The organism is Acinetobacter sp. YH12218, from assembly GCF_013417925.1.
Classification (GTDB): domain Bacteria; phylum Pseudomonadota; class Gammaproteobacteria; order Pseudomonadales; family Moraxellaceae; genus Acinetobacter; species Acinetobacter amyesii.
The window spans coordinates 57,297-102,149 of record NZ_VPDB01000005.1 but is presented as its reverse complement, the minus strand read 5'-3'; the positions used below and the strand labels follow the sequence as shown (position 1 = coordinate 102,149).

Here is a 44,853-nt window from a genome sequence, read left to right as displayed (position 1 = left end):
TAGGTTTGTTGACTGTGGCTTTCTGTGTTGCTGCATCAGTTTTATCTGCATTTAGCCGCTCCAGTTCCAGATCGACTGCTGCGATATCTTCTTCGACCGCCTCATCCCACAGATGGATTTGTTTTGCGGTGAGATGTTCGTTTTTACTACCGAATTTGTGCTGTTTAAACAGCGCCAGTTCATGCTCGTATTTTTGATTGAGAATAGAAAGATGCTGAACTTTAGAATCTAATTGCTGATTGGTGACTTCAAGATGTTGAACTTTGGCATCTAATTGTTGATTTGATACTTCCAGATGTTGAACTTGAGCATCTAATTGTTGTTTACCTTCTGCGAGTTGTTGATGCTGCATCGCCAACTGCCGGGTGAATTCCAGCAGTTGTTCATGGGTCAGTTGGCTTAAATCTGGCAGCGTATTCATGACCGCAGTATGCCTGAGGTCATGAGAAGAATGAAATAGAACGTTTGGAGGATGGCAGAATAGCCGAGCTTGGTTTAGAGCATCGTGACCACCTGCTGTCGTCCAATGCGCTGCCAAGGCAAACCCTGGATTAATGCCTGTAACTGTTCCGGGTTGAGAGCTACGCTTTCACCCTGGTGAACTTTAGCCCAGTGGAATTTTCCCTGTTCCAGCCGCCGGGCACACAGCCAGATGCCCAGTCCATCATGTACCAGCACTTTCATGCGATGGCCACGTTTATTACAGAACAGGTAAGCACAATGCGGTTTAATGTAGCCAAAGGCTCTCACCACCTGAGCCATGACAGTATCCATCCCTGCTCGCATATCCAGAGGTTGGGTAGAAAGCCAGATTTCATCGATACGGATCATGTTGCCAGCACCTTGAGTAATTCTGCCAAGGCAGGTATTTCTGATACTTGCCATTTCAAGCCAATTTCTGCTTTTGAGTGGGGTAAAGTAATTTGAACTTTTAACATGTCAGTAGGAGTAGGATCTAATGGTGCAGAGCAAGATAAGGCAATAAATGCAGGTTTATTCGGTAGTGGTGAGCGATCACTCCCTGGCTTAGCATCAATTAAGCGAATCCATTTGGATACAAGATTTGTATTCAATCCATGTTGCAAAGCGACTGAAGCAATTGAAACGTCCGGTGCTTTACAAGCCTGAACGATCTGCTGTTTAAATTCAGCACTGTATGTTCTTCGTTTTTTCGCAAGAGATGCGATGGATGTCTGATGATTTGTAGTCATAAATTTAAGTCCCCACTTGTTTCTAAGTGGGGACTAAATTAAGGCTTATAGGATGAATTCAGAAGGTGTGTTCAGCGGACGCTTACTGATCAAAAATAATTGACATACAATTTACTAAAAAACCAAAGCTTAGGCTTTGGTTTTTTTTGAAAAAATAATGATCAATATCTAAAATTTTAATAAGTAATTAACTACACTAATCATAGTTTTTCACAAATTCTAAAACGTAGATCGCATTCAACTTTTAAAGTCCCTTTTTATGCTTAATTCGTCACCTTAATTATAGGGAGTAAGAGAGTCATGTAATTTATTTGATACACGGTGTTTCATCACATATTATCAAATCAAGGGATGTTATTTTGTCTCGTATATTTAAAGAATAATCCTAATTTTCGAGTAGCTAGTAGTAGGAGGTTTTCAAAAAATGAATAAAATTAGTCATAAAAAAAGCCCCCATATTTCGATGAGGGCTTTTTGAATTTGGAGCGGGAAAGGAGACTCGAACTCCCGACCCCAACCTTGGCAAGAGTCACCGACATAAAATACACTAAATAACATAATTGGTATGTTAATAAAATCTATATATAACAGTTATATAGAGTTTTTATTTTGTGTGGTGTAATTTAAGGTAGGGTGGGGTACTTTGATTTTTGGTCACTAATTTATTGTGATAATCAACAATAATAACCAACATTAATATGCTTAATCTAAGAGTGTTTTACTGACTGGTATAATTTTATGATGAGAGGGGTGTTGCCTGAGGCTACGGTTTCTGTTTGGCCTTTTGGCGTAAGACGTATAAATATAGCCTTTCTACTTTCTTATCTAAAAATTCATCTTTGTTGTACTTTGATTGATAATCTAAGCCGCTAAACTTTTATTCATCATCTTCCGCAAACATTGTTTCAATTTCATCCCACTGCGGAAATTTATACTTCTTTTTATCCACTTCAAATTGCAGGCCTACTGCATTAAGTACACATTCAAATGTGCTAAATGAGCCTGTAAAGTGGCCATTTTCTATTTCTGAAATCGTTGTTTTATTGATGTTCGTTTTTTCTGAAAGATTTTTCTGTGTATAGCCCAGAGCTTTTCTTGCCAAACGTATTTCTTTACCTATTTCTTCTCTTGTAGCCATATCAATTTTAACCTTAGAAATTTATTTGCTATATAGCGAACTTTTTATAAATTATGGCAAATATTCGCTATATAGCAAACTTTTTATAGTGATTTTTGAATATTATTGAATTAATAAGGTTCGATTTTGCCTTAAATTATTTGAATGGAGCTCATATGTGTATAGTATTTTCAATACTTTTTAGAATTAGGCTAACCTGTCTCTTGATGCAAAATCAATAATTACTTGGACATCTATTCTTGTTTTATCTGGACATTTTTTTCTGCTTTAGGGTTAAATGAAACTACACAAAGATGTGGAACTTTGATTAAAGAATAGGCGTGGAACGTGAAAAATCACAAAAAAGCCGTTCCAGTGCGCTGAACCCTGGAACGGCTTTGACTAAGATATTGATTCTTATAGGAAAATTTCAAGAATTTCGTATAACGTGTATTATGTTAATTTTAGGGAAATTAAAGAGTAGAAATGAACTTAAATCTAAATAATAAAAAATTTGTAAATGCTAAAAATACATCTAATGGAGAAGTATCTCACGAGACTATTTTTAATTATTACCAAGTAGGTGAGCGTATAGAAGCTACCTATTCTGGTGGCAGTATTACCAATGGACATTTACTAGGTTTCATGACTTCTGAAAAAACTTTCACGATGGCATACCACCACATCAATGAGATGAATGAATTACGTATAGGTGAATGTAATACTGAGATTGAGATCCAAGCCAATGGAAAAATTAAGTTAATTGAAAACTGGCAATGGCGTAATGGAGACTGTTCTACAGGCGAATCAATACTTGTTGAAATGTAAGGTAGAAATAAATAAAGCCCTGATCTTAGATCGGGGCTTCGTAATTAATTTTAGAGAAAGTTAAAAACATGAGAAAAGAGTTAAGAGAAATATTTATTCATGGATGTAATGAGAAAATTGAGAAGAAAGGAGATAGCGTAGGTTTATCTTTCTATGCCTTTTTCAAGAATAAAAATGATAATCCTGAGCTTTTAATGGAAGCAGCTAATTGGTGGATCATGCAACATAAATTAGATCATTTCGAAAAAGCTGTAAAAATTAAAGCTCTTGTTTTAAGTGAATCTTCGCTTAACTTAACATAATGGCTGTTATACGAAATAAAAAAACCTAGGCCAGTGCCTAGGTTTTAATTTTTGAAAAATACATAAAAATTAAGGATATAGTCTCAAACTTTCAACTTCGTATAATCCGTATTATGTTAATTATAGACTTTCTAAATAATTAAATTTGTAAGACTTAGAAAACGCATTCAATAGAGCTTGAATCGATCCGGTTGCAATATCAGTATCAATTGCAATTCCCCAAAATGTATTTCCTTTATAGTCTATACAACGAATATAACTAATAGACCGGCTACCACTATGCTTACCCAAAGTATGTTCTGAATATTCAGCGATAGTCATTTTAAAAGGCCATTTCATATTTAAAGCATTGACTGATGCAGATAACAACCCATTTCCACAGCCTACAAGATTGATAATCTCACCTTTTAACTCAATAGATATTTTAACTTCATAAACATCATCTTTTTTACTTGATTGATAATGTGCAAGTTTAAAATTACTTTCATTAGAGCTGATTCCATATTCTTTTCTAAATACTGTCCAAATTTCAGCATGAGATAACTCTTTTTTATTGTTATCTGTCACCTTTTGCACGATTTGGCTAAAATCTTTTTGTAAGTTTAGGGGTAAATCTATGCCATGATTTTGCTGCAATATCCAAGCGGCACCACTTTTACCAGATTGACTATTTACACGAATTACAGCCTCATAACTGCATCCTAAATCAGCTGGATCTATAGGCAGATATGGAACTTCCCAAAATGAATGATCTTGAGTATTTCTTGCTTTAAAACCTTTTTTAATTGCATCCTGATGACTACCTGAAAAAGCTGTAAATACTAATTCGCCTACATAAGGATGCCGTGGGTGAATCGGAAGTTCATTACATTCTTTCACGATCTCTGCCACTTTCTTGATGTCAGAAAAATCAAGTTCAGGATAAATGCCTTGTGTGTACATATTCAAAGCAATATTCACAAGATCAACGTTTCCTGTACGTTCACCATTACCAAATAGACAGCCCTCAACACGGTCTGCACCTGCAAGCAATGCTAATTCAGCAGTTGCAACGCCTGTCCCCCTATCATTATGGGGGTGCACACTGATACAAACCTGTTCTCGTTTAGTGAAATTTTTACAAAAATATTCAATCTGATCAGCAAAAATGTTTGGTGTACTTACTTCAACGGTAGTGGGCAAATTAATAATCATTGGATTATTAGGACTTGGAGCCCAAACTTCAGCTACGGCTTCACAAATTTCTAACGCAAACTCAATTTCGGTAAAGCAAAAAGTCTCCGGAGAATATTCATAAGTCCATTTGGTTTCTGGATATTGCTCACATAGAGATTTCACCTGTTTTGTTGAAGCAACAGCTAGTTCAATAACTTCCTGTTTAGACTTTTGAAAGACAATTCTGCGGAATACTTCTGCCGTGGCATTGTAAACATGAACAATCGCTTGCTTTGCTCCCATCAGGGACTCAAAGGTTCTTTCAATTAGGTCTGGTCGGGCTTGAGTCATAACCTGGATACAAACATCATTTGGAATCTGATCATGTTCGATTAGGTAACGAACAAAATTAAAATCAGTTTCCGATGCCGCAGGGAACGCAACCTCAATTTGTTTGAATCCACATTCAACAAGCATTTGGAAAAATTTAAGTTTCCTATCGTGATCCATAGGATTGGCCAATGCCTGATTACCGTCTCTTAAATCAGTAGAACACCAAACAGGAGGGTGAGTATTTTTTTTACCTGGCCATGTTCTATCAGTAAAATCAAAAAAATCGAATGGACGATATTTGTTTTGAGGATGAGTTAACATGATGTGCTCCTATGACTTTAATCACATCATCATGAATCATCATTTCTTGTCTTTCTTTCGATTCAAAGACAAATACTATTGAGAATAAGACATTATTTATATCGATTTTCTTTTTATATATTCAGTGGGTGTCATTCCCATTTGTCTTTTAAACATGTAGGAAAAAGCACTAGGACTTTCATATCCTAAATCTAAAGCAATATTTAATATCGGCTTTCTCATTTCCAAATCAGTTAAGGCTTGCAGTAATTTTGCTTGCTTCAGCCATACACTAAAATTCATATTGAGTTCTTTCTGGAAAAGCCTTGAAAGTGTTTTAGAGCTTAAAGCATGCTGTTCGGCAACCATCTCTAAGTAGTTGGTTGCGGAGAGATCTGCTTTGATGTTTTCACAAATTTCTTTGAGTATCTCTGACTTTGCTTCCGGCAACCGAAATGGAATTTCTTCTAAAAAGCGTAACTCATCTAATATGAGTTCCAGAAGCCGTTCGTTTCTAGTGTGAGGTAAAATTTCTTCTTTTATCTGTACAGCCTGATTAATAAGTTCTGACAGAAGTTTTGGAATAGCAACAACACTACATTGCGTATTGAAATCAGCACGGGCAAAGGGATCAACAAATATTCCTCGAGCCTCAACATTACCAAATATCTTGATTGAATGTCTTTTGTTTTCAGGTATCCAAATACCTTTAGATGGAGGGATGACCCATATTCCTTCTGATGTTCGAACATGAATGACTCCAGAAAGAGTATGTAGTAACTGGATTCTGTCATGTTGATGAGTGCCTTCTACATACCCATCACTATACGACTGTGCATAAGCATAAACGGGATAATTAAGCTGACCATGAGAATAATGCACTATGAGTATCTCTTAAGCTTGAAGAACTATTTTATATGATTGATAAAGAATAAATCATTAAAGATAATTCCCATTTAACATAATGGCGATTATACGAAGTACACTTGTATATTAATTGAAATATCAATCACTTAAAAATTTAGCTCTAGCCAAAAAATGCACAAAAAGCCGATTTTGAAACAAGTCGGTTTCTTTTTGAGCAATTTTGATAGTTTGAATAGCCACCAAAATTCTAGACACATATAACCATCTTTTGATGGGACTTTTCATAATCTAATGGAGAACGCTGACCATTGGAACCATGTCTGCGTTTTGAATTGTAGAACATCTCAATATATTCAAAGATATCCGATCTTGCTTCAGATCTTGATGCATATATTTTCTTCCTGATTCTCTCTCGCTTTAACAACTGAAAGAAACTCTCAGCAACAGCATTATCATGGCATGAGCAGTATACTGCGCAAGTCGTCGGCTCATACTGCTTTCAAGATTATGATGCTTGAGAAATGTCTGCCATTCATGACTGGTGTATTGACTGCCTTGGTCAGAATGGATCAGCACCTTGTTCCTTGGATTCCTTCGCCACAAGGCCATTAATAATGCATCTAAAACCAGATCTGTTGTGATTCGGGATTTCATCGACCAGCCAACAACAAGACGTGAAAACAAATCAATAACCACCGCAAGATATAACCATCCCTCATGAGTACGAATATAGGTGATGTCAGTCACCCACAACTGGTTGGGATGAGTCGGGTTAAACTGTCGGTCTAAAGTATTTGCGGCAACGACAGCTGGAGTGCCAGCGTGAGCTCTAGGTTTACGGTAGCCACGTTGCGATTTAAGACCATTCGCCTTCATGATTCGATGTACTCGATTGATCCCACAACTTTCGCCAACATCTTTCAAATCACAATGAATCTTGCGATAGCCGTAGACACCACCAGATTCCAACCAGAACTGTTTAATGAGACCTGAAAGCTGTTGCCGTTCCTTAGCCGTCTCACTGATGGGTTGCTTTAACCATGCGTAATAGCCGCTGTGATGAACATCTAAAGTTGAACACAAACGACGGACAGGCCATATATGCTGATTGTCCTGAATAAAGGCGTACCTCATTTGGACTGGCTTGCGAAGTACACCGCGGCCTTTTTTAATATGTCCCTTTCTTCAGTGACTCGTTGTAGTTCTTTTTTTAACTTTACCAATTCTGCAAGTGGGTCACCATATTCTGTGATTTTAGGTTCCTGTGGATCATAACGTTTAATCCATGCATAAAGACTATGTGTAGTTGTACCTAAACGTGAAGCCACTTCAGCCACACTATGACCTTTTTCAGTCACTTGCTTTACTGCTTCAATTTTGAATTCTTCAGGATATCGTTTGCTACTGCTCATAAACACCTCGTTAATTAGCCATTTTATCTAACTAAAGAGTGTCTACAAAATCGGTGGCTATTCAGTTCTTGCCAATAATTTTGACTAAAAATTACGCTTCTCAACTTGAGTGATACAATTTTGTGATACATTATTGTATATACAAATTTGAATGCTTTTTATGGAACAGTATTTCGAATGGGATGAGGCAAAGAATCGAAAGAATCAGAAAAAACACGATGTCTCTTTCGAAACGGCAAGCCTTGTTTTTGATGATCCATTAAGGATCTCAATCCAGGACAGACATACCGATGGTGAAGAACGTTGGCAAACCATTGGAAAAGTAAAAGGCGTACTAATGCTGTTAGTAGCTCACACCATCTTTGATGAAGATGACTGTGAAATCATACGAATCATTAGTGCAAGACAAGTCACTAAGGCGGAGCGAGATAGATATGAGCATGGTTAGATACTCACGCAAAGAACTGAATGAAAAATTCAGCGACAAGCAAGATGCTGAAATTCAACGCTTGCTTGCTAAGGGAACGGTTCCTGACGATCAGCTAGATCTCTCAGATATGCCTGAAATTACCGACTGGAGCAATGCTGTACGCCATAATCAATTCTATCGCCCAGTGAAGCAACAGACTTCCATTCGTTTAGATGCTGATGTACTTGCATGGTTTAAAGCTCAAGGCAAAGGCTATCAAACACGAATGAATGAAATTTTGCGGGATGCCATGCTAAAAGAATTAAAAAATCATCAGTAAAAATGGGAGCTTAAGCTCCCATTTTTAACCTTGTATAAAGTGTATCATGTTAGTTTCAAAAAACTTAATTATCCGTATCATCTACTTCATAAGAAAACTCTAATGGGCTTGCTGAGGTCCAACCAGTTCGTTCAGGCATTCCATGATAGTGTCGTTTTATACTCCCTTTAGTAGCTATAACTTTAAAACCTCTACGCATAAAAGCATTTACAACTCTATCTCTCGGATGTTTTTTAGAACCAGGAGAAGCTGAAACAAGGGCCGTTTTTTGAAAAATACTAGGTTCAGAACCTGAAGCACTACCAATTAAACGATCTAATGATTCTGTGGAAACATTTCGGCGGCTACCATGATGTGGAACTTGCACAAATTTAATGTATTCCTGAATTTGCAAGCCATGATTTTCAGCATATTCAGCAGCTTTAGTTAATGCCTTCACACCACTGTCACCAGTAAGTAGAATTCCTTTATTTAAGATATCCGCATATAAAATTACACTACTATCATTTTCTGCTGATGTTTCAACATTATTAGGTAAATTCTCTTCATTCCATGCTTCACGTAGTATGTTTTTAACGGTTTCAGCGAAGCTTTCCAGACTATCAACAAATTTCTCAATTACTAATTTTGCTTTAGTTGGCGTTTTTGAAAAGTCTGGTACTAATGTGTTTATGTACCATTCTTTATCAGGAGACAAAACCGTAAATGGTCCTATCTGAGCACCAGCATAAGGTTCATATATAGGAATAGATTTTTCTTCAGCCAGTTCATATACGCAATGAGCCATTCTTAGTTTCTCTTTCATACGTTCACTAAGACTATTCGCTGTCATACGTCCATCATGGAATAGATCTAAAATCTCATCACTATATTTCCAAGGCTGATGAATCCAAACTTCCCCAACGTCCATATTTTCTAAGACATAAATTAACCCAGAAACATGGTCACCATCAGGATGTGAATTGATTAAATAATCAATTTTATGTGTCCCATAATATTTTTTAATATGTGCAACCATAGCTTCACCAGATTTTCTGGTTCCACCATCATAAGCAATAATTTTTTCTATTCCGTCTTCAAAATAATGGAAGAGAATACAATCACCACTCTTTTCACCATTCCCAACAGGTAAAAATTCTATCTCATAACTTGTAATCATTATTAAGTACTCAAATCATTCTGTTAGAATAGATGAGGATACTTTTTTGAATTTCAATTAAAAATGAAAGACTTATTTGGCTATTTTGATGAATACACATTAAAAGCACGATTCTTGCCAGCCTGTATTGCTGGATTACCATTATTAGCTCTTATAGCATCTTATTTTGACTGGAATAAATTTTTAATATCCAATGTCATCGTTGGTGTTCTTATCGGATTTTTGATGGTATTTCTACTATCAAATGTTGCAAGATATATGGGCAAAAAAGTAGAAAAAAACTCATTAGTTGATTGGAAAGTTTTACCCTCAACCGAACTTATGAGACATAGTGATAATTCTTTAAATAAAGTAAAAAAAGATAAGATTCATGAGCTACTTACACAAAAGTCACCTTTCACTATGCCTTCTCCTCAAGAAGAAATTGCTGATCCAAATATGGCTGACAATGTGTACAGTGAAACTATGACTTGGTTAAGAGGAAGAACTAGAGATGAAAAAATATTACTTAATGAAAATATTACCTATGGATTCATGAGAAATAGTTTGGGATTAAAATGGATAGCGCTATTGATATGCTTAATCTCATTCATAATTTTAGTTGCTTTATTTTTCCTCAATTATGAAAGTTCTTTAAAAGATTTTCATCAACTCGGTATTTTTATAAAAAAAGTTAAAATGGCTTTATGGCTAACTTTAGTAGTTAGTCTTTTAATGCCTTTGTATTGGAGTTTAATTATTAATAAAAATAACTTACGTAGAGCAGCAATTAACTATGCAAAGACGTTAATAGACCTAACCTATAAAGTCTGATCCTAGCCAAAATAATAAACAATAGATCCTTTTTAAAAGAATCTATTTAACATAAAATCTCTTATGCGAAATTTAAGTGTAAGCCCAAAATTGAAATGACCGCTTTTAGAATACTTATCTTGAGAAAGGATGTTTCTTATATCTTGCACTTGAATAATTAGATCGGGCCATAACTCAAGTTTATAAGTAATGAAGCCTTGCATATATTATGGTTTAGCTTGGAGGCCTTCTACAAATTGTAAAACAATCTCAAGCTCAGAAATATTCTGGATTTGATCCAATGGAATGCCTTTTGTTATTTTATTTGGAGATTTCATAAAGTGTTGCATCATTGATATATCTCCACCTATAAGAGAATCTAGAGCAACTGTTATACGTATAAGTTTTAGAGCAATTTCTTTTTGTAATAATGAAAGTTTGCTGCAATCTATATTGGTTCTTGATAAATCTATACCAAGAATCATGGCAAGCTGATCATATGTTAGCCCCATTTTTTTGGCTGTTGCTAAAACAGCTTTAGCTAAGACCTTTTCGCTATTAGTCATTTGTTCGATTATCCGTATTACAAAGCGCTCTTTAGGTTCTACTACATAATTCGTACTGACGGTAGTGAAAAATTTTGAGCGTGGTATTTGTAATTGAATTGCAAATCTCCATTTTTTAATTTGTTTAAAAAGAATATATGATTAGGTTGGGAGAGTGCAGGGGGTGTTAAGAATTATAGGATTAACGGCAAGTTATAGGGGGCCATATAAAAAAATGAAATAATTTTAGCTTTTATTTTTTAATAAAATGAGTTGGCTGACAATTTCATTCGCATCTAATTCTAAAGCTTCACAATAATGAATAAATTCAAAAATATCTAATTTTCGATCACCTGTTTCCACTTTCCCAACAAATGAATAAATGATGCCTAAACGCTCTGCCAGCGCCCTTTGGGAAAGTCCGAGTTCATTTCTCTTTTGAATGAAAAGCTTACGCAGCCAAACATACTCATCTGAGTGAATTGATAAAGTAATATTATTCATTGCACCTATAATAGGTGCGTGTTAGGATGCACCTGTTTTGGGTGCAAACTTCACTAATACATTAATAATATGTAATTTTTATCCTTAATACAGATAATTTTATTTAAGGAAATAAATTCATATATCAAAAAAAGAGGGCTGAAATGGGGAAATTTAATAAAGGGAAACAGGGCGTTAAAAATTTACTGTTGCTATCTAGTATGACTTTGGCACTTCATGTAAGTGGTAATGCTTATGCAGGCATAGCACCTGAAGTAAAGCCTAGTAAAAACAAGACAAGTAGTCTGAAAAAAATGGTTTCTAAGAAATGTTTAGATAATTTAATTATTAGTGATGATGGAAATATGAGTCTTCCTTCAGGATGTAATTTTTCATTTAGTGAACTATATGCTCATGATCAGTTTTTCAGGGATAGAGTTATTAAGGCATTTAAAGCGTCTCCATTTGATGGACGTTTCTTTGATATAGAATCTCCTGCTGAGATCACTGAGCCGCCAGGAGATAATGATGATAGTTGGTCTGTTTTACTTGAAACAGTATCCAACGAAAAGGACATAAGAGCACAAGTTTTTGCTGTTCCAAATATCAATGAACTCACTGTAATTATAACGGACAGAGGGATTGGCAATAAAAAATGTAGTTATGGCGTATATGGAGATATTCAGGAAAGAAATGAAAGTTTCTCTCTGGCTTCTTTATATATAAAGAATTATAAGGGGGCATTTCAAGGCTGTAAATTGCTGACAAAAGTGCCAAATCTTAGTGGTTATGATGGTTTAGCTAATCAATAAAAATCTTCTTTAATAATCTATTTTAAAAGTTTTATGTTATGTCCTGTGTAATAAAAACGGTTTCAGTGAAGCAGCCTTGGTCTTCTATGCAGAGTTTACTTGGCTATTTTATATTTTTTCTGGTTACGCTATTTGCTTTCAAGGCATATGCTGGAATGAAGGCAGATATCTTATTTTACTTTGTGGGTTTCTTATATTTAGTTATTTCATTTTTAATTTATTATCCGATTCGAAGGGTATATATCAGCAATATATTGCCCAAAAGACTGCATAAGCACAAATTGAGTTATTTGAAGGCGGATGGTTTTAATGACAATTATTCAGCGACAGGCGTAGTGATTGATACTGTGCAGCGGAAAATTGCTTTTACAGCCCAAACGATAACAGGCATTATAATTTTTGATTTGAGCGACATTCGCAGCTGGAGTATAGAAACACAGACAAATACAATTCAGCGTTCTGACGGAAGAGAGATCTCACGAAATCACTATTCTATCGTTGTGAATACGAATAATGCAGAGCAGCCTATGTTCAAGTTTTTTGCGGCAAACTCTCATGATGCCCAATCATGGATTGCAAGATTTAACGCAATTATAAATGGATAAAGAGAATCGATTGAGCTGATCTTTTAGTTCGATCCCATTATTGTTAAGCGAAAGCCATTTTAATAACTTTTGCTTTTTTTCAGTATTGTAATGATTAATAAGTACAATTTAAGAAATTGAATATGAAGTATGAAAACCAATCATTAGATACCTCAAACTAAAAAAGTGATACATAGCCAATTGCACTGTATAACCTTTTATTGGACCAATCAACCCAATTCAAAGTAGCAAACTCTACATGAGCCAAACTATTCCAATCAGATTTTAAATATTCAATCACCTCCGTTTTATACAGGCCATGTACTGTTTCATCTAAGGCAGAGCTTCGAAACATTCATGGTAAATATTGGATGGATTAGTGATCTAATCAGCTTCTAGAAGCTCCTGTTGCTGTAATACAGCTAGCGGTTTATGTACAGTATCAGGAATCATGTCATCTAACTTATTAAGCTGAATAGATTTTGGACGGCCAATACAGGCTAGATGTAAGCAAAATTTAAATGCAGCAAGTGCATGACCATCTTTAACTGAATAGAGTTGTAAACGAGGAAAATCCTCTTGTGTCGACGGGTGTTTATCTGTTGATGCTTTTGCTAATTTGAAAAGTTGAGGCTGTTTTTTAGCATCTAGATTGGTAAGTAAATCTTGTCCAAGTAAATGCCAAAATTTGGCAGGAAATAAAGTTTTAACTTGGGAGTAAAAATATTCGAGTTGATCGATATCCTTCCAGCGGTAATGGATACCGGTGTGTGAAGCGGTAACTCGACTTAAAAATAAATTCAGGACGAACTCAATTTGTGTCGGATTTTTACGAGTTATTTTCTGTAGCTGTTCAAAAAAGTAAGTCATAGCGTGAAGCTCTTCAGCAGTATCAATCATTGCTGGCTTTAATTGAGTTGAACTGGCAATACTAAATAAACGTGGATTCCCTTTTTGTGATTTGATAGCAGCTAAATTTAAAGCATTTTCATACCAATGATGGACGAGCTCTTCAGATAAACACATTTTTTGAGAGACAAATTGAGGATCATTGTGAATTTCTAACTGATTTAGGGTTTCATAGAAGCGTTTCAGCGAAATTTTCGAGTCTTCTGTCCCAGCAAAGTAAGCAAAGAAATCATGTGGTTGCTGTGATTGTAAGGAGAGTTCATTCAAAATGTCAGTTGCATTACTTTCGAGCCAGTTGGTTTGATCATTCAATAATATTGTGGCTAGAGCACTCTGATTTTTATCAAAATTAAAGTCTTTTTCATCCTTTGAAATGGCTAAATTTTTAAACGTTGCATTGTGGCCCATGATTTTTTTAGCTAGCTCATTTGGCATATCTGGATGATGTTTAAGTAGCTTTTGACCAGCAATGAGATAACTTAAGTGAATATAACTTTTGAAAGTTTCAACGGGTTCTATATGCCCTAAAATATGTGCGATTACAAACCAATGGTTCTGACCATTTTGATTTTGAAGTAGTTCAGCTCGAATTTTTTGATATTCATCTTTACTATAGTCAATCAGCTCTTGCACAAGTGGTGCATATTCACAATTGAGTAAAAGCGATAAATGATTTGCTGCAGTGTGACGAAAAGAGTGAAATGAATAATGATGTTCTTTAAAGACCTGATTCAATATCAACTTTAAAGGTACAGTGACAGTGTGTTTATTCAGTTTTTTATTTTCATTCAAGTTGCTGAATAAATATAAACTTTTCTTATTCTCTAAACGTTTTTCAGCAACAAAATCGCTAAAAAATTGGTATTCCTCATCTTTAAGTAAAGCGTAGGCAGGCACAATCCGTTCTGCACTATCCGTTTTGAGCAGATGTTGATTCCCTTGTTTTTTTGAACCGTAAGGCTGAACCCAAATAGAAAATTGATCTAAACCTTCGATATCTTTTACACGTAATCCAAGTATTTCGTTAATACGCATACCAGTACGATAGGCCAAAATATAAATGATTTTTAATAATTTATAGTGATGGTTTGAGATGAATTGGTCATGTAATAGCTGATCTAACTTCTTTAATATAACTTGGAAGGCTGTGTGCCCAATGATACGTGCACGCGGTCTACTTTGTGATGCAATAAATTCAAGCCCAAAATCGTCTGCTTGAAAAACAATTTGTTGGAAGGTGTGAAAGCGTTTCAGCATATGGATGGTTTGGTCTTTGGATTTTTTAACCTCAGATTGATCTACCTCATCAGCAAGGCGTGTATTGCTAATAATTTGTTGATAGATTTTTGAGAGCAGGTCATTAACCTCTTCGTCGACATCACTGTACTGTAAGGCATGAGTTAAAAAGGGCTCTGCGATTCGTGTGTAGTAGGTATAGATTGAACTATCCGCTAGTTTTTGATTTTCTGGAAATGACCTAGTGTATTTAGCAGCATCAAAATTAAAGGTGGCTGAGAGTTCATTTATTTGCTTTAAACTCGGTCGGTAGAGGCTGATGAGCCATAACACAATGCGTTTAGAAAACTCATTAAATTGCTTTTGGTGACGCAAGAAAAAATCAATAATGAGTTCAGCAATAGGTTGATCCGTTGATGATGTACGAATAATTCTCAGCAAGTTTTTATGAATAAATATCACATTTTCTACTGCTTCAGGCGTATTGAAATCTGGTAGGGCTTTGGCTGTAGAAGAGACATTTTGTTCGACTTCATCAGTTAATTGAGTTTTAAATTTTGGGAGAGCAAAGTTTTCAAACTCATGTTCTGATAAACCACACGTGAGAGTGTTTTCTAACAAACATTGTGAGAGGGCAGGATCAATATCTGCATTCTGTAGTTGTAGCCAATTAAAGTTTGAATAGTCACGTAAAAATTTAAAAGTCTTGCTGGTATATGGGTGATTAATTTTTTGAAAAATTTGGAGCAGATATGTATTCACATTTAGACTGATGTCACGAATTTGTCTGCTGTTGAAATGAATGAGCCACAGTCGTGTGAGTTGATCTGGAACAAAATTACGTGATTTTCGTATCGTTTTTTCATCAATAAATAAATCACCATAACTCTGTGATAAAGGCTCTAAAAAGATGATGTTTAAATCGCAAATTTTTTGAATCTTTGCCGGGTTTTTTAAATGTTCAAGTAATGCATTTAATGATGCTGTTTGACTGAGCCCGCCATACAGGATTGAGCAGAGCAAAATATTCCCAATAATTTCATTATTAGAAAAAGCGGAACTATCTTGAGCAAGAATCCAATAATCCCAAAGTTTTTCTATAATGATGTCAATTTCATGACCGGCCTGGATCCAATCCAAAGTGAAAATTGGTTCATCGCGTTTCATCTCAAAGGTGAGATACGGTAATGGGAAGTCTAGGTTATTGCTCTTATTGAGGTCTTTGATATATGTTCGGAAGAATTCATGTGCATATTTTTTCCAAGCCAAATTTGGTGCTTTACGTTTAATAAACTCATAAATCGCAGGATAAGCTTGAATTAAGTCCTCAGTTGAGAATTTTTGTTCATCAAAGTATTGTCGGAGCTCTTGTTCTGCATCAGCTCGTAGAGTCTTTTCTAATTCATTACGTTGAAGTTGACGTCTATCTTCAGCATAGCGTTTTTTTTGGATTTTTTTATTGAATGATGACATTTACTTCAATCCCGCTAATTTTAAATTGATCTTTCATTTGCTCTAAAACATTCGCAATTTTAGAAAATTGAGATAGGGATAAACTGGAAAAAGGATGTGCTGCTTCTTGTTGCATGAGTTCATGCCCAAAGAGAGCTAAAATCTCAGGTTCGGTAATTTTATGAGTTAAAAAAGCACGAGCTGTGTGGCGATGCCAGTTAGCATGATCAAGACCTAATTCGGGATGAAAGTTTTTTACTAAAGATGGGCTTAGCGGTATCCAATCATTGTTTTGGATGATCCCCAAGAGGGGGAGCTTACTCGTTTTGATTCGTTGTATGACATCGCTTAAAGCTGGTTGACTCATCATGATTTGAGTTGAAAAATATTTTAAAAAATTAAGGAATTTTTTTATTTCTTCAACTAGAAATGGACAAAGCGGAATGAGGCGTCCGAATCCATTGCGGCCGCCTACTTCTTTGTCTGAAACCATCAAAATTTGGCGTTTTAAATTAAAGTTTTTAAGAAATCCAGGGAATTCAGCAACGGGGCGTGCTGCTGTAAAAAGAAGGAGGATATGCCATAGCCAGATATTATAATGATTAAAGATTGAAATTAGATCATCTTCGGCTTGTGAAAAAATATTAAATTTCAATACAGCAAAAATCTCTGTAATGACCTGTGGTTTTGGAGCTTTACGACTACCAAAATGAGTTATTGAATCAGGGAGCGAACGTACACAGCTTTCATATGTGCTTGCTACATCTGCACAAAGTGATTTTAGAATATCAATATATTGTGCATGTAATCGTAGGATATTCTGATGACAATAAGAAACAGATGATGACTGATTGGCATCAATCCCTGTGATTAAATCTGCGAGTTGTTTATTCCCTGTTTTTGCAAGAACCGTATGATGCAGTAGAGAACTCACCTTTACGACAGACAGTTTTGGAATCAATAATTCTTGTCTTAATTTGCGTAAATATTGTTGTATATCATCGAAACTAACCGAATCCATTTTGCGGAGATCCTCAATGAATAGATTAGGGATTGGAATGTCTAAATAGATCGTCTGATTGAGCAAGCTGTCTGAATACTCAAAATCACGGTTCTCAAATACATTAAATTTACTGCTTAAGAAGAATTGATCATTTTTATTGATCATTTTTTGGCGGTTATTTAAGTTTTTAGCTCGCTTGCTTTGTATATATAGCCACTCATTCACACTATTACCGGTCAAAAATGCGAGCATTAGGATCAAAGCACTTTTATTTTGATGTTCAGAGTAGTCCACATGAAGTCTTTTCAGTAGATGGTTCACGCTAGATGGATTCGGAAAAAAACTACTCGACGTGAGTAAATGTTCTTTGCGTTGAATATGTTTTGCAACAAGCGGTAGAACATAGCTTTGACTCGTTTCTGAATGTGCTGCGAGTGGTGTAATGTTAATTGGATCAACAATTATCTGTCGATCAACAGGCTCATCAATTAAGGTTTCTATATTTAGTGCTTTAGATTTCCCCCCTTTTTTGATTTCGATACTTTCTTCAATGAATTGTTCTTCATCAAGAAACTGATGTTGAAGCTGTGTATCGATACTTGCACGTGCAATCTTCGCTTTGTTTTTTAAAACGTAGTTAAAAGTAATGCGAATATCATTGAGTAGATTGCGATCAAACTCAGGCAATTCATCCGTATCTAATGTGATCAGATGTTGAATAAATTGTTCTAAGCTCTGTGTTGGATCTTGAAGATAGGTACTCCAGAGACGTTGATACTCTTCTGTATTTTGATATTTTTTTTCAGTATCTAAGTTTTTATTTGCAGTTCTAAAACGCTGAAATAAGCGCTTTACGGTATTGAAGTGTTCTGTGTGTGCTTGTTTAAAAAGATCTGGCTTGAGCTCAGGAAGAGCAATTAAATAAATGGCCGCTTTCAAAACTAGAATATTCCAATTTTTTGCATGGGTCTGCGATTCAGGTAATTGCGCAATTGAATTGATATATGACGTAATGGGTAAATCACTAATCTTAACTTTTTTAGTGAAAGCGATTACCGGTGGTGTCGGCAGCTGCGAATCAAACTCTACATCGATATCAAAGTAATCGAGATTGAGACCAACCAAAAAATTGTCAGCCTGTTGAGAAAACAATAGTTTAGCCACAAAATTAATATGTTTGGCACGCTCAAATTGCTCATCGCCAAACAGTTTTTCAAGCATTTTTTGCAATGAAATAACTGGCAAATCAATATGCTCGTTTAGATCGTTCGACACTATGATCTCCAAATTTTTTCTGTACTTAGGCAACTATCAGAGTGATCAACGAGTTCTTTTACACATCTGCTGTTGAGTGATAATTCATTAATAATATGTGTGCGCTGTTGATTAATATTTTTAATCCGCTGATTCAGTTGATTTCGTGAACATGAAAGTAGTTGTGCTAGCAATTCCAGACTCATTTGATGATGTGGCTTTAAAGATGATTCTTTGTTAATGGTTAATAGTGTTTGACGTGAAAGATGTGTGTTAATTAAATGCAATGTTTTTCGTGGATTTAACGACCGAATATCAAATTTTGAAGTTTTGATGAATTGAATAAATTCACGACTGCATAACTCTATGAGAAATGCTAATTCCTCATCTGAAAAATTTGGTTGTTGATGAATAACTAACGAAACCTCCTTAATATCCTGCTTTAAATAGCTAATATATAATTGAATATTATTGAGAATGGTGTAGCCATCAAATTCTGAGGTTTTCCACACATGGAGCTCTTTTATACGATTAGAAATATCTAAATCTGCAGCGAGACTTTTAAACATATTTAAGTAGCACAGGTTGAAACCATAAGCACGTGGATGAATGATGATTCTGCTTTTTTTGAAATTTTTTAGAGTACTTATCCGTGTTGCTGGAAACTTTAAAAGTAGTTCAGATGTCAAATCCATGTGTGCTATTGAATAAAAATAATACAGTAATATTCACGTATATTTAGAGTTTTTGAATATGGCAGGAGGCATCATTTTTTTCTTGTTTTTAAAGTTTATTTATTATTGAAAGTTTCAAATTTTCCTCCTCGAGTGGATACTCACTATTAGTTAGCTATATTTGTGAGTTGGCAAAAAATATCATGTTTCTATTATGATGTTCACATAGCTGATTAGAATGAATAGGTTAGGGATGAGTACAGCTGATTATTACAATAATAATGCTCAAATTTTTTTTGATAATACATACCGAGTTGACATGTAGAGTTTGTACGAACCTTTTTAAGTATTTACCTACACAATTAAAGATTTTGTACTTGGGCTGTGGGTCGGGTGGTGACACTTTGTATTTCAAAAATAGAGGGTATCAAGTTGATGTAATAGATGATTCGGCTGAGCTGGTAGTTAAGGTGCGAGAGCTCACAGGAGTTAAGGTTAATCAGTTGAGTTTTTCTGCGTCGCAGATTCGGCCTTGACATTAAAAAAAAGCGAGCAGATGAGTTTATGTTTGATGAAAATTTTGACCCCTCAACCTTAGATGGGTTTGGGTTGAAGTGAACCTATCATCGCGACAGGTTCTAAGAATCCAGAAAATACTGATTCAGATCCAAGCCAGCAGCTTCATTTTTAATGGCGAGTAAGGGATTCAGGAAAAATATTGTTCTTTGCTTCGAGGTCACTGAGTTCGGAAAAGGCTTGAATACCGCCTGCGGCTTTAATTCCATCTAAAGCGACAGATAGAGCTTCCTGATCTGATGGGAATGTTTCATCCCATACCGTAGAAGTACCATTTTGGTTTACCACTTCCAGTGTCCAGTCACTATCAGGTAATCGATAAATTAGAATTTCAATTTGCTCATTATCCTCTTGTAAAACTTGAGATAAGGGAGAGTCGATTAAATCATTTTCATCATAATCCAGAGTACTGTCATTATCAGACATCAGCGGCAGCCTTTATTGTATTTAACATCCGTCCATAGTAATGAATGAATTAAATTTTGCCTAGCAGTGGATATTATGGGGTACAAAGAATGGCTAAATTCAAAAAATAATTGCCCCGACAATAAAACAAAATAATCCAAAAATTACCCAAATCCAGACATTCGATTTGGGTTTCTCAGTATGTGATGTATAGAGTGGTTGTTGTTCCTGAGCAGGATTCTCTTGGTTGCCAGCTCTGTTCTTATAGGGTTGGTGCTTGGAATAGGATAGGCCTGTGCCTGGAATACCAACGCTGGTTCGGGTGCCTTTTTTGCCAATATTTAAAGAAGTACCAGGTTTGCCAATGCTTGCACTGCTGATGCCTTTATGCGTCAGATTGATTTTTAATCCTGGTAATATTTTAATACTCTTGCGAAATCTGAAGCCCATATTTTTTCCATTTACAAGAACCAGTTTGGTTTCTATCTCAGTTGTCCGGATACAGTGAAATAAGAGCTTGATTCATTCATAGGACTGATCATTTGACTTATCTAGTGAAATATCAGTATGTTCTTTAACATAAGATATTGGCTTTTAGACAATGAATCAAACATCAAATTATTACAATCAACATGCTCAAGCATTTTTTGAAAATACCTATCAGGTTGAGATGGAAAGTCTTTACGTACCATTTCTAAGATATTTGCCGGAACAGGCATTGATCCTAGATTTGGGCTGTGGCTCGGGGCGGGACACTTTGGCATTTAAGAAAAAAGGCTATCAAGTTGAGGCAATTGATTATTCTGCCGAGCTGGTTAAAAAGGCCAGGGAGCTGACCAATATTGAAGTACGTCAGCAAAGTTTTTATGACCTAGCTGAGAATAATAAATACGATGGTATTTGGGCTTGTGCATCTCTTTTACATTGTGAAAGAGATCGCCTAACTGAAGTGCTGGGGCTTATATTCAAAGCATTAAAGCTAAATGGTGTGTGTTACATGTCTTTTAAGTATGGCAATACAGACCGTGAGATAGAGGGGCGTAGCTTTACTGACTTGAATGAACAGCAAGCTCATGACTTACTCAAACAAATAGATCAGGCTTTACTGTTACAACAATGGATTACTGTAGATAAACGTCCAGAGCGTACAGAAGAGTGGATGAATATTCTGATTAGAAAAGTGCAGGCTTAGATATGTTATTCAGTATAGCCGAAATACCAACCCCTCAAGAACAGTTGAAATTCTTAAAGCATATTCAGCAGATTTTGCAGTCAGGGACTTTTACTTCGACATATAAGTTTGCTTTGCTGATAAGTATCACGCGTCTGGCGATTGAACAGGGTCAAGATACCGGTGCTGCCTTGCATTTAGAATATCAGGATATTGCTGAAAAGTTTATTGACTTATACTGGAAACAGTCACTGCCGTTTCAGTTTAACCAGTATGAGCCTTTTACTATTCATCAAAGCACTGGTAAGCAGGCAAAGATCATCAGTGAAATCCAGAAAGCACAGCAACAATTCAAGACCTTGGCCGCGTTGAGAAAGGATGTACTTTACTGGAACAGGTTGAAGCGAGCAGTTGCAACAACGGTAAAGCAAATGCCGGTGGTGTATTTGCAGAATTTGAATGGTCAAACCATAGAGTTTCTCTATAGTCTTGAAGATTCCAAACAGTCCCTCAAGCTGTTGCCCAAGGTGATGTATTGCTTAAGACAATTTAGTGAAATCATTGAAGAGTTGTGCCAGAAGCGCTGGATTGATTTTGTTCGGCTAAACAAGCAGAACCTAGTGGTACTGGATGGTTTGCCTGATCTAGATGAATTCATGTTTGCCCCAAGTCGCAATCAACTGGGGAAGGTCGCGGACTTCTTAATTGACGTACAGCAATGCCAGTGTTTTTACTGTGGCAAAAGCCTAAAAAATTCAAAATATGCCGTGGATCATTTTATTCCATGGTCATTATATCCTGCCGATACCGGACATAATTTTGTCCTGGCGGATGAAAAGTGCAACTCACAAAAAAGTAATTATTTGGCGTCAGAACAATTTCTGCAACAGTGGCAGGAGCGGAACTATCTACATGATCAATCTATTGTTCGGGAAATTTCTCAATTAGGTTTTCTAACCGATCTGCAACGTTCGCATCGGGTTGCTGACTGGGCGTATAAGCAGGCAATAGAGAATGAATATTTAGTCTGGCTAGGTGGAAAAGATAAACATATATTAGGTGTTTAGTCCCATATCTGGAGGGCTTTGTTGCACAAACATACCACTGAAAGCTTTTTCAGCAATATAATTCCCTAATGAAAAAGCCTGCTCCAAAAAAAATCTATCGTACAACAAATTGGTCCTCATATAACCGTGCTCTAATAAATCGTGGAAATATTTCCATTTGGTTTGATCCCTCTACTCAATGGTATGCTCAACAACAGGGTAAACACGGAAGAAATCAAACCTATTCTGATACAGCTATTCAGTGCTGCTTAATGATCAAATCTCTATTCCGAATCTCTTTAGGTATGGTCACAGGTTTTGTTCAGAGCCTCATCAAACTCTGTGGATTAGATTGGACAGCACCGGATTATTCAACTATATGCAGAAGGCAAAAGTATATTGATATTGCGATTAGCTATCAAAAAAGTAGCGATGGTCTCCATCTACTCGTGGATTCTACTGGTTTGAAGTTTCTAGGTGAAGGCGAATGGAAATGTAAGAAACATGGGCCTGAATATCGTCGCCAATGGCGTAAGCTTCATATTGCTATAGATGCCGAAACCTTGCAAATACGTGCTGTACAGCTCACTACAAATAATGTCAGCGACTCACAAGTGTTAGATGATTTACTTGCTCAAATCCCATTGGATGAGAAAATTGATTCAGTCTATACAGATGGTGCTTATGACACAAAGCACTGCCGACAAGTCATTATAGATCGAGATGCACATGCGGTCATTCCACCAAGGAGGAATGCAAAGCCCTGGAAAGATCAACAAGCAAGGTCTATAGAGCGCAATGAGTTATTGAAAACAGTCAAACGGCTAGGAAGATCTCTTTGGAAAAAGTGGTCGGGTTATCATCGTCGAAGTTTGGTGGAAACCAAGATGCATTGCATCAAGTTATTAGGTGATAAATTAATGGCTAGGCGTTTTCCGAGTCAGGTGAACGAGATTCATGCACGTGTAGCAGTACTCAACAGATTTACAGAATTAGGGCGTCCTCATACCCAAGTTGCCACTTAAATTTGGTTCACTTAGGGTAGCTCTACCTTTCAAACCTTTGTGCAACAAAGCCTAATGATTATAAATTTAACCTGATGATATAAATATCTACCTTTGGGTTATAGCATGGGTATTACAAATATATTATTTTAAAGGAAATATTTTAAATTGAAGGGGGTAAGGTTTATGATTAAAGAGTTTAAAGATATTGATAAACTTTCACCTGATGACTTTGAGATATTTATTAAAGATTTATTTGTAGCATCGGGTTGGTATGATGCTGAAATTACTAAAGTAGGAAAAGAGTTTAAGCATGGAGATGGCGGTGTAGATATTTTTGCTTATAAAGGTAAACGAAAATTTGCTATCGAAGTTAAACAACGCAATATACAAACTACAGTAGACGTTAAGGCATTGAATCAGCTTGTTGCTGGTGCACGCTTAGCTAATGTCACTAATATGATTTTAGTTACCAATTCATATTTTACATCAGAGGTAAAAGTTCGTGCTTTAAGGTTAGGTGTTGAACTTATAGATCGTGATGAATTACAAAATTTGTGGGTTGTAAAGCATTCCGAAATTGGTCGAGAGATTAAACCTCGTAAGTATCAACTAGATGTAATTAATCAAGCTATAACTAAATATGAAAATGGTAAGACTAAACTTTTGATAGAAATGGCTACTGGATTAGGTAAAACTTATACAGTGGCTCATTTAATTAAAAAGTTAATTCAATCAACTGAAAGAAGACCAAAAATTCTATTTTTAGCACATCAAATTGAAATATTACTTCAATCTGTTACTGCTTTTAAAAACGTATTAGGGATAGGTAACTATAGTTTTTCTGCTTGTTTTTCTGGATCTAAACCAGAAAAGACAGATTTTGTATTTGCTACTTTTGATACGCTTTATGGGCAAATAACTGAATTATCAGAAAATTTATTTGATTTTGTTATTGTGGATGAAGCTCATCATACACCAGCAAGGACTTATTTAGATGTAGTAACTAGTTTTAATCCAAAGTTATTAATAGGGTTAACTGCAACACCATATCGTGCTGATAATAAAGATGTTATTAATTTTTTTGGTGGTGCTGATGGACATATTGGTAAATTTGATCTTATATGGGCTCTTAAACATAGAAAACTAGCATTTCCAAAATACTTAGTTCTGCTTGATGATCTTAATCAAGATAAAATAGATCAGTTAGAAAGCGGACTATCTATCGCAGATTTAGATAAAAAATTATTTTTACATAAGAAAGATCAAGAAGTAGTCCGAATTATCGAAGAAGTAGTTTCTGAACAAGAAATTGATAATGTCAAAGGTATTATATTCTGCCGTAATATTAGACATATGAGACATTTGATAGGCTTTTTCAAATTAGGTACTGCAACATTAGTTCATTCAAAGATGTCAGACCAAGAACGACGTGAGAATATTCGTAATTTTCGAGAAGGAAATTGTAAATACATTTTAGTTTGTGATTTATTCAATGAAGGTATTGATATTCCAGAAACTAATTTACTCGTATTCATGCGCTATACAGGGTCAAAAACTATTTGGCTTCAGCAGCTAGGTCGAGGTTTAAGAAAAACACCAAATAAAGAATATGTACATGTTTTAGATTTTGTTGGATCGCTAGAGAGATTGAATGAAGTCAAAGAGTTATCTAGAGCAGTCCAAAGGCTACCACTAGATCGTGAAAACTTAATTGATGAAATAAGTGATGCAAGTACACCACAAATATTTCATGATGGTTCTTTAGAAGTAAAATATAGCGCTGAGGCTGCGCGAGTATTATCTTTGATTGAAGATATGAAGTTTTTACTTAACAGCCGAGAAATTTTACTTGATAAGCTTAGATTTTATAAGGAAAAAAATGATGTAACGCCGTCAATTTCAGAAGTAAAAGACAGTTTAGTTAATGTAAGTTATGATCAAATTGCTACACATTTTGGTTCTTATTATAGTTATCTTATGGCTGCTTTCGGAGATGATATTGACCAACAATCGATGGTAGATAAATTACAAGAATTTATAAAAACCTTTTATTCCAAATATAATATGATGCCAAGTCTTCGAACGATTTCTCTAAATTTCATGGAAGAGCAGTTATATGAGTTTAGTGAAAAAGAAATCCAGTCATTATTACCAAACTTAATGAAACTTGAAGCTGAAATATCTGTTAATGCTATTGAGGATATTGAATTAGATAATGAATTAAAAAATTCTTCTAAAGAATGTATTTTAATTCAAAAATATAAGTCTAAAATATTCTCACGTGGAGATATCAAGAAGTTGTCGGTAAATGATCAATTAGAAATAAAAGAGAAATATCAATCTATTTCTGTTTTTTTAAAGAAGTTAAAAGATGTGCAATAAAATAGAAACCTTATTCATTTCTAAAAATTTAGATGATTTTAAAATTCCTGCACTAAATACCAAGATAGATGATTTGATATTGCCTGATCGTTTCTTAAACTTGGTAAAAAAACTTAAAAACATAACCAAATTTCATGCTGGTTTCAAGTTAGGAGAAACTTTTGGTGATTTAATAAATTTCAATAGGTCTGAAATATCTAAACTCCCAGGAATTGGTCCATCATATATTAATACTTTCGAAGAATTGAAGTTATTAGTGCAATCAGCGGATATATTCGAGAGTAATAACTATAATTTAAATAAGTCGGATGAATTTTTGGAAAAAATTATAGAAAGGGAGTTAGATGATTTTGTATTGCCTGAGCGTTTTTCAAAATTAATTAAACGTCTCAGAAATATTAGTTTAAACGATAAAAATTTTAAATTTATTAAAACAATTGAAGATGTTGTTAATTTACCAGTTTCTGAAGTATCTTCATTATCAGGTGTAGGCGTTGGTTATATTGAAACTTTAGAGGAAATGAATTTACTACTTAAAACAGACCCTGTATTAATATTGGGTACTAATTATTTAGCTTCTTATCAACAAGATATTGAGGTCAATAATTTTGAAATTCCTCCATTACAAACAAAATTAACAGATCTGCAGCTGCCAGATAAGTATTTAAAATTAGTAAAAAGACTTAAAAAAGTTAGTATAAATAGCCCAAATTTCAATTTGGGTGAGACATTTGCTGATCTTATAAATTTATCTATATCAGAAGTTGAAGCGCTTCCCTGGATTGGTAAAAGTTATATTCAAAATCTTAAAGAGTTAAAATCCTTTGTAGAATTAAAGTCAAGTAATTCTATAAATGATGAAGATAAAATAGATATTACTTCAGCTGATTTTAGTAATATGAGAATATCATTTATTAATATTGACGATAAATTTTTAAAAGCTTTAGAGAAATATATTAAATATATAGGCAGAGATAATTTATCTAATCTTATTATTGAAATATTAAATTTAAATAGAAATGGTTTAGAAAAGCTACCAGGCTTTGGTGATTCGGTTATAAATAAATTAATCGAATTTAGAGATTTGCTAAAAGAAGAGATTAAATTAATTTTAGTCGGGGAAATTAAGTATGAAGAATTTGAATCTAATTTTATTTTTCCTAGATACTTCAATAGGCTATCATTATCAAAAATTGAGAAAATATTATTAGAAGATATTGATTTATATTTTGATAAAATAAATGAAGAAGATGTTGATATTTTGCAGAGAAGATGGGGGTTTGTAGAAAAAAAGCAAACACTTGAAGAAGTAGCTTTAGATTTTAATATTACAAGGGAGAGAATTAGACAGAAAGAATCAAAATTAACTAATAGATTTCTTCAGTCTCTGCGTATCAGTACAGAAGGATTATGGGAATATATTGAACCAGAGTTAAATTCAGACCTGAAATTAAAGTTCGAGGATTTTTATTATTGTTTTTCTAGTGAAAGAGATTTTTATGACTTTTTAGGATTAATATGTAATCAGAAAGATTTATATGAATATGTATATCCAGAAATCGATAAATCAATATTTAATACTTATTTTGCAGAACATGGTGCTCCAATCCAAATCGAGGATCTAAAAGAGTATCTGTTAAGTAACAATAAAAAAATAAGAAATTTTAATAATATTATTAGATATTTTTCTCTACAGGAAATTTTATTAATCAAAGATCAATATGTATGGCCAAAATTGCTAAAAAAATCTGAGGCTATAGCATGCATACTTGTTGATCACAAAAAAGGTTTGCCTTGGTTTGAAGTTGCAAAAATTGTTAATGCAAAAGGGTATTCTAGATATGAGATCGATGAAGACCGTTTAGATAATGCAGCTTTTGATTTGCCTGACTTTATTTACCTTGCCGGTAAGGGTATTTATAAGCATACATCTTTTATTAATGAATCTATTTCCTTAGAGGAAATATTTAATGAATTGAAAAAATATTTTGAAATAAATCAAAGAAATACTTATCATTTAAATGAATGTTATTTAGCATTACCTTTTTTAAAGCAATTTGATTACTATGAAGTCCGGTATTTTGTTAAAAACTTTGGTGAGGACTTTGGTTTTTATTTTAATGGTCGATCACAGGTTGACTCTATTAGCTTAGAACGTGATTTTAAGAATATTACACAAAAAGATGTAATTATTGAAGCTATGAATCGTAGTTTTAAACCCTTAACAAAAGTTGAAGTAGCAAGTTTATTGAAAAGTAAAAGTATTGGCCATGCAGGTTATTATTTGGATCAAATGCTTGAAGAAGGCTCTATCGTTCAAGTAGAAAGGATGCTTTATACTACTCCACAATTAGCCTATAAAAATATTGATCTTAATATATATATTAATGCTATTAATGACATTCTTTGTGAATATTTAAAACCTGTGGAACCTTCTATATTTAAAGAAAAATTGAATTCAATTTTTTCTCAAAGTTATTCAAAATACTTTTATTCTTCTATTGCTAGACTTTATTGTGACGAAAAAGGGTGGTTTAGGAAACAGAATTTATACTCTATTAATCCTATTAAATTTAATAGTTTAAAATCAATATTAGATGCTGTCTGTGATGTTAATAAATCTAATGTGGAAAATGTTGCTCTTTTAGATGAGTATGTAGCAATAACTCGAGAAACTGGAATTAGAGCTATTTTAAATTGGAAGAATACATTTTAATTTCTATATCTGAATCTTACTAAAATGCCAATTACCTTGTTGAGGTAATTGGCTCGAGTAAATACTTCTGTTATCTGGTTATTCTTCTATCTTTCCAATAACATGGTACAACAATTAGATTATTTTCATGCAACCTTGACCATAACCGAACTCCTAAATCCTGCTGCATATGCTGTAATGTGAAATTGGAAATCAGCAGCGTCGATTTCATATTGTCATAACGGCTATATAAGATCTTATGCACCATCTCTATGCGTTTTTCATGTCGGTCATGCAGACCATATTCATCAATTACCAATAAATCAAAACTGGAAAAATGGTCGATGACTTCCCTTTCAGAGCGTGAAGCATCTGACCAGGTATCCATCATTTTTTGAGCAATTTCTGCACTGGTATAGTAGCGTGCAGATTTTGTACTGTTATGTAGAATGTTGCGAATAATTGATGCACTCAGATGGGTTTTACCTGTACCTGGTGTACCAATCATCAACATGTTCGGGTTGTGGTCAGAAATAATCTGTTGTGCAAAGGCCTGACATAGCTTGATGGTATTGTCTTGTGCAGGGCATGCAACTACATAATTCTTGAAGCCACGATCCAGGTAGCGTTTATTGAGCCCTGAGTTTTTAATTTTTTGCTGCAGTAATCGCTGTTGCAGTTCGTCCTCATAGGTTGCATGTGACGACTGGACAGTTTCTTTGGCACACAATTTACAGAGTCTGTGACCCGCAATTTCCATTAGGGGTATATGATGGGTAGGGCAAAGTGTTTCCGTTGTTTCTGCGCGAAACTGGAGTGTTTTAAGCAGGGTATTCATGGCTGATCTCCTAAATCCATTTTGAATTTTCTAAAAAACTCTCATTTTTTTCTTCAAAATTTGAAGATGAAGATGAAGATGAAGATGAAGATGAAGATGAAGGGCATGATTCAAGCATGACTTGAGTAATACTCGAGCTATTCTCAGGAATTGCTTGAGCATTTACTTTTCGTTGCTTGGTTGATGCTTGAGCATTACTTGCGGATTTCCCCCAACGTGCTTGAGCTGCATTTTTAGCTTTATCAGATTTCATTTGCTGATTTTGCAATGCCTGGTTTTTTAAACTGGTTAAAAAATTTGAATGAATCTGCTCAGACTCGACTTCAAACAATTCCAAGGCCATCAGCGTATTCAACAAAGTTTTAGCCTTGGTGTGCTGCGGTAATTTCGTGATGCTGCATACGGTTGCTAGGTCATGAGGAATGGCACCATTTTTCCAGAAATCCATCATTAACAGCAGTGTTGCACCAATTTGTTCAGCGGTCATTCGTGCAAATTTTGCCTGTAGGTCGCCAATATATATTGGCATCCAAATTGAAATATCTTTATGCATGTGTTCACCTTTTTATAGATATAGAGGGGCTAAGGTCATCGATTGGATGACCTTGTGTGTTTGTTTTATTGGTGAGCGAGACTCATTAAGCGGAGACGAGCTTGTTGGGCCAGGTCATCGTAATGGGCTTGGCCATCATCCAGCATTCGCTGTAGCCAAAGTCTCAACGCCTGGTGATCATCGAAGCATTTGTTAACCTTCAGCAAAAATGCCAGATTGTTCAGTTTGGGAATGTGTAACTCATGGATTAATTCACGAGCGACCATATCTGCTTCATGACTGACGACCACACCACCAAAGAAAGCTTTACTGTTCATGTGCAAGCTCCTCTGTATTTAGTCTCTCCAGCATGGCTTCAAATGCACTACCATCGCGACGCGTAACATTGGGAATGTAACGGCTATAGACCCGGAACAGCATTTCAGTGGTCGAATGACCTAGCTGACGTGCAATCCATTCAGGATTTTCACCAGCAGATAACCAAAGTGTGGCAGCTGTGTGACGTGTCTGATAAGCACGACGAGGCGTTAATCCTAAAAAGCGCAGGATAGGGTGCCATACACGCTTATTAACTAAACGGTAGTCTAGAGGACCACCATCACGGTTGCAGAAAACAAAACTGGATTTACCATTATTTAAGCTTTTCTGTTGCAGAAAGGCTTGGTACACCCGGTCATTCATCTGGATCGTGCGGTCAGAACCATACGTTTTGGTTCCACCAAGAACACCATTCACTAACGCTTCACGGATATGGATCTCACGACGTTGCAAGTCGATATTTTTCCATTGAAGGCCATCGATTTCACTGGTGCGCATACCCGTAAAAAAGCGGATGGTGTAATAAGGTTTAAAGTCGTCACGAACAGATGTAATAATTCGCTGAACTTCTTCAAGAGAGAAAGGAGTGACTTCAATCCGACCTTCTTTCAAACTTTTTATGTTTTTGTAAGGGCTATCAAAATCATATCGTTCGGATGCGCTATCTAGTATCATACGAAGTACTGTCATAATCTGGTTGATTCGTGATGGTGAAAGGCATTCTTGGTTATTTCCGTATGTCACTTTGGCGAGGGATGAACGGAATCCAAGGATGTCTGACTTTTTAATGTTAATAACAGGAATTGTTCCGAAATATGGAGTTAAATATTTTCTAATAACAATCCTAATTTTTTCTGCATAGCTGCTACGCCATTCTATTTCTTTATCAGCAACCCATATTTCACAGTACTTAGAAAAAACAGGTGCTTTAGAACTCACTGCATTGATTTGGTTTTCAGCAGCTTTAATTTCTGCCAGTCGAGCACTTTTGGGAAAATATTTTGCATAATCAAATACACCTAAGAGCATTTCAGCTTCCATACGTTCAATCGCTTTTTCAAGTTTTTTACGATTGTTAGGTGTATCTTCCATTGCAGTTGTTTCACGGCAACGCTTATTTAAGTACCGAAAATCAATTGTAAGCTTGCCGTATCTTGTACGGATTGAGGCCATGTGATTGAACTCCTATTGTAGTTGTAGGCTATGAAGAGAGCCGAACGAGGTTTTTGTCATATCTTCCTCAATGCGTTCCCAAACAAAAAGAATTTTGCGCCCACCAAATGGGCGAATGTAATGAACGCCTTCAAGTAAGACGCTATCTTTGAGTTGATTTCGGATAGTACGCTCGTTGTAATGAATTCGTTCCGAAAGTTCTTTTGTAGTAAGATACGTGAAGTTCATATGTATATCCTTTTAAAAAGTATCACAATGATGTTATTTAAGATTACAATGCAATACTATAAGCATTTAATACATCATGCAAGTACTTTATTACACAATGGTGGTAATTAATGATAGTTTGCAATTTGCCAGTCTTATTAGCAGAACGCAGAATGAAGGTTGCGGATGTTGCGCGTGAAACAGGGATGAGTAAAACCACTCTGCATAAACTTTATAATGGTCAATCGACTCGTATTGATTTTGAAACTATTGAGAAGCTCTGTTTATTATTGAATGTAGGGGTAGGAGATCTTCTGAAATTACAAGCTGAAGAATCTTAAGACGATGAAATATTTATGAAATTAAGGTGACCAAATTTGGTCACCTTAATTTTTTTAGAGTATTTTTGATTGTGGGACAAGTATGTAGATATTGAGTAAGTAGGGCTGAATTTTAAAAACTTAAAATGATCTGTATTTATCGAGAGTTTTATTGCGTGACCAAATTTGGTCACGATCCTATTTGATCTTGTAAAAATATTGAATTGAAAATAATAGAAGTCTAATGACATAGAAATTTTCGGTGGAATAATTTTTTAAGCAGTTTTGGAAAGGGGTTCTTATCTTTTTGATTTATTGAAGGCACTTTTTGGTCACTTGTGGTCACTATACAAATTGAAGACGTTGGGGTGGACGGTATTTGAAAGCAGCCTAAGAAGATTTTTGATTTTGAAAAAGCTAATAAAATCAACAATAAAAAAGCCCCCATCTTTCGATGAGGGCTTTTTGAATTTGGAGCGGGAAAGGAGACTCGAACTCCCGACCCCAACCTTGGCAAGGTTATGCTCTACCAACTGAGCTATTCCCGCGGAGTCTATCCTGTTTTTTTACTAAAAAACTGAATCGAAAAAAATTTGGAGCGGGAAAGGAGACTCGAACTCCCGACCCCAACCTTGGCAAGGTTATGCTCTACCAACTGAGCTATTCCCGCGGAGTCTATCCAATTTTTTAAATAAAAAACCGAATGAAAAAATTTTGAGCGGGAAAGGAGACTCGAACTCCCGACCCCAACCTTGGCAAGGTTATGCTCTACCAACTGAGCTATTCCCGCATAGCCACGTATAATACATTAAGGATTTTTCAGGTCAATAACTTTATGAAAAACTGTGCATCGTTTGCATAAAATAAAAACAATTTGTTTGAAAATTGGAAGATTTTTGCAGGTCGAAGGCTTCCATTTTGATGAAATCATGCAATTCAGATGGTTTCAGCAACTTTGCGACACAAGAACTTGAACAAATACAGGCTATACTAAGACCAGTTGAACCTTTTTTTGAATTTGGGAGAGCCGTTTTGAGTTTAGAACAGCAATTAATTGAGCGTCTACAGACATTAGCGCCTACACATCTTGAAGTGGTGAATGAGTCCGCAGGTCATGGTGGTTATTTCCCAGGTAAAGAGTCGCATTTTAAAGCTGTGATCGTGAGTGAGGCTTTTGCAGGCTTGCGTTTGGTGCAACGTCATCAAAAAGTCTATGCCGCAGCCGGTGATTTACTTAGTCCGGGGCAAATTCATGCTTTGGCCATTCATGCGTTTTTACCCGAAGAATGGAATGGTCAAGACACTACTAGCCCTGAATGTGCGCATGCACCTAAGTCATCTTAAGGTGAGCCATGGAAACGCAATTAATCATTAAAATCATTCATATGTGTGGCGTGGCTTTAGGCTGTGCTGCCATTTTCATTCGTGCTTTTACGCTGTTTAAAGGGACGCAGGGCAATTTACCCAATCCAGCAGGTCGGAAGTTTTTTGTTGCTTTGCAACATGGCTCAATGACACTAATTGCCGTAACAGGAATTATCTTATTGTTTATGAAAAACTTTGATGTGCAGCCATGGTTCTATGCCAAAGTTGTGCTGTTTTTGGTGCTGCTGTCTTCTTTATCTAAAGCTTATAAGAAAGATGACGGTGTTTTATTGGTTCAGCGCCGTGCGGGCTTATTTATTGCAGCTGTTGCACTTATTTTCATCATTACATTGGTTATAATCAAACCAGTTTTTGGATAAATGGCTTATCCACATGGCCGATTTCAAGGCTTGAGTAGAAAAACAAAGATTAGAGGGTTTTGAATGCGTACGCGTGTGGTATTTAACCAAAAAGGTGGTGTGGGGAAATCGAGTATTACGGTCAATTTAGCTGCGATAAGCGCGCACCAAGGTTTAAAAACTTTGGTGATTGACCTCGACCCTCAAGCCAATTCAAGTCAATATTTGTTGGGGGATGATGCGACGTATTCGGCAGATAAGCCTGCACTTGAACCCAATATTGAAAATTATTTTGAAGAAGTCTTGGGGACACAACAAAGTAAAGGTTTGTTGGGAAATGCCATCGGTTCGATTTTGAAAGGTCGTGCCAAAGGTTTGGAAAGTTATGTGCATGCATCGCCGTATCCACGTTTAGATGTGATTCCTGCCAGTCCAAATTTAGGCGCGTTGGCACATGCCTTAGAATCTAAGCATAAAATTTACAAACTGCGTGATGCTTTGCAGCAGATGAGCGGTCAATATGATCGAGTATTTATTGATACACCGCCGGCTTTTAACTTTTTTACTTTATCTGCGCTGATTGCGGCAGATCGCGTGCTGATTCCATTTGACTGTGATGTGTTTTCAAAACGTGCTTTACAGACCCTGATCGAAAATGTGTTAGAAACGCAGGATGATCATAATGATCATTTAGAAATTGAAGGCATTGTGGTCAATCAATTTCAGGCACAGGCGAAGTTGCCGCGTGAAGTTGTACAACAACTCAAAGATGAAGGTCTGCCTGTATTGGACAGCATGTTACCGCCTTCGGTGCTGATGAAAGAATCTCATCATAAAAATCAACCTTTAATCCATTTGGCTGCAGATCATAAATTGACGCAAGCCTATCAATCATTGTTCAATGAAATTGAGCAAAAGTAGTATCGAGAAAAGTATGAATGCACTTAAATGTGGTCTAGTTGCTTTCACTGCTGTTGTATTGGGTGCATGTGCAAGTACGCCTAAACCAAGCTATGTTTCACCTACACAGTATCAGTCTTTGAGTTGCCAACAATTGCAAAGCGAATACAACCGAATCCACGACTATATTCAAAATGGTGTAGAAACGCCGAAGCGCACAGGCGTTGGTGTCGGTGTTGGCCTTGGTGGTGGCTGGGGCAGCCGTGGAGGTTGGGGCATTGGTCCGAGTATTTCGGTCAATATGGGACAATCTTCAAATACCAAACGTACCGAACTTTCACGCGTTCTAGGTGAGCAAGAAGCGATTGTACAGGCAGCAAAATTTAAAGGTTGTCCGATTATCGTTCGCGCAAATTCGGCTACCGCAGCAAAATCATAAGCGGATCATGAGCTGAGGCTTAGGCCTGTGCTATGAGAAAAGTGTAATAAAATTTGTCAGTAGGTGAGGCGTCTACTGGCATTTTTTTTGAGCCAAATAAACTGCACTGTTTAGAGCCAATAAAATATTTAAATCTATGAAAAAATTAAATTAAATATTATTGGTGTATTTCAATACTTCCTTCTGGTCTTGAACATTCAGCGTGAGTGCATTGACTTGTACAAGGATAAAACTGACCTAGCGCGTACTTGTTTTTTTAAATTCATTTCGGCTAAGGTGTGCGCTTTGAAACATTGTCTGGGTATTTATGATTGAGAGTTGGCTTTTTGTATTGGCAATGATTGCGGTGATGATGACGCCGGGACCTAGCAATGCACTAATGGCAAGCTCTGCACATCAACAAGGCATTGCAAAGACGTGCATGCTGATTCCTGCAGAATTATTGGGCTATTTCTATGCCATAAATTTGTGGGCGTTGATTATTCATTTAAGCGCTCCAGTGTGGCCGAATTTAATTCACTTACTGCATTTTCTCAGTATTGCCTATGTTTTATGGTTGGCTTTTCATTTGTGGAAATCGACGCATTTACACCAGTACAATCAAAAACATCCTTCAATTCAACCACGTGAATTATTCATTTCCTCATTAAAAAATCCGAAAGCCTTGCTTTTTGCTGCAGGTATTTTCCCGATAGAAACTTGGGCAAGCCCATTAAATTTTATTTTGGTTTTCGCTGTATTTAGTGTGGTTTTATTGCCTGTTGCGTTGTTTTGGATGTCATTTGGACGGACGATTTTGGCGGGTAAGACCCAAAAAATTAAGGCCGATCTTCTGTATAAAGGATCGGCCCTGATGCTGATTTTATGTATGTTTCCCGTGGTTTTGCGCTTTTTTGCTTAAAGGCGTTCACCATATCGGTTTATTTCTTTAATTTTGCTCGAATAAAACCAATCACACCCGGTAAAACACTAATAATAATGATGCCAAAGATCAGATGGGTGAAGTTATCTTTCACGATGGGCATATTGCCAAATAAATAGCCTAAAGTGATAAATGAGCCGACCCAACAAATCGCACCAATCATGTTAAAAGTCAGGAAGTACTTGTAGTTCATGCTGCCTGCACCTGCGACAAAAGGTGCGAAGGTTCGTGCAAAAGGAATAAAGCGGGCAAAAATAATGGTTTTACCACCGTGTTTTTCAAAGAATTTTTGCGTATTCACCAAATGTTGACGGTTAATAAAGCGTGATTCAATTTCAAAGACACGTGGGCCAATATATTTACCAATATGGTAATTCAGCGTGTCGCCCAAGACCGCAGCGATAAACAGCAAAATCACCAAAACCCATGGATCCATGGCACCTGTTGACGCAGCGAGCGCGCCTGCTGCAAACAGAAGACTGTCACCCGGTAAAAAGGGCATGACCACTAAACCGGTTTCAACAAAAATGATCAGGAACAGAATTGCATAAATCCATACGCCATAATTGGTAATGAACTCGAGTAAATGGTCATCAACATGTAGTATAAAATCAATCAGTTCCATGGGGCTTATATGTGTAAAATAGTGGTCTGATGCTATCAGTCTGGGGCAGCAAAGTCAGTATTAAAACGTAATTAATTATCAGTAAAATCGTTCTATACATGGAATGATGAGTATTATAAAAGCATATTTAAAGAGAATAAGAAACGACCTAATCTAAGCACATCTTTTGAACAGTATTAAAAATAGGTTTCAGTATGTTTAATCCAAATCTAGTGGTGAAAAATCTGAGTCAACAGCCGCAAATCAATGCGGTAGTCAGTCTCGTTGCACGTATTTTGATGGCTTATATTTTTATTGTGGCAGGTTGGGGTAAAATTACCGCTTACACTGCAACCGCAGGTTATATGGAGTCAATGGGTGTACCGGCAGGGCTACTTCCGATCACCATTTTAGTCGAGTTGGGTGGTGGCTTAGCTTTATTGTTTGGTTTTCAAGCGCGGTTTGCGGCACTGGGTCTAACCGTATTTAGTTTAATCACTGCATTTTTATTCCATGGCGGTGCAGAAGATGGCATTAACTTTATGAAAAATTTGGCGATGTCAGGCGGCTTATTATTTCTCATGTTACATGGTGCAGGTAAATTTAGTTTTGATCATTGGATTGAAAAATCAAAATAAAGCGGTTATGAGTCCGAGCATCCATCAAAGCGGCGTTCTGCCGCTTTTTTCATGTCTATCGCTGATTTAAAGCAAATCAATAAAGCCCTGAAATGTGTTGTAAAAAACATCGTTTGGCTTGTGGTTTTTGTCCCTGTCCGAATAGTGTGCGAAAGTCCAAGAAAAATGTTAGAATACGGCGCTTATATTCGTTGCCTGCATAGTTGTTTGCCATGACTACCAATACCCAAATTACTGAAGACCGTATCCTGATTTTGGATTTCGGTTCTCAATATAGTCAGCTTATTGCACGTCGTGTACGTGAAGCTGGTGTTTATTCAGAAATGTACGCATTTGATATGTCTGAAGAAGACATTCGTGCATTTAACCCAAACGGGATCATTCTTTCAGGTGGTCCAGAAAGTGTTCATGAAGAAGGTAGTCCGCGCGCACCACAAGTTGTATTTGAACTTGGTGTACCTGTTTTAGGTATTTGCTATGGTCTACAAACCATGTCAGAACAACTTGGCGGTAAAGTTGAGCCAGGTACTGTGCATGAATTTGGTTATGCAGAAGTTGATATTAAAGTCCGTGATGCTTTAATTGGTGATCTTGAAGATACCAAAGACCAATTAAAAGTATGGATGAGTCATGGCGATAAAGTGACTCAAATTCCTGAAGGTTTCCAAATCACTGCAAGCACACCAAGCTGCCCAGTGGCGATGGTTTCTGATGAAAAACGTCGTTTCTACGGTATCCAATTCCACCCAGAAGTGACACACACTGCGAAAGGTGCTGAGTTATTGTCTAACTTCGTACATGGCGTATGTGGTTGCCGTAACTTGTGGAACTCAGAAAACATCATCGATCTTCGCGTAGAACAACTTCGTGAGCAAATTGGTGATCAAAAAGTTCTCTTGGGTCTTTCAGGCGGTGTCGATTCATCTGTTGTAGCTGCACTTTTACACCGTGCGATTGGCGACCAATTGACTTGTGTATTCGTAGATAACGGTTTACTTCGTTTGAACGAAGGCGAGCAAGTGATGGACATGTTTGCGAAAAACATGGGTATCCGCGTGATTCGTGCTGACGCTGAAAATCGCTTCTTAACAGCACTTGCTGGTGAAGTTGATCCAGAGAAAAAACGTAAAATCATCGGTCGTGAATTCATTGAAGTGTTTGCTGAAGAAGCACGTAAGCTTGACGGTGTGAACTTCCTTGCTCAAGGTACTATTTACCCAGACGTAATTGAATCTGCAGCAAGCAAACAAGGTAAAGCACACGTGATTAAATCACACCACAACGTAGGTGGTTTACCTGAAGATTTAGCATTCGAATTGGTTGAGCCAATCCGTGATTTGTTCAAAGACGAAGTACGCCGTTTAGGTACAACTTTAGGTCTTCCATTTGAAATGCTTTACCGTCATCCATTCCCAGGCCCAGGTCTAGGTGTACGTATTCTTGGTGAAGTGAAAAAAGAATATGCAGATATCCTTCGTCTAGCAGATGACATCTTCATGCAAGAACTTCGCGCAAGCGGCTGGTATGACAAAACTGCACAAGCATTTGCCGTATTCCAACCTGTGAAATCTGTGGGTGTCGTAGGTGATGGCCGCCGTTATGCATGGGTAATCGCGCTTCGTGCTGTAGAAACTGTGGACTTTATGACTGCACGTTTTGCACACCTTCCTTATGATCTTGTAGACAAGATTTCTACACGTATCATGAACGAAATTGCAGAAGTTTCTCGTGTTGTTTATGACGTATCGTCTAAACCACCTGCTACGATTGAATGGGAGTAATTTAGGGATTTCAAGAAGCGAAGCTTCTTGCCTAAATTACGCCAAGAGCTACGCTCGCGGCAGTGAGGGATTTCAAGAAACAACGTTTCTTGCCTAAATTACGGCAAAGGCTATGCCTGCGCCAGACTGGGGTTTTACGAAGCACTGCTTCGTGCCAGTTTTACGCCAAGAGCTATGCTCGCGGCTATTTAGGGAAACCTAAATATTTCTAATAAAAAAAGGACGCTTCAGCGTCCTTTTTTTTGTTTATAATTATGAAAAATACTATTTTAAAAAGAGCAAGTTAAATGTCATTGCCTACATACGATCAGTTGATGCTTCCATTAATGAAACTTTTAGCAGAACAAAAAGAGGCAATAAAATTAAGTTCTGCCACAAAAATTTTAGCTGAAAGATCTGGGTTATCTGAAGCTGATTTAAATTTAAGGCTATCTAGTGGTACAAAAACAGTATTTTATGATCGTGTTGGCTGGGCGAAAACATATTTGGTTAAAGCAGGTTTGATACAACAACCATCACGTGGTCTTTGCGAATTAAGTACTTTAGGTTGGTCTATTGATTTTTCTAGCTTATCCAATATAACTAATCAGTATTTGATGCAGTTTGAAGGGTTTTCTGATTATAAAATTGGTTCTAACCATAATAAAAATATTCAAAATCTAGTTCTAAAAGAAGAGCATGCTACATCTATTCAAACAGAACATTTGACGCCTGCAGAAATAATCGAACAATCATCAACGGAGCTTAATCAAACAATTAAAGATGAGCTATTAAATAAAATTAAAAGTAATTCACCCAAATTCTTTGAGCAATTAGTTGTCGATTTGTTGGTAATAATGGGTTATGGCGGTTCACATCAAGACGCAGCCCAAGCAATAGGTAAAACCAGTGATGGTGGCATTGACGGTATTATCAGTGAAGATCGTTTAGGTTTAGATAAAATATATATTCAAGCTAAACGTTGGGAAAATACGGTGGGGCGCCCTGACATTCAACAGTTTAAGGGAGCTTTGGCTGATCAAGTGGCGAAAAAGGGCGTATTTATTACTACTTCTTGTTTTAGTAAAGAAGCAATTGAGTCAGCAAAGAAATCAGGCATTGTTTTAATTGATGGTGACAAGCTTACATCTCTCATGATTGAATTTGGCTTGGGTATTCAAATTGAAAGAAGTTTCCATATTTATAAAATAGATCAAGACCGTTTTGATGAAGATAGTTTTTAAATAAACTTAAAGGACGCTTCAGCGTCCTTTTTTTATATCTCAACATTCTATTTATAAACAATTGACCAACTACTATCGCTTTCATTATTCGGTTCAGCTTTGGGCTTTGCTTTATGGGTAAAGCTTTGCCAAGACTTTGTCGATTTACGTTCCGGTTTCATACTTGAATCATAGCGCTCTACACGGTTACGGCCATTTTCTTTTGCCTGATACAGCGCAATATCAGCTTGCTTAATCAGTTCAGTTAAATTTTGTTTATGTGATTTAAGCTGTGAAACACCAATGGAAACGGTAAATTGGATCGGGTGATTTGCGACATTCAGCAAAGATTGATTTTGAAGCGTTAAACGAATACGTTCCGCGATCAACATTGCATCCTGTATTTGCGTTTCAGACAGAAGCACAATAAATTCTTCACCACCAAAACGAGCCAAGACATCTTTTTGGCGCATTTCTTTGCGGGTGGTTTCAGCGATACATTGCAGTACCTGATCACCAACATCATGTCCGTAATTATCATTAATATGTTTAAAATGATCGACATCAAACATCAATAAGCAAGTGCTTGCAGGCGTTGGCCATTCATGGATGAGATGCTCAGCCAATTGAACAAACTGACGACGGTTGTATAACTGGGTGAGCTCATCTGTATGCGCAAGATTTTTCAGCGTATGCATATTCCAGTCGTCAAGCAGGGTACGTAAAAAATGACGGCGTGCATTGAGCGTATTGTTCCAACTCATATGCAGGCTGATCATCCAAACAGGAATAGACACCACCACAAAAATCAGTGCTTCTTGCCATGATAAAAGCTGACTCACCGCAAAATACACCAATAGCGAAATGAGGCCCGAACAATACAAGGCGGGCTTAAATTGTGTTTGTACGCAGACATTGGCAATTAAAATAAAGATCGCTGCACCATAGATATAGGACGAGACCATTGGGCTATTTGAAGCCAGTAATAAGCCAATCCAAATCGCGGTGCTGCAGACTGTCCCAATCGGTAAGATCATGTCGAGCACACGAATATCTTTTTTGTATTTAAACAGATAGAAGCTGACCAATAAGGCAGCAACAATCATGGCCACTCGAGAAAGACCTGACCAAAAGAACATGTCAGGGATAATAAAAATGTCAGCAAAAAAATAAAGAAGAAACGTAATCTGCGCCATGTAGTTTACTTGACGCAAATAAGGTAACTGATGGGCATACTGATGTTGTAGAAAATAGTTTCTAAACTGCGTAGGAATACGTGCAAAGGGATCTGCAATGGCTTGTTCAATCTCGGCACGATTGGCAAGATCACACTCAGAAAGTTTCAAAGTATGAGTATGATTTTTACGAACTTCCTGAGCAGACGAATTAGTCCGAGAACTCATTCGTACATCAACAGACATGTCCCTTCTCCATAAATGGCTTAGGACAAATTATGAACAAAAAACACACAAAAATATCTACCTGAAACTAGGGATTTTTCGAATGAATGATAAAAAATCGTCTGATGAATGTTACAAAATATATTATTAACTTGCTGTTTTATAAGTTGAAATTTGATTGCGTCCTGCAGATTTTGCTTGGTAAAGTGCCTGATCGGCCATGCGAATGACACTTTGTAAATCTCGGTTTTTTTGACCAAATTCGGCAACACCAATTGAAACGGTAAATTTAAGTTTTTGTAGTGTATCAAGTTCTAAATAATCATCGGCTATTGCCCGTCGTAGACGTTCGGCAATATCTTGAGCCTGACGCAGGTGTGTCTGCGGTAAAAGAATTATAAATTCTTCACCGCCGAAGCGGGCAATGATGTCTTGGCTACGTAAGGTATGTCGGCACGTTTCTGCAATTTGTTGTAAAACATGATCACCAATATAGTGCCCAAATTGATCATTAATATTTTTAAATTTGTCGACATCAAAAATCAGTAATGAAAGCGGCTGTAACGGTTTGGACTGATGATGAATATGATAATTGGCAAGTTGAATAAATTGACGGCGATTGTTTAAGCCGGTCAGCACGTCGGTATGCGCCATAATATTGAGCGCTTCACGGTTCAACTGATCGAGTTTACTGTGTAAAAAACAATTCTGGATTTTTGCGTTGAATTCCAACTGATATACAAACTAAATAACAACACAGGGGAATAGATCAAGATAAACAGTTGCAGTTGATGGATATTGCCAGAAACGGCGAAATACACCCCAATCAGCAAGATTAGACTGATACACAGAGAAATGAGCACAGCAGCTTTAAAGCGGATTTGCACACATAAATTGGCTAACACGATAAAAACCAAGGATGCATATAAATAAATCGGCACATCAGGGCTATTGGATAAATTGAGTAGACTAAACCACAGGGCAGAAGCGCCAACGATCGATAGGGGAAGCATCAAGTCGAAGAGTAAAATGCTCTTGCTATATGTATAAATGACCCATGTGATGCCCATCATCAGTAAGGTATAGGCCGTTTTTAAGCCTATCGCGAGCCAGCCCACATCGGGCAACATAAACCAATCCGCTATGGCATAAGAGAGATAGGCCAATTGTGCCACGATGTTGACTTGGAAAAAGAATTTAAAAAGTTGACGACGATGGTAGTGGAAAAATTCTTGACGAAATTGAGCAGGAACGCGAATAAAGGTTCCTTTCAAGGCATTTTGGATCAGTGCACGTGATTCTTTCTTATACTCATTGATCATGCAAGATTACCGACGGGTGAGCATGGTTTGTATGTAAGTTTATGTAACTTAAATAATCTATATCATTTTTATTTAAAATTAAACACGTTATTTCAATGATTTGTGAATTATTTGGTATTGTTTGGTCAAAAGTGAGTGTTAATTTGTGTTACTTAAATTCACATTTCACGTGATTTGAACAAGTAATTTAGCATAGGGTGTTGTCTAAATAAGCATCGATAACTGTTATGCTGTATGTCATATTAGGCAACAAAAAAACGATTGTCCTATCTCTGTGATTCAGCGTATTAATGACAGCTGAAGAAGATTGAGTTAATGCAGATATAATGGAAAAAAATGCATAGCTCTAGCCGATAGTCCTTGCATCGGCTTAGCCAAATTTAGGGTAAGAATATGACCAATACCAATTACACAGAAATATCTCATTCCGACGATTGTGAAAAATACGTCAATCAGTTCATTCAAGAATTTCCACTGCGCCGTGCTGAAATTGGTCAAGGCACAGTGATTAAACGTGCTTTACCGAGTCGGCATAAACGGATGATTGGTGCATGGTGTTTCCTTGACCATGCCGGTCCAGTGCATTTCCCTCAAGGTGATGGCTTAGATGTTGGGCCGCATCCACATATTGGTTTGCAAACGTTTACATGGATGATTGATGGCACCATGATGCATACCGACAGTTTGGGCACACATCAGTTAATTCAGCCCAAACAAGTCAATCTCATGACGGCAGGTTATGGTATTTCACATACTGAAGTTGCTCCAGAATCTGAAACGCAAATGCATGCTGCGCAGCTTTGGATTGCATTGCCAGATGACAAAATCAATATGGCGCCCCAGTTTGACCATTACCCAGAGTTGCCAGTGGTGACACAAGACGGGATTGAATTGACGGTCTTGGTCGGTGAATTTTTGCAGACTAAATCGCCGGTAAAAGTACATAGTGAATTATTAGGTGTCGATCTGCGTAGTTCGGAAAGTCAAAGTACCGTCTTGCCGCTGAATCCAAAATTTGAATATGGCTTTATGGCCCTCGAAGGGACTGCCAGTGTCAATGGTCACGAGCTAAATGAAGACAATATGGTGGTACTTGAGCCGGGCTTAACCCAAGTCAAAATTGATCTGCACGCAGGTGGCCGTGTTTTATTATTAGGGGGTGAACCTTTTGAATCACCGATTCTGCTGTGGTGGAATTTTGTGGGGCGCACACAAGAAGAATTGAATATTGCCCGTGAGCAGTGGATTAATCAGGACGAACGCTTTGGCTCTATTCCTGACTATGATGGTCCACGACTAGAAGCACCGGCTTTCCCTGATAAAATGCGTCCATCACGTTAACTTAAAAATAAAAATGAACAGCCGTACCTGTGGTAAAAATGGTGCGGCATAACCATGAGGGAGTCATTATGGGTATCGTCGCAACGGCAACAGTAAACACCTTAGAAGCACCGTGGTCAGGTGAAGTTCAGAGTGGAAAACATCAACTTATTACCGATAAGCCCGAATCATTTGGTGGCGGGGATTTAGGTTTAGCACCGTATGATTTACTGTGTGCCTCCTTAATTTCATGCACCATGATTACTTTGCGCATGTATGCAGCACATAAACAAATTCAATTGGGTGAGTTTCGTGTCGAGGCAGACTTTTGTGCGAACCGTGAAGGTGCTGAATGGGTTGAGCGACGTCTACATTTTCAAACGCCCTTGGATGCAGAATTAGAGCAAAAAATCTTGTCCATTTGTGAAAAAACCCCAGTGACAAAAACTTTATTGCGCAGTGTAGACATTAAAACCACTCTAGTTTAATTTAAAAGCAGGTCGCTGCTGTACTGTGCAAAATTTAGTTTTGATATAGCCCTAAGCAGTGATCTGACACTTTTTATGATTTAACTACTTCAAAATAATAATGGCTTGCCAGAAATAAGAAAATTTTAGACTTCATATAGGAGATGAACCCATGCGGGTGCTACATCATCTAGAAAAATCTCGTTCATTTCGTATTTTATGGGCAATGCAGGAATTAGGACTGGATTATCAGGTTCAGTTTTATC

General features: G+C 36.6%; 47 protein-coding genes, 3 tRNA genes and 3 pseudogenes (1 of these 53 cut by a window edge). 25 read left to right on the top strand and 28 right to left on the bottom strand.

All coding sequences use genetic code 11. The features are described from left to right. The 4 genes and pseudogenes from FTV03_RS02705 to FTV03_RS02690 form a co-directional block, all read right to left on the bottom strand. Nucleotides 1–421: pseudogene (locus FTV03_RS02705) on the bottom strand (IS66 family transposase); the annotation flags it as partial. 74 nt (nucleotides 422–495) lie between these two features. Continuing rightward, nucleotides 496–831, bottom strand: coding sequence for an IS66 family insertion sequence element accessory protein TnpB (tnpB, locus tag FTV03_RS02700; RefSeq protein WP_004828548.1), 336 nt, complete (start codon nucleotides 829–831; stop codon nucleotides 496–498). After that, nucleotides 828–1,211 (bottom strand): transposase, encoded by a 384-nt coding sequence (locus FTV03_RS02695; protein WP_004828545.1) that lies wholly within the window; start codon nucleotides 1,209–1,211, stop codon nucleotides 828–830. Before FTV03_RS02695 ends, tnpB begins: the two co-directional genes overlap by 4 nt. Nucleotides 1,212–2,088: 877 nt before the next feature. Then, a complete protein-coding gene (locus tag FTV03_RS02690) occupies nucleotides 2,089–2,349 on the bottom strand; it encodes a helix-turn-helix domain-containing protein (RefSeq protein WP_121523304.1) in 261 nt (86 codons plus the stop codon). A gap of 465 nt (nucleotides 2,350–2,814) precedes the next feature. Between FTV03_RS02690 and FTV03_RS02685 the strand changes: the two genes are divergently transcribed. Both FTV03_RS02685 and FTV03_RS02680 read left to right on the top strand, forming a co-directional pair. Next, nucleotides 2,815–3,156: a hypothetical protein gene (locus tag FTV03_RS02685; protein WP_104472901.1), complete on the top strand. Its 342-nt coding sequence runs from the start codon at nucleotides 2,815–2,817 to the stop codon at nucleotides 3,154–3,156. 68 nt (nucleotides 3,157–3,224) lie between these two features. Continuing rightward, complete coding sequence (locus FTV03_RS02680) at nucleotides 3,225–3,458, top strand: DUF6500 family protein (RefSeq protein ID WP_111885980.1); 234 nt, start codon at nucleotides 3,225–3,227, stop codon at nucleotides 3,456–3,458. A gap of 120 nt (nucleotides 3,459–3,578) precedes the next feature. Here FTV03_RS02680 and leuA read toward each other — a convergent pair whose 3' ends face one another. The 3 genes and pseudogenes from leuA to FTV03_RS02665 form a co-directional block, all read right to left on the bottom strand. After that, on the bottom strand, nucleotides 3,579–5,267 hold the full coding sequence (gene leuA / locus FTV03_RS02675; RefSeq protein ID WP_121523306.1) for a 2-isopropylmalate synthase: 1,689 nt from the start codon (nucleotides 5,265–5,267) through the stop codon (nucleotides 3,579–3,581). Between the two features lie 96 nt (nucleotides 5,268–5,363). Beyond that, a complete protein-coding gene (locus FTV03_RS02670) occupies nucleotides 5,364–6,128 on the bottom strand; it encodes a helix-turn-helix domain-containing protein (RefSeq protein WP_121523308.1) in 765 nt (254 codons plus the stop codon). A 232-nt stretch (nucleotides 6,129–6,360) separates the two neighbouring features. Then, nucleotides 6,361–7,525, bottom strand: a pseudogene (locus FTV03_RS02665) (IS3 family transposase). Between the two features lie 160 nt (nucleotides 7,526–7,685). Between FTV03_RS02665 and FTV03_RS02660 the strand changes: the two are divergent. Beyond that, the gene (locus FTV03_RS02660) at nucleotides 7,686–7,973 is read left to right on the top strand and encodes a BrnT family toxin (RefSeq protein WP_004884492.1); all 288 of its coding nucleotides are present in this window, start codon (nucleotides 7,686–7,688) and stop codon (nucleotides 7,971–7,973) included. Continuing rightward, on the top strand, nucleotides 7,960–8,274 hold the full coding sequence (locus FTV03_RS02655; protein ID WP_005098515.1) for a BrnA antitoxin family protein: 315 nt from the start codon (nucleotides 7,960–7,962) through the stop codon (nucleotides 8,272–8,274). Before FTV03_RS02660 ends, FTV03_RS02655 begins: the two co-directional genes overlap by 14 nt. A gap of 64 nt (nucleotides 8,275–8,338) precedes the next feature. Here FTV03_RS02655 and FTV03_RS02650 read toward each other — a convergent pair whose 3' ends face one another. Continuing rightward, nucleotides 8,339–9,433, bottom strand: coding sequence for a ComEC/Rec2 family competence protein (locus FTV03_RS02650; RefSeq protein ID WP_125268402.1), 1,095 nt, complete (start codon nucleotides 9,431–9,433; stop codon nucleotides 8,339–8,341). 63 nt (nucleotides 9,434–9,496) lie between these two features. On the opposite strand from FTV03_RS02650, the gene FTV03_RS02645 reads away from it, so the two are divergent. Next, nucleotides 9,497–10,246, top strand: a complete 750-nt coding sequence (locus tag FTV03_RS02645) for a hypothetical protein (RefSeq protein ID WP_180039823.1) — start codon at nucleotides 9,497–9,499, stop codon at nucleotides 10,244–10,246. Nucleotides 10,247–10,452: 206 nt separating this feature from the next. Here FTV03_RS02645 and FTV03_RS02640 read toward each other — a convergent pair whose 3' ends face one another. Both FTV03_RS02640 and FTV03_RS02635 read right to left on the bottom strand, forming a co-directional pair. Continuing rightward, on the bottom strand, nucleotides 10,453–10,791 hold the full coding sequence (locus FTV03_RS02640) for an antitoxin Xre-like helix-turn-helix domain-containing protein (RefSeq protein WP_180039821.1): 339 nt from the start codon (nucleotides 10,789–10,791) through the stop codon (nucleotides 10,453–10,455). Nucleotides 10,792–11,016: 225 nt separating this feature from the next. Further along, on the bottom strand, nucleotides 11,017–11,274 hold the full coding sequence (locus tag FTV03_RS02635) for a helix-turn-helix domain-containing protein (protein ID WP_120368469.1): 258 nt from the start codon (nucleotides 11,272–11,274) through the stop codon (nucleotides 11,017–11,019). Nucleotides 11,275–11,417: 143 nt separating this feature from the next. Here FTV03_RS02635 and FTV03_RS02630 point away from each other — a divergent pair, with 143 nt between their 5' ends. Then, a complete protein-coding gene (locus FTV03_RS02630) occupies nucleotides 11,418–12,065 on the top strand; it encodes a hypothetical protein (RefSeq protein WP_180039819.1) in 648 nt (215 codons plus the stop codon). Nucleotides 12,066–12,151: 86 nt separating this feature from the next. Continuing rightward, nucleotides 12,152–12,670 (top strand): hypothetical protein, encoded by a 519-nt coding sequence (locus FTV03_RS02625; protein WP_120402833.1) that lies wholly within the window; start codon nucleotides 12,152–12,154, stop codon nucleotides 12,668–12,670. Nucleotides 12,671–12,827: 157 nt separating this feature from the next. Here the strand turns inward: FTV03_RS02625 and FTV03_RS02620 are convergent. From FTV03_RS02620 to FTV03_RS02605, 4 genes and pseudogenes are all read right to left on the bottom strand, one after another. Then, nucleotides 12,828–12,992: pseudogene (locus FTV03_RS02620) on the bottom strand (IS3 family transposase); the annotation flags it as partial. Nucleotides 12,993–13,033: 41 nt separating this feature from the next. Then, nucleotides 13,034–16,267, bottom strand: coding sequence for a site-specific integrase (locus FTV03_RS02615; RefSeq protein ID WP_180039817.1), 3,234 nt, complete (start codon nucleotides 16,265–16,267; stop codon nucleotides 13,034–13,036). Continuing rightward, complete coding sequence (locus tag FTV03_RS02610) at nucleotides 16,251–18,524, bottom strand: hypothetical protein (protein WP_180039835.1); 2,274 nt, start codon at nucleotides 18,522–18,524, stop codon at nucleotides 16,251–16,253. Before FTV03_RS02610 ends, FTV03_RS02615 begins: the two co-directional genes overlap by 17 nt. After that, nucleotides 18,524–19,198, bottom strand: coding sequence for a hypothetical protein (locus FTV03_RS02605; protein ID WP_087013839.1), 675 nt, complete (start codon nucleotides 19,196–19,198; stop codon nucleotides 18,524–18,526). The genes FTV03_RS02610 and FTV03_RS02605 overlap by 1 nt, the downstream gene beginning before the upstream one ends. Before the next feature lie 260 nt (nucleotides 19,199–19,458). Between FTV03_RS02605 and FTV03_RS17865 the strand changes: the two genes are divergently transcribed. After that, nucleotides 19,459–19,713 (top strand): SAM-dependent methyltransferase, encoded by a 255-nt coding sequence (locus FTV03_RS17865; RefSeq protein WP_025469532.1) that lies wholly within the window; start codon nucleotides 19,459–19,461, stop codon nucleotides 19,711–19,713. Nucleotides 19,714–19,864: 151 nt separating this feature from the next. On the opposite strand, the gene FTV03_RS02595 is transcribed toward FTV03_RS17865, so the two are convergent. Both FTV03_RS02595 and FTV03_RS02590 read right to left on the bottom strand, forming a co-directional pair. Beyond that, nucleotides 19,865–20,179, bottom strand: coding sequence for a hypothetical protein (locus FTV03_RS02595; RefSeq protein WP_004835523.1), 315 nt, complete (start codon nucleotides 20,177–20,179; stop codon nucleotides 19,865–19,867). Nucleotides 20,180–20,278: 99 nt separating this feature from the next. Continuing rightward, entirely contained in the window at nucleotides 20,279–20,608 is a 330-nt protein-coding gene (locus FTV03_RS02590; protein WP_180039815.1) for a DUF4236 domain-containing protein, read from the bottom strand. A 151-nt stretch (nucleotides 20,609–20,759) separates the two neighbouring features. Here FTV03_RS02590 and FTV03_RS02585 point away from each other — a divergent pair, with 151 nt between their 5' ends. The 5 genes from FTV03_RS02585 (at nucleotide 20,760) to FTV03_RS02565 (ending at nucleotide 28,480) form a co-directional block, all read left to right on the top strand. Further along, on the top strand, nucleotides 20,760–21,350 hold the full coding sequence (locus tag FTV03_RS02585) for a bifunctional 2-polyprenyl-6-hydroxyphenol methylase/3-demethylubiquinol 3-O-methyltransferase UbiG (protein ID WP_180039813.1): 591 nt from the start codon (nucleotides 20,760–20,762) through the stop codon (nucleotides 21,348–21,350). A gap of 2 nt (nucleotides 21,351–21,352) precedes the next feature. Then, a complete protein-coding gene (locus FTV03_RS02580) occupies nucleotides 21,353–22,396 on the top strand; it encodes an HNH endonuclease (protein WP_180039811.1) in 1,044 nt (347 codons plus the stop codon). 68 nt (nucleotides 22,397–22,464) lie between these two features. Beyond that, nucleotides 22,465–23,400: an IS5 family transposase gene (locus FTV03_RS02575; protein ID WP_180039809.1), complete on the top strand. Its 936-nt coding sequence runs from the start codon at nucleotides 22,465–22,467 to the stop codon at nucleotides 23,398–23,400. Between the two features lie 165 nt (nucleotides 23,401–23,565). Further along, a complete protein-coding gene (locus FTV03_RS02570) occupies nucleotides 23,566–25,764 on the top strand; it encodes a DEAD/DEAH box helicase family protein (protein ID WP_180039807.1) in 2,199 nt (732 codons plus the stop codon). Next, nucleotides 25,754–28,480: a sigma factor-like helix-turn-helix DNA-binding protein gene (locus FTV03_RS02565; RefSeq protein ID WP_218950601.1), complete on the top strand. Its 2,727-nt coding sequence runs from the start codon at nucleotides 25,754–25,756 to the stop codon at nucleotides 28,478–28,480. The genes FTV03_RS02570 and FTV03_RS02565 overlap by 11 nt, the downstream gene beginning before the upstream one ends. A 70-nt stretch (nucleotides 28,481–28,550) precedes the next feature. On the opposite strand, the gene FTV03_RS02560 is transcribed toward FTV03_RS02565, so the two are convergent. From FTV03_RS02560 to FTV03_RS02540, 5 genes are all read right to left on the bottom strand, one after another. Next, nucleotides 28,551–29,297, bottom strand: a complete 747-nt coding sequence (locus FTV03_RS02560) for an ATP-binding protein (protein ID WP_180039805.1) — start codon at nucleotides 29,295–29,297, stop codon at nucleotides 28,551–28,553. Between the two features lie 10 nt (nucleotides 29,298–29,307). Continuing rightward, the gene (locus FTV03_RS02555; RefSeq protein ID WP_180039803.1) at nucleotides 29,308–29,850 is read right to left on the bottom strand and encodes a DUF1376 domain-containing protein; all 543 of its coding nucleotides are present in this window, start codon (nucleotides 29,848–29,850) and stop codon (nucleotides 29,308–29,310) included. Between the two features lie 65 nt (nucleotides 29,851–29,915). Continuing rightward, nucleotides 29,916–30,167, bottom strand: a complete 252-nt coding sequence (locus FTV03_RS02550; RefSeq protein WP_180039802.1) for a hypothetical protein — start codon at nucleotides 30,165–30,167, stop codon at nucleotides 29,916–29,918. Next, on the bottom strand, nucleotides 30,157–31,341 hold the full coding sequence (locus FTV03_RS02545) for an Arm DNA-binding domain-containing protein (RefSeq protein WP_180039800.1): 1,185 nt from the start codon (nucleotides 31,339–31,341) through the stop codon (nucleotides 30,157–30,159). Before FTV03_RS02545 ends, FTV03_RS02550 begins: the two co-directional genes overlap by 11 nt. A gap of 12 nt (nucleotides 31,342–31,353) precedes the next feature. Then, nucleotides 31,354–31,569, bottom strand: a complete 216-nt coding sequence (locus tag FTV03_RS02540; RefSeq protein WP_004684369.1) for a hypothetical protein — start codon at nucleotides 31,567–31,569, stop codon at nucleotides 31,354–31,356. A 110-nt stretch (nucleotides 31,570–31,679) separates the two neighbouring features. Between FTV03_RS02540 and FTV03_RS02535 the strand changes: the two genes are divergently transcribed. Then, nucleotides 31,680–31,889: a helix-turn-helix transcriptional regulator gene (locus FTV03_RS02535; protein WP_025470204.1), complete on the top strand. Its 210-nt coding sequence runs from the start codon at nucleotides 31,680–31,682 to the stop codon at nucleotides 31,887–31,889. A gap of 451 nt (nucleotides 31,890–32,340) precedes the next feature. Here the strand turns inward: FTV03_RS02535 and FTV03_RS02530 are convergent. The 3 genes from FTV03_RS02530 to FTV03_RS02520 form a co-directional block, all read right to left on the bottom strand. Then, nucleotides 32,341–32,416, bottom strand: a tRNA-Gly gene (locus tag FTV03_RS02530). 46 nt (nucleotides 32,417–32,462) lie between these two features. After that, a tRNA-Gly gene (locus FTV03_RS02525) sits at nucleotides 32,463–32,538 on the bottom strand. Nucleotides 32,539–32,585: 47 nt separating this feature from the next. Continuing rightward, nucleotides 32,586–32,658 (bottom strand) — tRNA-Gly (locus tag FTV03_RS02520). Between the two features lie 242 nt (nucleotides 32,659–32,900). Here FTV03_RS02520 and FTV03_RS02515 point away from each other — a divergent pair. The 5 genes from FTV03_RS02515 to FTV03_RS02495 all read left to right on the top strand — a co-directional run bounded on the left by FTV03_RS02515 (nucleotide 32,901) and on the right by FTV03_RS02495 (nucleotide 35,832). Next, a complete protein-coding gene (locus FTV03_RS02515; RefSeq protein ID WP_180039831.1) occupies nucleotides 32,901–33,212 on the top strand; it encodes a BolA family transcriptional regulator in 312 nt (103 codons plus the stop codon). Between the two features lie 8 nt (nucleotides 33,213–33,220). Next, the gene (locus tag FTV03_RS02510; protein ID WP_180039798.1) at nucleotides 33,221–33,613 is read left to right on the top strand and encodes a SirB2 family protein; all 393 of its coding nucleotides are present in this window, start codon (nucleotides 33,221–33,223) and stop codon (nucleotides 33,611–33,613) included. Between the two features lie 63 nt (nucleotides 33,614–33,676). Then, nucleotides 33,677–34,513: a ParA family protein gene (locus FTV03_RS02505; protein WP_180003554.1), complete on the top strand. Its 837-nt coding sequence runs from the start codon at nucleotides 33,677–33,679 to the stop codon at nucleotides 34,511–34,513. 13 nt (nucleotides 34,514–34,526) lie between these two features. Continuing rightward, a complete protein-coding gene (locus FTV03_RS02500; RefSeq protein WP_078191516.1) occupies nucleotides 34,527–34,931 on the top strand; it encodes a hypothetical protein in 405 nt (134 codons plus the stop codon). A gap of 307 nt (nucleotides 34,932–35,238) precedes the next feature. Further along, entirely contained in the window at nucleotides 35,239–35,832 is a 594-nt protein-coding gene (locus FTV03_RS02495; RefSeq protein WP_168378830.1) for a LysE family translocator, read from the top strand. A gap of 19 nt (nucleotides 35,833–35,851) precedes the next feature. Here FTV03_RS02495 and FTV03_RS02490 read toward each other — a convergent pair whose 3' ends face one another. Then, nucleotides 35,852–36,478 carry a DedA family protein gene (locus FTV03_RS02490; protein ID WP_078191514.1) on the bottom strand — a complete coding sequence of 209 codons (627 nt, stop codon included), beginning with the start codon at nucleotides 36,476–36,478 and terminating at the stop codon, nucleotides 35,852–35,854. A 194-nt stretch (nucleotides 36,479–36,672) separates the two neighbouring features. Between FTV03_RS02490 and FTV03_RS02485 the strand changes: the two genes are divergently transcribed. The 3 genes from FTV03_RS02485 to FTV03_RS02475 all read left to right on the top strand — a co-directional run bounded on the left by FTV03_RS02485 (nucleotide 36,673) and on the right by FTV03_RS02475 (nucleotide 40,099). After that, nucleotides 36,673–37,095, top strand: coding sequence for a DoxX family protein (locus FTV03_RS02485; protein ID WP_180039796.1), 423 nt, complete (start codon nucleotides 36,673–36,675; stop codon nucleotides 37,093–37,095). Between the two features lie 212 nt (nucleotides 37,096–37,307). After that, nucleotides 37,308–38,876 carry a glutamine-hydrolyzing GMP synthase gene (gene guaA, locus FTV03_RS02480; RefSeq protein WP_078194056.1) on the top strand — a complete coding sequence of 523 codons (1,569 nt, stop codon included), beginning with the start codon at nucleotides 37,308–37,310 and terminating at the stop codon, nucleotides 38,874–38,876. 287 nt (nucleotides 38,877–39,163) lie between these two features. Beyond that, on the top strand, nucleotides 39,164–40,099 hold the full coding sequence (locus FTV03_RS02475; protein ID WP_180022190.1) for a restriction endonuclease: 936 nt from the start codon (nucleotides 39,164–39,166) through the stop codon (nucleotides 40,097–40,099). Between the two features lie 47 nt (nucleotides 40,100–40,146). Here FTV03_RS02475 and FTV03_RS02470 read toward each other — a convergent pair whose 3' ends face one another. From FTV03_RS02470 to FTV03_RS02460, 3 genes are all read right to left on the bottom strand, one after another. Then, nucleotides 40,147–41,481, bottom strand: coding sequence for a GGDEF domain-containing protein (locus FTV03_RS02470; RefSeq protein ID WP_180039829.1), 1,335 nt, complete (start codon nucleotides 41,479–41,481; stop codon nucleotides 40,147–40,149). 144 nt (nucleotides 41,482–41,625) lie between these two features. Continuing rightward, nucleotides 41,626–42,132, bottom strand: coding sequence for a GGDEF domain-containing protein (locus FTV03_RS02465; protein WP_180039794.1), 507 nt, complete (start codon nucleotides 42,130–42,132; stop codon nucleotides 41,626–41,628). Between the two features lie 20 nt (nucleotides 42,133–42,152). Next, nucleotides 42,153–42,800: a hypothetical protein gene (locus FTV03_RS02460; RefSeq protein WP_180039792.1), complete on the bottom strand. Its 648-nt coding sequence runs from the start codon at nucleotides 42,798–42,800 to the stop codon at nucleotides 42,153–42,155. Nucleotides 42,801–43,193: 393 nt separating this feature from the next. On the opposite strand from FTV03_RS02460, the gene FTV03_RS02455 reads away from it, so the two are divergent. The 3 genes from FTV03_RS02455 to FTV03_RS02445 form a co-directional block, all read left to right on the top strand. Next, on the top strand, nucleotides 43,194–44,141 hold the full coding sequence (locus FTV03_RS02455) for a pirin family protein (protein WP_180039790.1): 948 nt from the start codon (nucleotides 43,194–43,196) through the stop codon (nucleotides 44,139–44,141). A gap of 68 nt (nucleotides 44,142–44,209) precedes the next feature. After that, nucleotides 44,210–44,608, top strand: a complete 399-nt coding sequence (locus FTV03_RS02450; RefSeq protein WP_078191507.1) for an OsmC family protein — start codon at nucleotides 44,210–44,212, stop codon at nucleotides 44,606–44,608. Nucleotides 44,609–44,759: 151 nt separating this feature from the next. Next, nucleotides 44,760–44,853 carry the 5' end (the start) of a glutathione S-transferase family protein gene (locus FTV03_RS02445; RefSeq protein ID WP_180003539.1) on the top strand. The gene runs 584 nt beyond the window's last position, so the window shows 94 of its 678 coding nt (coding positions 1–94); the start codon lies at nucleotides 44,760–44,762; the stop codon falls past the right edge of the window.

Excerpts from the sequence above, each read along its gene's own strand:
- FTV03_RS02635 (WP_120368469.1), bottom strand. The coding sequence starts at position 11,274 with ATGAATAATATTACTTTATCAATTCACTCAGATGAGTATGTTTGGCTG.
- FTV03_RS02570 (WP_180039807.1), top strand. The coding sequence starts at position 23,566 with ATGATTAAAGAGTTTAAAGATATTGATAAACTTTCACCTGATGACTTT.
- FTV03_RS02685 (WP_104472901.1), top strand. The coding sequence starts at position 2,815 with ATGAACTTAAATCTAAATAATAAAAAATTTGTAAATGCTAAAAATACA.
- FTV03_RS02475 (WP_180022190.1), top strand. The coding sequence starts at position 39,164 with ATGTCATTGCCTACATACGATCAGTTGATGCTTCCATTAATGAAACTT.
- FTV03_RS02575 (WP_180039809.1), top strand. The coding sequence starts at position 22,465 with ATGAAAAAGCCTGCTCCAAAAAAAATCTATCGTACAACAAATTGGTCC.
- FTV03_RS02455 (WP_180039790.1), top strand. The coding sequence starts at position 43,194 with ATGACCAATACCAATTACACAGAAATATCTCATTCCGACGATTGTGAA.
- FTV03_RS02555 (WP_180039803.1), bottom strand. The coding sequence starts at position 29,850 with ATGCATAAAGATATTTCAATTTGGATGCCAATATATATTGGCGACCTA.
- FTV03_RS02505 (WP_180003554.1), top strand. The coding sequence starts at position 33,677 with ATGCGTACGCGTGTGGTATTTAACCAAAAAGGTGGTGTGGGGAAATCG.
- FTV03_RS02490 (WP_078191514.1), bottom strand. The coding sequence starts at position 36,478 with ATGGAACTGATTGATTTTATACTACATGTTGATGACCATTTACTCGAG.
- FTV03_RS02595 (WP_004835523.1), bottom strand. The coding sequence starts at position 20,179 with ATGTCTGATAATGACAGTACTCTGGATTATGATGAAAATGATTTAATC.
- FTV03_RS02450 (WP_078191507.1), top strand. The coding sequence starts at position 44,210 with ATGGGTATCGTCGCAACGGCAACAGTAAACACCTTAGAAGCACCGTGG.
- FTV03_RS02680 (WP_111885980.1), top strand. The coding sequence starts at position 3,225 with ATGAGAAAAGAGTTAAGAGAAATATTTATTCATGGATGTAATGAGAAA.
- FTV03_RS02540 (WP_004684369.1), bottom strand. The coding sequence starts at position 31,569 with ATGAACTTCACGTATCTTACTACAAAAGAACTTTCGGAACGAATTCAT.
- FTV03_RS02640 (WP_180039821.1), bottom strand. The coding sequence starts at position 10,791 with ATGACTAATAGCGAAAAGGTCTTAGCTAAAGCTGTTTTAGCAACAGCC.
- FTV03_RS02560 (WP_180039805.1), bottom strand. The coding sequence starts at position 29,297 with ATGAATACCCTGCTTAAAACACTCCAGTTTCGCGCAGAAACAACGGAA.
- FTV03_RS02585 (WP_180039813.1), top strand. The coding sequence starts at position 20,760 with ATGAATCAAACATCAAATTATTACAATCAACATGCTCAAGCATTTTTT.
- guaA (WP_078194056.1), top strand. The coding sequence starts at position 37,308 with ATGACTACCAATACCCAAATTACTGAAGACCGTATCCTGATTTTGGAT.
- tnpB (WP_004828548.1), bottom strand. The coding sequence starts at position 831 with ATGATCCGTATCGATGAAATCTGGCTTTCTACCCAACCTCTGGATATG.
- FTV03_RS02465 (WP_180039794.1), bottom strand. The coding sequence starts at position 42,132 with ATGGCGCATACCGACGTGCTGACCGGCTTAAACAATCGCCGTCAATTT.
- FTV03_RS02460 (WP_180039792.1), bottom strand. The coding sequence starts at position 42,800 with ATGATCAATGAGTATAAGAAAGAATCACGTGCACTGATCCAAAATGCC.
- FTV03_RS02550 (WP_180039802.1), bottom strand. The coding sequence starts at position 30,167 with ATGAACAGTAAAGCTTTCTTTGGTGGTGTGGTCGTCAGTCATGAAGCA.
- FTV03_RS17865 (WP_025469532.1), top strand. The coding sequence starts at position 19,459 with ATGCTCAAATTTTTTTTGATAATACATACCGAGTTGACATGTAGAGTT.
- FTV03_RS02565 (WP_218950601.1), top strand. The coding sequence starts at position 25,754 with ATGTGCAATAAAATAGAAACCTTATTCATTTCTAAAAATTTAGATGAT.
- FTV03_RS02615 (WP_180039817.1), bottom strand. The coding sequence starts at position 16,267 with ATGTCATCATTCAATAAAAAAATCCAAAAAAAACGCTATGCTGAAGAT.
- leuA (WP_121523306.1), bottom strand. The coding sequence starts at position 5,267 with ATGTTAACTCATCCTCAAAACAAATATCGTCCATTCGATTTTTTTGAT.
- FTV03_RS02580 (WP_180039811.1), top strand. The coding sequence starts at position 21,353 with ATGTTATTCAGTATAGCCGAAATACCAACCCCTCAAGAACAGTTGAAA.
- FTV03_RS02625 (WP_120402833.1), top strand. The coding sequence starts at position 12,152 with ATGCAGAGTTTACTTGGCTATTTTATATTTTTTCTGGTTACGCTATTT.
- FTV03_RS02630 (WP_180039819.1), top strand. The coding sequence starts at position 11,418 with ATGGGGAAATTTAATAAAGGGAAACAGGGCGTTAAAAATTTACTGTTG.
- FTV03_RS02660 (WP_004884492.1), top strand. The coding sequence starts at position 7,686 with ATGGAACAGTATTTCGAATGGGATGAGGCAAAGAATCGAAAGAATCAG.
- FTV03_RS02495 (WP_168378830.1), top strand. The coding sequence starts at position 35,239 with ATGATTGAGAGTTGGCTTTTTGTATTGGCAATGATTGCGGTGATGATG.
- FTV03_RS02500 (WP_078191516.1), top strand. The coding sequence starts at position 34,527 with ATGAATGCACTTAAATGTGGTCTAGTTGCTTTCACTGCTGTTGTATTG.
- FTV03_RS02510 (WP_180039798.1), top strand. The coding sequence starts at position 33,221 with ATGGAAACGCAATTAATCATTAAAATCATTCATATGTGTGGCGTGGCT.
- FTV03_RS02545 (WP_180039800.1), bottom strand. The coding sequence starts at position 31,341 with ATGGCCTCAATCCGTACAAGATACGGCAAGCTTACAATTGATTTTCGG.
- FTV03_RS02470 (WP_180039829.1), bottom strand. The coding sequence starts at position 41,481 with ATGAGTTCTCGGACTAATTCGTCTGCTCAGGAAGTTCGTAAAAATCAT.
- FTV03_RS02695 (WP_004828545.1), bottom strand. The coding sequence starts at position 1,211 with ATGACTACAAATCATCAGACATCCATCGCATCTCTTGCGAAAAAACGA.
- FTV03_RS02650 (WP_125268402.1), bottom strand. The coding sequence starts at position 9,433 with ATGATTACAAGTTATGAGATAGAATTTTTACCTGTTGGGAATGGTGAA.
- FTV03_RS02655 (WP_005098515.1), top strand. The coding sequence starts at position 7,960 with ATGAGCATGGTTAGATACTCACGCAAAGAACTGAATGAAAAATTCAGC.
- FTV03_RS02485 (WP_180039796.1), top strand. The coding sequence starts at position 36,673 with ATGTTTAATCCAAATCTAGTGGTGAAAAATCTGAGTCAACAGCCGCAA.
- FTV03_RS02690 (WP_121523304.1), bottom strand. The coding sequence starts at position 2,349 with ATGGCTACAAGAGAAGAAATAGGTAAAGAAATACGTTTGGCAAGAAAA.
- FTV03_RS02645 (WP_180039823.1), top strand. The coding sequence starts at position 9,497 with ATGAAAGACTTATTTGGCTATTTTGATGAATACACATTAAAAGCACGA.
- FTV03_RS02535 (WP_025470204.1), top strand. The coding sequence starts at position 31,680 with ATGATAGTTTGCAATTTGCCAGTCTTATTAGCAGAACGCAGAATGAAG.
- FTV03_RS02605 (WP_087013839.1), bottom strand. The coding sequence starts at position 19,198 with ATGGATTTGACATCTGAACTACTTTTAAAGTTTCCAGCAACACGGATA.
- FTV03_RS02590 (WP_180039815.1), bottom strand. The coding sequence starts at position 20,608 with ATGGGCTTCAGATTTCGCAAGAGTATTAAAATATTACCAGGATTAAAA.